The sequence below is a fragment of the Sphingomonas donggukensis genome, from assembly GCF_023674425.1.
Lineage (GTDB): Bacteria > Pseudomonadota > Alphaproteobacteria > Sphingomonadales > Sphingomonadaceae > Sphingomonas > Sphingomonas donggukensis.
The window spans coordinates 2,277,501-2,332,936 of sequence record NZ_CP098401.1 but is presented as its reverse complement, the minus strand read 5'-3'; the positions used below and the strand labels follow the sequence as shown (position 1 = coordinate 2,332,936).

General features: G+C 69.0%; 58 protein-coding genes, 2 tRNA genes and 1 pseudogene (2 of these 61 cut by a window edge). 38 read left to right on the top strand and 23 right to left on the bottom strand.

All coding sequences use genetic code 11. The annotated features are described in order from the left end of the window. The 6 genes from M9980_RS11445 to M9980_RS11420 all read right to left on the bottom strand — a co-directional run. Positions 1–1,007, bottom strand: the 5' portion of a protein-coding gene (locus M9980_RS11445; protein WP_250750900.1) for an NAD(P)(+) transhydrogenase (Re/Si-specific) subunit beta. Its footprint begins 490 nt before the window's first position; the window shows 1,007 of its 1,497 coding nt (coding positions 1–1,007); the start codon lies at positions 1,005–1,007; its stop codon lies off the left edge, out of view. A 99-nt stretch (positions 1,008–1,106) separates the two neighbouring features. Next, the gene (locus M9980_RS11440) at positions 1,107–1,409 is read right to left on the bottom strand and encodes an NAD(P) transhydrogenase subunit alpha part 2 (RefSeq protein WP_250750899.1); all 303 of its coding nucleotides are present in this window, start codon (positions 1,407–1,409) and stop codon (positions 1,107–1,109) included. Position 1,410: 1 nt separating this feature from the next. Further along, the gene (locus M9980_RS11435; RefSeq protein ID WP_250750897.1) at positions 1,411–1,767 is read right to left on the bottom strand and encodes a hypothetical protein; all 357 of its coding nucleotides are present in this window, start codon (positions 1,765–1,767) and stop codon (positions 1,411–1,413) included. Positions 1,768–1,854: 87 nt separating this feature from the next. Then, on the bottom strand, positions 1,855–2,985 hold the full coding sequence (locus M9980_RS11430; RefSeq protein ID WP_250750896.1) for an NAD(P) transhydrogenase subunit alpha: 1,131 nt from the start codon (positions 2,983–2,985) through the stop codon (positions 1,855–1,857). A 14-nt stretch (positions 2,986–2,999) separates the two neighbouring features. Continuing rightward, positions 3,000–3,125, bottom strand: coding sequence for an aa3-type cytochrome c oxidase subunit IV (locus M9980_RS11425; RefSeq protein ID WP_250750894.1), 126 nt, complete (start codon positions 3,123–3,125; stop codon positions 3,000–3,002). Positions 3,126–3,209: 84 nt separating this feature from the next. Next, positions 3,210–6,122: a M16 family metallopeptidase gene (locus M9980_RS11420; RefSeq protein ID WP_250750892.1), complete on the bottom strand. Its 2,913-nt coding sequence runs from the start codon at positions 6,120–6,122 to the stop codon at positions 3,210–3,212. Between the two features lie 90 nt (positions 6,123–6,212). Between M9980_RS11420 and M9980_RS11415 the strand changes: the two genes are divergently transcribed. The 8 genes from M9980_RS11415 (at position 6,213) to M9980_RS11380 (ending at position 12,110) form a co-directional block, all read left to right on the top strand. Next, the gene (locus M9980_RS11415) at positions 6,213–6,788 is read left to right on the top strand and encodes a NifU family protein (protein WP_250750889.1); all 576 of its coding nucleotides are present in this window, start codon (positions 6,213–6,215) and stop codon (positions 6,786–6,788) included. Between the two features lie 30 nt (positions 6,789–6,818). Beyond that, the gene (locus M9980_RS11410; RefSeq protein ID WP_250750887.1) at positions 6,819–7,415 is read left to right on the top strand and encodes a malonic semialdehyde reductase; all 597 of its coding nucleotides are present in this window, start codon (positions 6,819–6,821) and stop codon (positions 7,413–7,415) included. A gap of 10 nt (positions 7,416–7,425) precedes the next feature. After that, on the top strand, positions 7,426–8,049 hold the full coding sequence (gene tsaB / locus M9980_RS11405; RefSeq protein ID WP_250750885.1) for a tRNA (adenosine(37)-N6)-threonylcarbamoyltransferase complex dimerization subunit type 1 TsaB: 624 nt from the start codon (positions 7,426–7,428) through the stop codon (positions 8,047–8,049). Next, on the top strand, positions 8,046–8,519 hold the full coding sequence (locus M9980_RS11400; protein ID WP_250750882.1) for a GNAT family N-acetyltransferase: 474 nt from the start codon (positions 8,046–8,048) through the stop codon (positions 8,517–8,519). Before tsaB ends, M9980_RS11400 begins: the two co-directional genes overlap by 4 nt. A 73-nt stretch (positions 8,520–8,592) precedes the next feature. After that, positions 8,593–9,015 (top strand): Fur family transcriptional regulator, encoded by a 423-nt coding sequence (locus M9980_RS11395; protein WP_250750880.1) that lies wholly within the window; start codon positions 8,593–8,595, stop codon positions 9,013–9,015. 8 nt (positions 9,016–9,023) lie between these two features. Continuing rightward, positions 9,024–9,848, top strand: coding sequence for a lysophospholipid acyltransferase family protein (locus M9980_RS11390; RefSeq protein ID WP_250750877.1), 825 nt, complete (start codon positions 9,024–9,026; stop codon positions 9,846–9,848). 35 nt (positions 9,849–9,883) lie between these two features. After that, positions 9,884–11,188: a tRNA (N6-isopentenyl adenosine(37)-C2)-methylthiotransferase MiaB gene (gene miaB, locus M9980_RS11385; protein WP_250750875.1), complete on the top strand. Its 1,305-nt coding sequence runs from the start codon at positions 9,884–9,886 to the stop codon at positions 11,186–11,188. A 4-nt stretch (positions 11,189–11,192) separates the two neighbouring features. Continuing rightward, complete coding sequence (locus tag M9980_RS11380; protein ID WP_250750867.1) at positions 11,193–12,110, top strand: DMT family transporter; 918 nt, start codon at positions 11,193–11,195, stop codon at positions 12,108–12,110. Here M9980_RS11380 and M9980_RS11375 read toward each other — a convergent pair. Beyond that, complete coding sequence (locus tag M9980_RS11375; RefSeq protein WP_250750865.1) at positions 12,089–12,532, bottom strand: pyridoxamine 5'-phosphate oxidase family protein; 444 nt, start codon at positions 12,530–12,532, stop codon at positions 12,089–12,091. The genes M9980_RS11380 and M9980_RS11375 overlap by 22 nt on opposite strands. A 168-nt stretch (positions 12,533–12,700) precedes the next feature. Here M9980_RS11375 and M9980_RS11370 point away from each other — a divergent pair, with 168 nt between their 5' ends. The 5 genes from M9980_RS11370 to M9980_RS11350 all read left to right on the top strand — a co-directional run bounded on the left by M9980_RS11370 (position 12,701) and on the right by M9980_RS11350 (position 18,850). Continuing rightward, complete coding sequence (locus M9980_RS11370; RefSeq protein ID WP_250750863.1) at positions 12,701–13,699, top strand: PhoH family protein; 999 nt, start codon at positions 12,701–12,703, stop codon at positions 13,697–13,699. Beyond that, on the top strand, positions 13,692–14,204 hold the full coding sequence (gene ybeY, locus M9980_RS11365; RefSeq protein ID WP_250750861.1) for an rRNA maturation RNase YbeY: 513 nt from the start codon (positions 13,692–13,694) through the stop codon (positions 14,202–14,204). Before M9980_RS11370 ends, ybeY begins: the two co-directional genes overlap by 8 nt. A gap of 10 nt (positions 14,205–14,214) precedes the next feature. After that, positions 14,215–15,123 carry a hemolysin family protein gene (locus M9980_RS11360; RefSeq protein ID WP_250750847.1) on the top strand — a complete coding sequence of 303 codons (909 nt, stop codon included), beginning with the start codon at positions 14,215–14,217 and terminating at the stop codon, positions 15,121–15,123. A gap of 116 nt (positions 15,124–15,239) precedes the next feature. Further along, on the top strand, positions 15,240–17,435 hold the full coding sequence (katG, locus tag M9980_RS11355) for a catalase/peroxidase HPI (RefSeq protein WP_250750844.1): 2,196 nt from the start codon (positions 15,240–15,242) through the stop codon (positions 17,433–17,435). A gap of 89 nt (positions 17,436–17,524) precedes the next feature. After that, entirely contained in the window at positions 17,525–18,850 is a 1,326-nt protein-coding gene (locus M9980_RS11350; protein WP_250750841.1) for a PQQ-dependent sugar dehydrogenase, read from the top strand. A 25-nt stretch (positions 18,851–18,875) separates the two neighbouring features. On the opposite strand, the gene M9980_RS11345 is transcribed toward M9980_RS11350, so the two are convergent. The 7 genes and pseudogenes from M9980_RS11345 to M9980_RS11315 form a co-directional block, all read right to left on the bottom strand. Beyond that, the gene (locus M9980_RS11345) at positions 18,876–19,352 is read right to left on the bottom strand and encodes an SRPBCC family protein (RefSeq protein WP_250750839.1); all 477 of its coding nucleotides are present in this window, start codon (positions 19,350–19,352) and stop codon (positions 18,876–18,878) included. Continuing rightward, entirely contained in the window at positions 19,349–19,840 is a 492-nt protein-coding gene (locus tag M9980_RS11340; RefSeq protein ID WP_250750837.1) for a VOC family protein, read from the bottom strand. Before M9980_RS11340 ends, M9980_RS11345 begins: the two co-directional genes overlap by 4 nt. Further along, entirely contained in the window at positions 19,837–20,628 is a 792-nt protein-coding gene (locus tag M9980_RS11335) for a VOC family protein (RefSeq protein WP_250750834.1), read from the bottom strand. Before M9980_RS11335 ends, M9980_RS11340 begins: the two co-directional genes overlap by 4 nt. Positions 20,629–20,639: 11 nt before the next feature. After that, positions 20,640–21,032, bottom strand: a complete 393-nt coding sequence (locus M9980_RS11330) for a DUF1428 domain-containing protein (protein ID WP_340689118.1) — start codon at positions 21,030–21,032, stop codon at positions 20,640–20,642. A gap of 66 nt (positions 21,033–21,098) precedes the next feature. Then, positions 21,099–21,347 (bottom strand): annotated as a pseudogene (locus M9980_RS11325) (DUF1428 domain-containing protein); the annotation flags it as partial. Continuing rightward, on the bottom strand, positions 21,344–22,051 hold the full coding sequence (locus tag M9980_RS11320) for a glutathione S-transferase family protein (protein WP_250750832.1): 708 nt from the start codon (positions 22,049–22,051) through the stop codon (positions 21,344–21,346). The gene M9980_RS11320 and the pseudogene M9980_RS11325, both read right to left, overlap by 4 nt. After that, positions 22,048–22,485: a VOC family protein gene (locus tag M9980_RS11315; protein ID WP_340689117.1), complete on the bottom strand. Its 438-nt coding sequence runs from the start codon at positions 22,483–22,485 to the stop codon at positions 22,048–22,050. The genes M9980_RS11320 and M9980_RS11315 overlap by 4 nt, the downstream gene beginning before the upstream one ends. A 99-nt stretch (positions 22,486–22,584) precedes the next feature. Between M9980_RS11315 and M9980_RS11310 the strand changes: the two genes are divergently transcribed. The 4 genes from M9980_RS11310 to M9980_RS11295 all read left to right on the top strand — a co-directional run bounded on the left by M9980_RS11310 (position 22,585) and on the right by M9980_RS11295 (position 25,627). Continuing rightward, positions 22,585–23,259 (top strand): winged helix-turn-helix transcriptional regulator, encoded by a 675-nt coding sequence (locus M9980_RS11310; RefSeq protein WP_250750827.1) that lies wholly within the window; start codon positions 22,585–22,587, stop codon positions 23,257–23,259. 45 nt (positions 23,260–23,304) lie between these two features. After that, positions 23,305–24,309 (top strand): cobaltochelatase subunit CobS, encoded by a 1,005-nt coding sequence (gene cobS / locus M9980_RS11305; protein ID WP_250750825.1) that lies wholly within the window; start codon positions 23,305–23,307, stop codon positions 24,307–24,309. 68 nt (positions 24,310–24,377) lie between these two features. Beyond that, a complete protein-coding gene (locus tag M9980_RS11300; RefSeq protein WP_250750813.1) occupies positions 24,378–24,923 on the top strand; it encodes a hypothetical protein in 546 nt (181 codons plus the stop codon). Further along, positions 24,923–25,627: a hypothetical protein gene (locus M9980_RS11295; protein WP_250750811.1), complete on the top strand. Its 705-nt coding sequence runs from the start codon at positions 24,923–24,925 to the stop codon at positions 25,625–25,627. Before M9980_RS11300 ends, M9980_RS11295 begins: the two co-directional genes overlap by 1 nt. A 22-nt stretch (positions 25,628–25,649) precedes the next feature. Here the strand turns inward: M9980_RS11295 and M9980_RS11290 are convergent, their stop codons facing one another. Next, the gene (locus tag M9980_RS11290; protein WP_250750809.1) at positions 25,650–26,345 is read right to left on the bottom strand and encodes a hypothetical protein; all 696 of its coding nucleotides are present in this window, start codon (positions 26,343–26,345) and stop codon (positions 25,650–25,652) included. A 97-nt stretch (positions 26,346–26,442) separates the two neighbouring features. Here M9980_RS11290 and cobT point away from each other — a divergent pair, with 97 nt between their 5' ends. The 5 genes from cobT to M9980_RS11265 all read left to right on the top strand — a co-directional run bounded on the left by cobT (position 26,443) and on the right by M9980_RS11265 (position 32,827). Continuing rightward, the gene (gene cobT, locus M9980_RS11285; RefSeq protein WP_250750807.1) at positions 26,443–28,275 is read left to right on the top strand and encodes a cobaltochelatase subunit CobT; all 1,833 of its coding nucleotides are present in this window, start codon (positions 26,443–26,445) and stop codon (positions 28,273–28,275) included. Continuing rightward, positions 28,272–28,526 carry a ribbon-helix-helix domain-containing protein gene (locus tag M9980_RS11280; protein WP_250750794.1) on the top strand — a complete coding sequence of 85 codons (255 nt, stop codon included), beginning with the start codon at positions 28,272–28,274 and terminating at the stop codon, positions 28,524–28,526. The genes cobT and M9980_RS11280 overlap by 4 nt, the downstream gene beginning before the upstream one ends. 76 nt (positions 28,527–28,602) lie before the next feature. Then, entirely contained in the window at positions 28,603–31,005 is a 2,403-nt protein-coding gene (locus M9980_RS11275; RefSeq protein WP_250750793.1) for a TonB-dependent receptor, read from the top strand. Positions 31,006–31,023: 18 nt separating this feature from the next. Then, positions 31,024–31,707, top strand: coding sequence for a Fe2+-dependent dioxygenase (locus M9980_RS11270; RefSeq protein ID WP_250750791.1), 684 nt, complete (start codon positions 31,024–31,026; stop codon positions 31,705–31,707). A 10-nt stretch (positions 31,708–31,717) separates the two neighbouring features. Then, positions 31,718–32,827 carry a PepSY-associated TM helix domain-containing protein gene (locus M9980_RS11265; RefSeq protein ID WP_250750790.1) on the top strand — a complete coding sequence of 370 codons (1,110 nt, stop codon included), beginning with the start codon at positions 31,718–31,720 and terminating at the stop codon, positions 32,825–32,827. 183 nt (positions 32,828–33,010) lie between these two features. Here the strand turns inward: M9980_RS11265 and M9980_RS11260 are convergent, their stop codons facing one another. Both M9980_RS11260 and M9980_RS11255 read right to left on the bottom strand, forming a co-directional pair. After that, entirely contained in the window at positions 33,011–33,799 is a 789-nt protein-coding gene (locus M9980_RS11260) for an SDR family oxidoreductase (protein WP_250754904.1), read from the bottom strand. Positions 33,800–33,926: 127 nt separating this feature from the next. Next, on the bottom strand, positions 33,927–35,072 hold the full coding sequence (locus tag M9980_RS11255; RefSeq protein WP_250750787.1) for an acyl-CoA dehydrogenase family protein: 1,146 nt from the start codon (positions 35,070–35,072) through the stop codon (positions 33,927–33,929). Positions 35,073–35,306: 234 nt separating this feature from the next. On the opposite strand from M9980_RS11255, the gene M9980_RS11250 reads away from it, so the two are divergent. Then, positions 35,307–35,558, top strand: a complete 252-nt coding sequence (locus M9980_RS11250) for an AbrB/MazE/SpoVT family DNA-binding domain-containing protein (RefSeq protein ID WP_250750772.1) — start codon at positions 35,307–35,309, stop codon at positions 35,556–35,558. Further along, positions 35,559–35,945, top strand: coding sequence for a type II toxin-antitoxin system death-on-curing family toxin (locus M9980_RS11245; RefSeq protein WP_250750757.1), 387 nt, complete (start codon positions 35,559–35,561; stop codon positions 35,943–35,945). A gap of 67 nt (positions 35,946–36,012) precedes the next feature. Here M9980_RS11245 and M9980_RS11240 read toward each other — a convergent pair whose 3' ends face one another. Both M9980_RS11240 and aceA read right to left on the bottom strand, forming a co-directional pair. Next, positions 36,013–36,168, bottom strand: coding sequence for a hypothetical protein (locus tag M9980_RS11240; protein ID WP_250750755.1), 156 nt, complete (start codon positions 36,166–36,168; stop codon positions 36,013–36,015). 25 nt (positions 36,169–36,193) lie between these two features. Further along, the gene (gene aceA, locus M9980_RS11235) at positions 36,194–37,474 is read right to left on the bottom strand and encodes an isocitrate lyase (RefSeq protein WP_250750753.1); all 1,281 of its coding nucleotides are present in this window, start codon (positions 37,472–37,474) and stop codon (positions 36,194–36,196) included. Between the two features lie 188 nt (positions 37,475–37,662). On the opposite strand from aceA, the gene M9980_RS11230 reads away from it, so the two are divergent. The 6 genes from M9980_RS11230 to M9980_RS11205 all read left to right on the top strand — a co-directional run bounded on the left by M9980_RS11230 (position 37,663) and on the right by M9980_RS11205 (position 44,952). After that, positions 37,663–39,045: a helix-turn-helix domain-containing protein gene (locus M9980_RS11230; protein WP_250750750.1), complete on the top strand. Its 1,383-nt coding sequence runs from the start codon at positions 37,663–37,665 to the stop codon at positions 39,043–39,045. 108 nt (positions 39,046–39,153) lie between these two features. After that, complete coding sequence (locus M9980_RS11225; protein ID WP_250750741.1) at positions 39,154–40,731, top strand: putative bifunctional diguanylate cyclase/phosphodiesterase; 1,578 nt, start codon at positions 39,154–39,156, stop codon at positions 40,729–40,731. Continuing rightward, a complete protein-coding gene (locus tag M9980_RS11220; RefSeq protein ID WP_250750738.1) occupies positions 40,728–41,450 on the top strand; it encodes a LysM peptidoglycan-binding domain-containing protein in 723 nt (240 codons plus the stop codon). The genes M9980_RS11225 and M9980_RS11220 overlap by 4 nt, the downstream gene beginning before the upstream one ends. 86 nt (positions 41,451–41,536) lie before the next feature. Beyond that, complete coding sequence (locus M9980_RS11215; RefSeq protein ID WP_250750737.1) at positions 41,537–43,210, top strand: serine/threonine-protein kinase; 1,674 nt, start codon at positions 41,537–41,539, stop codon at positions 43,208–43,210. Between the two features lie 12 nt (positions 43,211–43,222). After that, positions 43,223–44,236, top strand: coding sequence for a type VI secretion system-associated FHA domain protein (locus M9980_RS11210; RefSeq protein ID WP_250750728.1), 1,014 nt, complete (start codon positions 43,223–43,225; stop codon positions 44,234–44,236). Then, positions 44,233–44,952 (top strand): PP2C family protein-serine/threonine phosphatase, encoded by a 720-nt coding sequence (locus tag M9980_RS11205; RefSeq protein WP_250750726.1) that lies wholly within the window; start codon positions 44,233–44,235, stop codon positions 44,950–44,952. Before M9980_RS11210 ends, M9980_RS11205 begins: the two co-directional genes overlap by 4 nt. Positions 44,953–45,062: 110 nt before the next feature. Here the strand turns inward: M9980_RS11205 and M9980_RS11200 are convergent, their stop codons facing one another. Both M9980_RS11200 and M9980_RS11195 read right to left on the bottom strand, forming a co-directional pair. Then, a complete protein-coding gene (locus M9980_RS11200) occupies positions 45,063–45,827 on the bottom strand; it encodes a TrmH family RNA methyltransferase (protein ID WP_250750724.1) in 765 nt (254 codons plus the stop codon). Next, complete coding sequence (locus M9980_RS11195) at positions 45,824–47,437, bottom strand: M20/M25/M40 family metallo-hydrolase (RefSeq protein WP_250754903.1); 1,614 nt, start codon at positions 47,435–47,437, stop codon at positions 45,824–45,826. The genes M9980_RS11200 and M9980_RS11195 overlap by 4 nt, the downstream gene beginning before the upstream one ends. Before the next feature lie 162 nt (positions 47,438–47,599). Between M9980_RS11195 and M9980_RS11190 the strand changes: the two genes are divergently transcribed. The 7 genes from M9980_RS11190 to M9980_RS11160 all read left to right on the top strand — a co-directional run bounded on the left by M9980_RS11190 (position 47,600) and on the right by M9980_RS11160 (position 52,905). Next, positions 47,600–47,685 (top strand) — tRNA-Tyr (locus tag M9980_RS11190). A gap of 69 nt (positions 47,686–47,754) precedes the next feature. Further along, positions 47,755–47,997, top strand: a complete 243-nt coding sequence (locus M9980_RS11185) for a GIY-YIG nuclease family protein (protein WP_250750722.1) — start codon at positions 47,755–47,757, stop codon at positions 47,995–47,997. Positions 47,998–48,049: 52 nt separating this feature from the next. Beyond that, positions 48,050–48,123: transfer RNA gene (locus tag M9980_RS11180), tRNA-Gly, on the top strand. 175 nt (positions 48,124–48,298) lie between these two features. Then, positions 48,299–49,621 (top strand): histidine--tRNA ligase, encoded by a 1,323-nt coding sequence (gene hisS, locus M9980_RS11175; protein ID WP_250750720.1) that lies wholly within the window; start codon positions 48,299–48,301, stop codon positions 49,619–49,621. Positions 49,622–49,739: 118 nt separating this feature from the next. Continuing rightward, positions 49,740–50,813, top strand: coding sequence for a peptide chain release factor 1 (prfA, locus tag M9980_RS11170; RefSeq protein WP_250750718.1), 1,074 nt, complete (start codon positions 49,740–49,742; stop codon positions 50,811–50,813). A 108-nt stretch (positions 50,814–50,921) separates the two neighbouring features. Next, a complete protein-coding gene (gene prmC / locus M9980_RS11165) occupies positions 50,922–51,737 on the top strand; it encodes a peptide chain release factor N(5)-glutamine methyltransferase (protein ID WP_250750716.1) in 816 nt (271 codons plus the stop codon). A gap of 277 nt (positions 51,738–52,014) precedes the next feature. After that, complete coding sequence (locus tag M9980_RS11160) at positions 52,015–52,905, top strand: DUF4167 domain-containing protein (protein ID WP_250750714.1); 891 nt, start codon at positions 52,015–52,017, stop codon at positions 52,903–52,905. A 540-nt stretch (positions 52,906–53,445) separates the two neighbouring features. On the opposite strand, the gene M9980_RS11155 is transcribed toward M9980_RS11160, so the two are convergent. Continuing rightward, entirely contained in the window at positions 53,446–53,766 is a 321-nt protein-coding gene (locus M9980_RS11155; protein WP_250750712.1) for a hypothetical protein, read from the bottom strand. A gap of 63 nt (positions 53,767–53,829) precedes the next feature. Here M9980_RS11155 and M9980_RS11150 point away from each other — a divergent pair, with 63 nt between their 5' ends. Next, the gene (locus M9980_RS11150; RefSeq protein ID WP_250750710.1) at positions 53,830–54,258 is read left to right on the top strand and encodes a CBS domain-containing protein; all 429 of its coding nucleotides are present in this window, start codon (positions 53,830–53,832) and stop codon (positions 54,256–54,258) included. Positions 54,259–54,262: 4 nt separating this feature from the next. Here the strand turns inward: M9980_RS11150 and M9980_RS11145 are convergent, their stop codons facing one another. Then, positions 54,263–55,436, bottom strand: partial view of a lipopolysaccharide biosynthesis protein gene (locus tag M9980_RS11145; protein WP_422921361.1) — the 3' portion only. 332 nt of this gene lie beyond the right edge of the window; only the last 1,174 of its 1,506 coding nucleotides appear in the window; its start codon lies off the right edge, out of view; it ends in the stop codon at positions 54,263–54,265.

Below are 55,436 nucleotides of genomic sequence, written 5' to 3'. Positions count from 1 at the left end.
AGGAAGGCCGCGTCCTCTGCCGATCCGCGCTTCCACGGGCGTTGCTCCCTCGCGTCGCCGGCGATCGCGGCCTCCGCGCCGAAGCCGCCGGCGATGACGCTGATGAAGCTGCGGTTCATCGCGCGGCACATGATGTAGCTGAGGATCGCGCCCGACGACCCGACCAGCGCGCCGGTGATGATCATCGCGCTGTTGTGCAGCGTGAAGCCCATCGCCGCCGCCGCCCAGCCTGAGTAGCTGTTGAGCATGCTGACCACGACCGGCATGTCGGCGCCGCCGATCGGCACGATGAGCAGAAAGCCGATCGCGAACGACAGCGCGGTGATCGTCCAGAACACCCAAGCGCTCTGGTCGGTCACGAAATAGGCGATCAGGCCGAGAATGCCGGCGAGCACGCCGAGGTTGAGGACATGGCGCCCCGGCAGCAGGATCGGCTTGCCGCCCATGTTGCCGTTCAATTTCAGGAAGGCGATGACCGAGCCCGAAAAGGTGATCGCGCCGATCGCGATGCCCAGCCCCATCTCGATCCGGCTGACCGGCAGGATAGTGATGATCGGCGGGCCGTAGATCGGCTGGATGCGGCTGGCGATGCCGAACGCTTCGGGGTTGAGGAACGCGGCGGCGGCGACCAGCACCGCGGCGAGGCCGACGAGGCTGTGGAACGCCGCGACCAGCTGCGGCATGTCGGTCATCGCGATGCGGCGCGCGGTGGTGAGGCCGATCGCGGCGCCGATGGCGATGGCGGCGAGGATTTGGGCAATCGTCAGCCAATCGGGCAGCAATTGCAGGCTGTGCTCTATCGCTGCTGGCGTCCGGCCATAGGCGTTGGCGACCTCTGGAACATGCGTCACCAGCGTCGTGATGACGGCGATGCCCATGCCGATCATGCCGAAACGGTTGCCGCGCTGGCTCGACGTCGGCGACGACAGCCCGCGCAGCGCGAGGATGAAGCACACCCCGGCGACGAGATAGGCGAGCGCCGCAAAAGGGTTGACCGCGTGTTCCACTCTTCACTTCCCCCTTACGTCATCCCGGCAAACGCCGGAATCTCCCTCCGCAGGCGTGCCCTCGCGACACGAGACCCCGGCATGCGCCGGGGTGACGAGCTAATGCTTGGCCGGTGCCGCCGGCCGGTCCTTTTTCTTGTACATCGCGAGCATCCGGCTGGTGACCGCAAAGCCGCCGAAGATGTTGATGCTGGCGAGCACGACGCCGAGCAGGCCGAGCCATTTCGACGTGGCGGAGCCCGCCGCCGCCGCCGCGATCAGCGCGCCGACGATGATGACGCTCGAAATCGCGTTGGTCACCGCCATCAGCGGCGTGTGCAGCGCCGGTGTGACCGACCAGACGACGTAATAGCCGACGAAACACGCCATGACGAAGATCGAGAGGATTGCGATGAAATCCATGTCAGCGTTTCCTCTCCAGATCGCGCGCGATGTCGCGCGTCGTCCGTTCATATTGGTCGAGCAGGTCGCGGTAGCTGCGGCGCGGTGTCTCGCGCGGGCCGACGATGCACGAATCATCGACCTGCCCCTGCATCGCGGTCCACGTCCGCCGGCCTTCGGCAGCGGCGGCGCGGGCGCGCGCGGACACCGCCGCTGCCGCCGCATGGGAGCGTTTCGCGCGGGCGATCGTCGCCGCCGATCGATCGAGCGACGCGCACTTCCTCACCATATGCTCGGCCTGGGCGAGCGCCTGGAAGCGTTCGGAGAGCGATGGTGCGGTCGGGGTAGCCAGCAGGGCCAGTACAAGGATCGGGCTCATTGGCGGATCACTTTAATTCAAAGGGAGTGACGGACGGCGGCGGCACGTTTCGGCGCGGGGTCTCCGGCGGGCGACGTGTAGCGCCGGTCACAGCGCGGCTTCGAGCAACCGCGGGTTCACGACCTTGCCGCCCTGCGTCAGCCGCACGGCGTCGCCGATTTCCTCGTCGAGCACCGGTTTGCCCGCGTCCTTGTCCCAGAAGGCGGAGAGGAAGTTGAAGAGGTTGCGGCTGAACAGGGCGCTGGTGTCGGCGGCGAGGCGGCTAGGGACGTTGCGGTGGCCGACAATCTTCACGCCGTGGACCTCGACCACTTCGCCCGCCACCGCGCCTTCGACGTTGCCGCCGGCCTCCACCGCCAGGTCGACGATGACGCTGCCGGCGCGCATCGTCGCGATCTGCGCGTCGGAAATCAGCCGCGGCGCGGGGCGGCCCGGGATCAGCGCCGTCGTGATGACGATGTCCTGCTTCGCGATGTGCGCCGAGACGAGCGCGGCCTGCGCGGCCTTGTATTCGTCCGACATCTCGGTGGCGTAGCCGCCCGAGCCCTCGCCCTCGATGCCCTTCACGTCCTCGACGAAGATCGGCTTCGCGCCGAGCGAGAGGATCTGTTCCTTCGTCGCCGAGCGCACGTCGGTCGCGCTGACCTGCGCACCCAGCCGCCGCGCGGTGGCGATGGCCTGCAAGCCAGCGACGCCGACGCCCATCACGAAGACCTTCGCCGCGCTGACGGTGCCCGCCGCGGTCATCATCATCGGGAAAGCGCGGCCATATTCGCCCGCGGCGTCGAGCACCGCCTTGTAGCCGCTGAGGTTCGATTGCGACGACAGGATATCCATCGACTGCGCGCGGGTGATGCGCGGCATGAATTCCATCGCCAGCGCCTCGATGCCAAGGTCGGCGTAGCTATCGATCTTTGCGCGCTCGCCGAACGGGTTCATCGCGGCGGCGAGCCACGCGCCGCGCTTGATGCCGGCAAGACTGTCGGGGGCTGGCCCCTGCACGCCGAGCACGATGTCGGCGTCGGCGAGCACCTCGGCGCGGGTGCCGATGGCGGCGCCGGCATCGGCATAGGCCTGATCAGCGATCGCGGCGCCGGTGCCGGCGCCGGCCTCCACCGCCAGTGTCGCGCCCAAGGCGGCGAACTTCTTCACCGTTTCCGGCGTGGCGGCGACGCGGCGTTCGCCGCTGGCCTGTTCCCGAAGGACCGCGATCTTCACCCCCGGAGGCGCCGTCAGCTCGCGATCAGCCAGACGACGCCCGCACCGATCAGGAAACAGATGACGGCGCCCCATTTCAGCATCGCCATGACGCTGGTGTAGGTTCCGAGATGCGCCTTCATGTCGCTGTGCTCAGCCACGTATGTTCCCCTGGGACAGAATGTTTTCGCACCCATCCTTAGCCACCGCTCGCCCCGCCCTCAAGAGGCGAGGCGGGCGACGCCTCAGCGCGCGGCGGACGGGGCGACCGAAACCGCCTTTTCCGGCACCACGACCATCGACCAGTCCTTGGCGGGCTGCAGATATTTCGCCGCCAGCGCCTGCACCTGCTCGGGCGTGATCGAGGTCAGGTCGGTGGCGATCGTGTCGATCGCGGCGAGCCGCTTCGGATCGTACGTTCCGCCCTCCGCCTGCGCCAGCCAGAACATGTTGCCGGTCGACAGGCGCGCGACCTGCTGGACCACCGGCACCAGCGAGCGGCGCAGCTCGTCGGTGTCGATCGGTTTCGCGACCAGATCGGCGGCGATGCCGCGGGCGAGGTCGAAGAAGAAGCCGGTCTTGTCGGGCGGCACCATGCCGATCGCCATCATCCGCCCGCCCATCGGCATCCCCACCGGCCAGGCCGAGGCGACGTTGGGGGTATAGCTGACCCCGGCTTCCGAGCGCAGCTTGTCCAGCAGGCGGTCGCGGAACACCGCGGCCAGCACTTCCAGCTTGCGGCCCTCGGCGATGTCGGCGCTGCCGCCGCCGGTCGGCCAGGCGAGCACCGCCGCGGCCTGGGTCGGATTGCCCTTGTGCGTGCGCACGACGGGTTGCGCGACATGCGCGGGGAAGCGGGCCGAGGGCGAGCGCGGGGCGGCGGCCTTGCGCGGCTTCATCGCCCCGAACGAGCGGGCGACCGCGTCGATCGCGGCATCGGCCTTCACATCGCCGAACACCTGCACCTCGATCGGGCCCGAGGCGAGCAGCGGCTCCCACAGCGCGCGGAAGGACTTTGCGTCGAGCTTCTCGATGTCGGCGCGGCTGGGCGTGCCCCAGCGCGGATCGCCGTCGTGCACCAGCCGGTCGAGCTCGCGCGACAGCACGCCGTCGGGCGAGCTTTCGAGGCCGGCGTAGCTTGCCAGCATCACCGCCTTCGCGCGCGCCACCGGTTGCGGATCCCAGCCGGGGTTCGTCAGCTTCGCCGCGATCAGCCGCAGCTGGTCGGGCAGGTCGGCGGCGGAGGTCGTCGCCCCCATCACGAAGGCATCGCTGTCGACCTTGAAGTCCAGCCCGATACGGCGGTTGCCGGTCAGCTGGTCCAGCTCCTCCTGCCCCAGCGTGCCGATCCCGCTCGCCATCAGCGCGAGATCACCGGCGTAGGCGGGCGTCAGCCGGTCGGTCGGCAGCGCCTGCAATCCGCGACCGAAGCGCACCCGCACATAGACGCGGCTGACCTCCGATGGATTCTCGAACAACAGCATCCGCACGCCGTTCGCGAACTCGATCTTCTCGAACTTCGGATCGGCGACCACGACGCTGCGCGCGGTGACCTTGCCGGGGGTCCCGAGCTTCGGCAGCGCGTCGAACGTGACGCTGCGCAGCGCCTTGCCCGCCGTCGCGGTCGAGGCGACGGGCGTGTCGAGCGCGGTCGCGAGCAGCGCGGGGACGTTGGCCCCGGCGACGCGCGTGTTGACCACGCCGCGCAGCGCAACGCCGGTGAACACCGCCTTCGCCGAAGCCTGCACCGCGGCGGGGGTGAACATCCGCTTGTCGATCGCGCCCTGGAAGATGCCCAGGCTGGTCGCCGGGGTCGTCGTCGTTTCCTTGATATCGACGGCCTCGACCAGGTCGTCGGCCTTCTTCGCGCCGGCATCGACACGGGCGGTGTCGACGCTCGCCTTCATCGACGTGCCGATCTCGGCCAGCTCGCGGTCGATCTCGGCCTGGGTCGGGGGGACTGCGATGGCGTCGGCGATGGTGACGCGCACGTCCTTCAACGCGGCCTCCCAATCGTCGCCGATCGGCAGGATCGACACGAAGGTGCCGTTGGCGCTGCGCGACACGTCCTCAAGGTCCGCCGACGCGCTGATGAAGCTGCCTCCGGCACGCGCGCGACGTTCCAGCCGGCGGTTGACGATGCGCACCGCGATGCTGTCGATCATCCGCTTCTGGTTGAAGATCACGGTGTCGTCGCCGACCGTCCAGGGGCGGAGGTAGGCGAGCGTCACGATCGGTGGCAGCGCCGGCTCGACCAGCGCCGCGGTGGCGGTCTTGCCCGGCTGCGGGCTACCGAAATTCGGGGTCGGCTCGGGCGCGCCGACGCCCTTCCAGTCGGCGAAGGCGCGGACGATCTGCCGCTCGAACACGGCGGGGTCCATGTCGCCGGAGATCACGACGACGGCGCGCTCGGGCCGGTACCAGCGGCTGTGGAACGCCGCGACGCTAGCCGCGGTCGCCGCCGACAGCGTCTCGGGCGTGCCGATCGGCGAGCGGTTCGACAGTGGTTGCCCGGCGAACAGCGTGGCGCGGGTCAGGTCGCCCAGCCGCACCTGCGGCCCGGGCTGCTCGCGCGCCTCGGCCATCACCACCGGGCGCTCGGCGTTGAGCGCAGCCTGGGTGAGCCCGGGCCCGGACATCATGCCTTCCAGAATCTTCAGACTTTCGGCGAGGCTGGTCTCGTTCGCCATCGGCAGGTCGAGCTTGTACACCGTCTGGGTGAAGCTGGTGCTGGCGTTGGTGTCGGCACCGAAGGTCACGCCCATCCGCTGCCAGATGCGCTTCGCCTCGCCATCGGGGACATGCTCGGATCCGCGGAAGGAGAGATGCTCGATCAGGTGGGCGTAACCCTGCTCGCCCTCGCGCTCCATCAGCGATCCGGCATCGATGCGGACGCGGATCGACACCTGCCCCGGCGGCACCCCGTTCTTGCGCACGGCGTAACGCAGGCCGTTGGGCAGCGTGCCGAACCGCCAGTCGGGATCGGGGGTGATGTCGCTGCCCTTGTACAGCCACGCGGTCTTGTCGACCGGCACCTCGGCGGCCAGGACGCGCCCCGGCGCCGCGGTCTTGGTCTGCGCCGGCAGCGCGACCGCGAGCGCCAGGGTGAGGGGAAGCGCGACCAGCGCGCGCGCGAACACGTTCGGTGTTGAGCTCATCACCCGCCGCTCTAGCGGGGTTAGATGAACCTAACCAGCACGGACGCACGGCGCTTGATCGCGGGCGCCGCGCAGCCCACATGCACGCACATGCTGATCGAAACCGAAGCCACGCCGAACCCGGCGACCGTCAAGTTCCTGCCCGGACGTACCGTCATGGACGGCGGCACGCGCGATTTCGCGACGCCGGAGGAGGCGGAGGCCTCGCCGCTCGCCGACGCGCTGTTCGGTCTGGGCGACGTGACCGGCGTGTTCTTCGGGCGGGATTTCATCTCGGTCACTGCGGCTCCGGGTGTCGAGTGGGCGCAGCTGAAGCCCGATGTGCTCGGCGTCCTGCTCGACCATTTCTCGGCGAACATGCCATTGTTCCGCCCCGGCTCTGCCGCCGGCATCGCCGTGCCGCCCGAGGGTGCCGAGTTCGCCGAGAACCCGGAGGATGCCGACATCGTCGCGCAGATCCGCGAGCTGATCGAGACCCGCGTCCGCCCCGCGGTCGCCAACGATGGCGGCGACATCGTCTATCGCGGGTTCGACAAGGGCAAGGTGTATCTGCAGATGCAGGGCGCGTGCGCCGGCTGCCCGTCGTCGTCGGCGACGCTGAAGCAGGGCATCGAGCAGCTGCTGCGCCACTATGTCCCCGAAGTGACCGAAGTCCGCGCGGTTTAAGCCCCGCCGCACCCCAGGAGTGTTCCCCGAATGGCCGAGAATTTGAGCGAGGCTGGCCTCGACACGATCTTCCGTACCGCCCGCACCGCCAACACCTACCGCCCCGACAGCGTCGTCACCCACGACGACATCCGCGCGATCTACGATTTGGTGAAGATGGGGCCGACGTCGGCCAACATGCAGCCGGCGCGCTTCGTGTGGCTGACCGACGCCGCCGGCAAGGCGCGACTTGCCGCCCACGCCAGCGGGTCGAACGCCGAGAAGATCAAGGCCGCGCCCGCCGCGGTCATCGTCGCGATGGACACGAATTTCCACGAGCAGCTGCCGTGGCTGTTCCCGCACGATCCGACCGCGAAGCACTGGTTTCCCGATGCCGCCGCGCGCGAAATCGCGGCGCTGCGCAATTCGTCGTTGCAGGGCGCGTATCTGATCGTCGCGGCGCGCGCGCTCGGCTTCGACGTGGGGCCGATGTCGGGATTCGACCAGGGCGCACTGGACGCCGATTTCTTCGCCGCGACCCCGGCGGTGAAGTCCAACTTCGTCGCGACGATCGGCCACGCCGACCCGGCGTCGATCTTCGATCGCAGCCCGCGGCCCGATTTCGAAACCTTCAATACCTTCGCCTGACGGCTGCGCGGTGCGGACCCTCGTCATCGATACCGCGACCGCGGCCTGTTCGGTCGCGCTGATCGCGGACGGGGTCGTCGTCGCCGCACTGCACGAGGTTGTCGGGCGCGGCCATGCCGAGCGGCTGGTGCCGATGATCGCCGAACTGCCGGATGGGGGCAAAGCGGACGCAGTGCTGGTCGATTGCGGTCCGGGCAGCTTCACCGGGCTGCGCGTCGGGCTTGCAGCCGCGATCGGGCTCGGCATCGGCTGGGGCGTGCCGGTGTCGGGGTACGCCTCGACCAGCCTGATCGCCGCAGCGGCCTTTGCCGATCATCCGGACGTGCCCGCGCTTGCGGTGGTGATCGAAGGCGGGCACGGTGAGGTGTTCATGCAGCGCTTCGATCCCGCTCTCGCCGCCGCGCCGCTCGCTTCGCTGAAGCCGGACGCCGCGCTGGTTGCGCTGGGCGGCGAGTTTGCGGTCGGCAGCGGGCTTGGCCGGCTTGCCGCGTTCGATCCGGCGATCGCGGGTGTCGACGCCCTGCCGGTCGCCGCCCGCGCGACGCTGCTGCCGCCGCACCTGACTGCGCTGCCGCCGCGCCCGATCTACGGTCGCGCGCCCGATGCGAAGCCGGCAGCGGTCAAGCCGGCATGAGCACCGCGCCGCGCTTCACCGAGCTTCGCGCCGGCGGCGCCGGCGACCTGCAGACCGTCGCGCGGCTGATGGCCGACAGCTTCGACCCCGAATATGGCGAGGCGTGGACCGGCGGCCAGTGCTTGGGGATGCTCGCGCTCCCCGGCGCCTGGCTGACGCTGGCGGTGCACGACGGCGCGGTGTCGGGGTTCAGCCTGTCGCGGGTGATCGCCGGCGACGGCGAGCTGCTGCTGATCGCCGTCCATCCCGATGTGCGCGGGCGCGGCGTCGGCGCGGCGCTGCTGCGCGGGGTGATCGCCGAAGCGCGCGAGCGCAGCGCCGAGCGGCTGCACCTGGAGGTTCGCGACGGCAACCCGGCGACCGCGCTCTACCGCGCGCACGGCTTCGCGCAGGTGGGGCGGCGCCGCGACTATTATCGCGGCACCAGCGGGCGCGCGCGCGACGCGCTGACCTTCGCGCTCCCGCTCTGACGATCCGTCCTTTGGGTGAAATTGCGAGTCGCTCGCGCTTCCAACGGGCGCGCTTGCGGACTACATCGCGGTCATGGCCCGCAAGATCGACCTCGAAGCCCTCTGCCACGAAAAGGGCCTGCGCATCACCGAGCAGCGCCGCGTCATCGCGCGCGTCCTGTCCGAGGCGGAGGATCACCCCGATGTCGAGAAGGTGTACGAGCGCGCGTCGGCGATCGATCCCGGCATCTCGATCGCGACGGTGTACCGCACCGTCCGCCTGTTCGAGGAAGCCGGCATCCTCGACCGCCACGATTTCGGCGACGGTCGCGCCCGCTACGAACCCGCGCCCGAGGCGCATCACGATCACCTGATCGATATCGAAACCGGCAAGGTGCTGGAATTCGTCGATCCCGAGCTCGAGCAGTTGCAGAAGCAGATCGCCGAGCGGCTGGGCTTCCGCCTGGTCGATCACCGGATGGAGCTGTACGGGGTGAGCCTCGATCGCAAGGCGTAGCGCGCACAATGCCAGCAGATGCTGGCATCGAGACGCGCGAAGCCCGGCCGGCGGGCTTCAAGGCCCGTCCGACGACGCGGCTTCGCCGCGGCGTGGCGCCTGACATGATCGCCAATCTTCGCATCACCGCGCGCCTGATCGCGATGCTCGTCGCCTTGCTGATCGCCCTGCCACTGCACGGCCTGTGGCGGCTCCTGCGTCAGCGTTCGCCGTGGCCGCCGATCTTCCTCGGCTGGATCGCGCGGATCGTCGGTGCGCGGACGCGCATCGTCGGCACGCCCCTGCCGCGCGACGTCCTGTACCTCGCCAACCACATGAGCTGGCTCGACATCCTCGTCATCGCCGGGGCGAGCGGCAGCGCGTTCGTCGCCAAGGGCGAGCTGGAGGACGTGCCGGTCATCGGCTGGCTGTCGACGCTGAACCACACGGTGTTCGTCGATCGCGGCGACCGGCTGGGGGTCGCGCGGCAGGTCGACATGCTGCGCGATGCGCTTGCCGCCGACCATCCCGTCACGATCTTTCCTGAGGGCACGACCGACGGCGCAGGCGTGCGCCTGCTGCCGTTCAAGGCGGCGCTGCTCGGTGCGGTCGATCCACCGGCGCCCGGGCTGATGGTCCAGCCGGTGCATGTCGATTACGGCGCGGCAACGCGCGATATCGCCTGGATCGGCGACGACCCCGGCCTCGCCAACGCGCTGCGGGTGCTGGGGCGGCCGGGGCGCATCGCGGTGACGCTCACCTTCCTCGCCCCCTTCGATCCGGCGGGCATGGGCCGCAAGGCGGTGGCGGCTCGCGCGCGCGATGCGATCGCCGCAGTGATGCGCGCGGGGTGACGGCGCCCGGCTATTCGGCTAAGCGCCCGCCCATCATGCCCACCCCCAAAACCTTTCACGTCAAGTCGTTCGGCTGCCAGATGAACGTCTATGACGGCGAGCGCATGGCCGAGGCGATGGCCGCCGCCGGCTATGCGTCTGCAGCGGATGCGACCGATGCCGATGTCGTCGTGCTGAACACCTGCCATATCCGCGAGAAGGCGACCGAGAAGGTCTATTCCGACATCGGTCGGATGAAGAAGCGCCGCCCCGACCAGATGATCGCGGTCGCCGGATGCGTCGCGCAGGCCGAGGGCGCGGAGATCATCCGCCGCGCGAAGGTGGACGTCGTCGTCGGACCGCAGGCGTATCACAATCTGCCGCAGCTGGTGGCCGACGCGGCAACGGGCGCGCCCACGCTCGACACCGACATGCCGCTGCTGTCGAAGTTCGGTGCGCTCCCCGCCCGCCGCCGGGTCGGCCCGTCGGCGTTCCTGACCGTGCAGGAGGGATGCGACAAGTTCTGCACCTATTGCGTCGTCCCCTACACCCGCGGCGCGGAGGTCAGCCGCCCGTTCGACGCGATCGTCGAGGAAGCGAAGGCGCTGGTCGACGCCGGAGCGAAGGAAATCACGCTGCTTGGCCAGAACGTCAACGCCTGGTCCGACGGCAAGCAGGATCTGGGCAGCCTGATCCGCGCGCTCGACCGCGTCGATGGGCTGGCGCGCATCCGCTACACCACCAGCCACCCCAACGACATGACCCAGGGGCTGATCGACGCCCATGCCGAGGTGCCGTCGCTGATGCCGTTCCTGCACCTGCCGGTCCAGTCGGGCAGCGACCGCGTGCTGAAGGCGATGAATCGGTCGCATTCGCGTGACAGCTACCTGCGCGTCCTCGAACGCGTGCGCGCCGCACGGCCCGACATCGCGCTCTCGGGCGACTTCATCGTCGGCTTCCCGGGCGAGACCGAGGCCGAGTTCGAGGACACGCTGAGCCTCGTCGCCGAGGTCCGCCACGCGATGGCGTTCAGCTTCAAATACAGCCCCCGCCCCGGCACGCCCGCCGCCGACATGGCCGGCCAGATCGCGGCGGAGGTGATGGACGATCGCCTCCAGCGGCTCCAGGCCGTGCTCAACCGCGATCAGGAGGCGTTCAACCAGGCGACGGTCGGCAAGCGCTGCACCATCCTGATCGAGCGGGCGGGCAAGAAGCCCGGGCAGATGCTGGGCAAGTCGCCGTGGCTGCAATCGGTGATCGTCGAGGACGGGCCGCCGGTGGGCAGCCTGATCGAGGTCGATATCGTCGCGGCCTGGCCCAATTCGCTGGTCGGCGTCGCCGCGGTCGCGCAGGCCGCCTGACCTCATGAACCGCCAATACCGGGCGTATGCGATGCTCGCGTGCGCCATGCTGTTCTGGGCCGGCAACGCCATCGTCGGGCGCGCGGTGCGTGGCGACGTACCGGCGGCGACGCTCAGCCTGCTGCGCTGGAGCGGGGCGTTCGCGCTGCTGCTGCCGTTCGCGTGGCGGCACCTCGTGGCTGACCGTGCAGCGCTGGTTGCGGGGTGGAAGCGAGTCGTCGGCCTTGGCCTGATCGGTGTCGCGAGCTTCAACACGCTCTATTACTTCGGCCTGCACGACACGACCGCCAGCAACGCGCTGCTGCTCCAGGCGCTGATTCCGGGCTTGGTGCTGGTCGCCGACCGCGCGATCTTCGGCATCCGCCCGCCGCTCGCCATCGTCGGCGGGGTGGTGCTGGCGACGCTGGGGGTCGCGGTCATCGTCTTCCGCGGCGATCCCGCGGCGCTTGCCGCACTGGCACTCGGGCGCGGCGACGTGCTGATCCTGATCGCTGTGACGCTCTGGGCGCTCTACACCAGCCTCCTGAAGCTCAAGCCGAAGGTGCATCCGCTCTCCTTCCTCGCCGCGACCTTCGGGGTAGCGGTGATCGCGCTGGTCCCGGTCGCCGGGGTCGAGCTGGCACGCGGCGCGGTGGTTCGATGGTCCACCCACAGCCTGCTCGCCATCGCCTATGTCGCGGTGCTGCCGTCGCTCGTCTCGTACCTGCTGTTCAACCAGGGCGTCGCCGCGATCGGCGCGGCGCGCGCGGGGCAGGCAATCAACCTGATGCCGCTGTTCGGCGCGCTGCTGGCCGCCGGGCTGCTCGGCGAAAAGCTCCACGGCTATCACGCCATCGGCATGACGATGATTCTCGCAGGGCTGGTCATCGGGCTGGCGATGACGCGCCAGCCTGCGGAGGATCAGGGCCGCACTTCGCCCTGATCCTCGCCATCCCAATAATGCACGCGGTCGGCATGGACCTTGATGAGGACCAGCCCCGGCGTGTCGATGCCCTGTTCGAACCAGCGTTCCAGATCCTTCACCCAATGCTCGGCGAACGCGGCCTTGTCTCGGATGATCTCGGCCTTGCCCTCGGCGGCGATGAACACCGGCGGCTTGCCGAGCAGCCCCTTGTTGCCGTGCAGCGTCAGCCCGACGTTGGCGTCGCGCGCGATGTCATGCACCGCCAGCGTGTCGTCGAACGAGAAGAACCAGCTGTCGCCGTCATAATCGACGTCGCGGTTGTTGCTCATCGGGCGCGCGGCGATGCCGCCGTCCGCCGACTTGGTCGACAGCATCGTGAAGTCGATGTCGCGCATGATCTCGGCCAGGTCGGCCAGGGTTTTCTGCTTGGTCTCGGTCATCGCGGGCTCTCCTGAAGCTGTTGCGGGGACAGCGGTCGAGCGCGGTTGTGGTTCCCGTGTTGCGGACGCGCCACGCGGTCCCCAAATTGCGGGGGGCCGGCGATTTGCCGCTGTCCTCCGCGGCGCCGCTCTGCCAGCATCGCTGCCGGACCTAACGCAAGGAGCCGCATGAGCCGCAAGCCCGTCCCCGCCCAGTCCGGCGAACGCAGCCGCGCCGAAGTCACCTTCGACCGCCCCGAACTGCTCCCCCAGCTGTTCGGCGAATATGACACCAATCTGGTCGCGCTGGAGAATCGCCTCGGCGTCTACATCACCGCCCGCGGCAACCGCGTGCAGGTGGAGGGGACCGCGGAAAATGTGGCTCTGGCGCGCGACGTGCTGAACGGGCTGCATACCCGCTTGCTCCAGGGGCACGACGTCGATCCCGGGATGGTCGATGCGGTCATCGCGCTCGCGTCGCAACCGGTGCTCGACGGCATCATCTCGACCGAGCGCGCCGGCATCCCGCCGATCATGATCCGCACGCGCAAGAAGACGATCGTGCCGCGGACGATCGCGCAGACGCATTACATGCGCGACCTGATCGCCAACGACGTGATCTTCGCGCTGGGGCCGGCGGGGACCGGCAAGACCTATCTGGCGGTCGCGCAGGCGGTGTCGCAGCTCATCACCGGCAGCGTCCAGCGGCTGATCCTGTCGCGCCCGGCGGTCGAGGCTGGGGAGAAGCTCGGCTTCCTGCCCGGCGACATGAAGGAGAAGGTCGATCCGTACCTTCGCCCGCTCTACGACGCGCTCCACGACTGCCTGCCCGCCGAGCAGGTCGAGCGGCGGATCGCGAGCGGTGAAATCGAGATCGCGCCGATCGCGTTCATGCGCGGGCGCACGCTGGCGGACGCCTTCATCATCCTCGACGAAGCGCAGAACACCACGCCGATGCAGATGAAGATGTTCCTGACCCGCTTCGGCGAGGGCAGCCGCATGGTCGTGTGCGGTGACCCGAAACAGGTCGACATTCCCGGCGGCGTCGCCGCATCGGGCCTGGCCGACGCGGTCGCCCGGCTGGAGGGGATCGAGCGCATCGCCGTCAGCCGCTTCTCGGTGGCAGACGTCGTGCGCCACCCGATCGTCGGCCGCATCGTCGAGGCGTACGAGGGCAGCGATGCTTGACGTTGCCGTGCTGCACGAGACACCGTGGCCCGACACGAGCGATTGGGAGTCGCTCGCTACCCGTGCGGTGCTGGCCGCCATCGCGCAGACGCCGCAGGGGGAATGGATCTCGCATCCGGTGACGATCGAGGTCGCGGTGCGGCTGACGTCGGATGACGAGGTCCACACGCTCAACCGCCAGTATCGGGGCAAGGACCAGCCGACCAACGTGCTCTCCTTCCCGATGGTGCAGCCCGACCTGCTCGACACCGTCACCCAAGGGTCGGACGATGGAGAGGTGCTGCTGGGCGACATTGTCCTCGCCCACGGCATCTGCGCGGCAGAGGCGGCGGAGAAGGGGATTAGCGTCGAGAACCACGCGACGCACCTGATTGTCCACGGGGTGCTCCATCTGCTAGGCCACGACCACGGCGACGACGTGCACGCCGAGGCGATGGAGGGGCTGGAGCGTGCCGCGCTCGCCGGCCTAGGCATCGCCGATCCCTACCGCACGCTCGAGGACTGACACCCAATTCATGGCAGAGGACCGAAGTCGCGCCGGTAACGGCGACTCCGAAAACGGCAGCATATGGAAGGGGTTGCGCACCCTGATCTTCGGCGACGAAGCCGGGGAGACGCTGCGCGACCAGCTCGAGGAAGTGATTTCCGCGCACGACGACGAGAAGCGCCCGATCGCCGGCGACCTCGCCCCGATCGAGCGCCAGATGGTCAAGAACCTGCTCCACTTCGGCGAGCGCGATGCCGGCGACATGGGCGTGCCCCGCGCCGACATCATCGCAGTGGAGGAATCGACCAGCTTCGACGGCCTCGTCGCGCTGTTCGCCGACGCCGGCCACAGTCGCCTGCCGGTGTACCGCGAGAAGCTGGATACGATCGTCGGCATGGTCCACATCAAGGACGTGTTCGCAATCCTCGCGACCGATGCGACGCGCCCCGCGACGATCGAGGCGTTGATCCGCCAGCCGCTGTACGTGCCGCAATCGATGGGTGCGATCGACCTGCTCGCGCAGATGCGCGCCAGCCGTACGCACCTGGCGGTCGTGCTCGACGAATATTCGGGGACCGAGGGGCTCATCACGATCGAGGATCTGATCGAGGAAATCGTCGGCGAGATCGAGGACGAGCATGACGAGGCGCCCGAGGCGCTGATCGTGCCGCTGGGCGGCGGCGCGTGGCAGGCCGATGCGCGCGCCGAGCTGGAGGACGTTGCCGAACTGGTCGACCCGCGGCTGGCCGAGATCGACGAGGATATCGACACGCTGGGCGGCCTCGCGGTCGTGCTGGCGGGCCATGTCCCCGAAGCCGGCGAATGCCTGGTCCACCCCAGCGGCTGGACGATCGAGGTCGTCGAATCGGATGCCAAGCGCGTCACCAAATTGCGCCTGCACCCGCCCAAGCCCGCTCCGGAGGGGAGCGAGGATTGATCGTTTCGATCGATCAAACTCTCAACAAATTAGCGTTTGGTCGATCACTGGGATCGCGCTAGCCCCGTCCGGCAATCCGCGCGCGATTCCGCGCGCCACCGACAGGAGACGGCACAATGGACGCGAAGACGGGCTCGATCGACAATGGCGGCTGTCCGGTAAGCGGGGGCGTCCGCTCCTTGCTGGGCCGCACCAACAAGGACTGGTGGCCCGAGATGCTGGCGACCGAAGTCCTCAACCCCAACGGTCCGTCGAACCCGATGGGCGCCGACTTCGACTATGCCGAGGCGTTCAAGGCGCTCGACTATCAGGCGCTGAAGGCCGACCTGACCGCGCTGATGACCGACAGCCAGCCGTGGTGGCCGGCGGACTATGGCCATTACGGCCCGTTCTTCATCCGTATGGCGTGGCACGCTGCGGGCACCTATCGCACGGCCGACGGCCGCGGCGGCGCCAACAGCGGGCAGCAGCGCTTCGCACCGCTCGACAGCTGGCCCGACAACGGCAACCTCGACAAGGCGCGGCGCCTGCTGTGGCCGATCAAGCAGAAGTACGGGAAGAATATCAGCTGGGCCGACCTGTTCATCCTGACCGGCAACATCGCGATCGAATCGATGGGCGGCCCGGTGTTCGGCTTCGGCGGCGGTCGCGCCGACGTGTTCGAGCCCGAGCGCGACATCTACTGGGGTTCGGAGGACAAGTGGGTGAACGAGGGCGTGCAGACCCGCATCGCCCCCGAGCATGGCATGCACGAGCTGGAAGGCCCCCTCGCCGCGATCCAGATGGGCCTGATCTACGTCAATCCCGAAGGGCCGGGCGGCGTTCCCGACCCCCTGCTGTCGGCGCGCGACATGAAGGCAACGTTCGAGCGCATGGCGATGAACCACGAGGAAACCGTCGCGCTGACCGCGGGCGGCCACACATTCGGCAAGGCGCACGGCAATGGCGACGCGTCGCTGCTGGGCAAGGCGCCGTCGGGCGGCGACCTGGTCGCGCAGGGCTTCGGTTGGGTCAGCGGCCATGAGAGCGGCGGCATCGGCGAGCATACCGTGACCAGCGGGATCGAAGGGTCGTGGGTCAACACGCCCACCGAGTGGAGCGAGAACTATTTCCGCCTGCTGCTCGATTACGAATATGAGCTCGTCCACTCGCCCGCCGGTGCGCAGCAGTGGCAGCCGATCGACCAGCGCGAGGAGGACAAGGCCCCGGCGGCTTGGGATCCGAACGTCAAGGTGCCGACGATGATGACCACCGCCGACATGGCGCTGAAGGCGGACCCCGAATTCCGTGCCATCAGCGAGCGGTTCCGCACCGACCACGCGGCGTTCAAGGACGCCTTTGCCCGCGCCTGGTTCAAGCTGACCCACCGCGACATGGGGCCGAAGATCCGCTACCTCGGCCCCGACGTTCCGGCAGAGGACCTGATCTGGCAGGATCCGATCCCCGCCGGCACGACGCCGTCGGATGCCGAGGTGCAGTCGGTGAAGGCCGCGATCGCCGCGAGCGACCTGACTGTCAGCCAGCTGGTCAAGACCGCCTGGGCGTCGGCCAGCACCTATCGCAAGTCGGACCATCGCGGCGGCGCCAACGGTGCGCGTATCCGCCTGGCACCGCAAAAGGATTGGGACGTCAACGAACCGGCGATGCTCGCCAAGGTGCTGGAGACGCTGGACGGCGTGCGCGGCACCCTGTCGATGTCTGACGCGATCGTGCTCGGCGGCGTGGTCGGGCTGGAAAGGGCGATCAGGGACGCCGGCTCGAGTGTCAGCGTGCCCTTCACCGGTGGCCGCGGCGACGCGACCGATGCGCAGACCGATGCCGAAAGCTTCGCGGTGATGGAGCCGGAGGCCGATGCCTTCCGCAACTATCTCGGCAAGAAAAAGCTCGCGGTGAAGACCGAGGAAATGATGCTCGACCGCGCATCGCTGCTCGGCCTGTCGGTGCCGGAGATGACGGTGCTGATCGGCGGCCTGCGCGTGCTCGGCGCCAACCACGGCGAGCGCGGACATGGCCACTTCACCAAGCGCGCCGGTCAGTTAACCAACGACTTCTTCGTCAACCTGCTCGACATGACCAGCGTGTGGAAGGCGGTCGAAGGATCGGACGACCAGGAATATGTCGCGACCGACCGCGCCGGCGGCGGCGAGACGTGGCGTGCGACCCGCGCCGACCTGATCTTCGGCTCCAATTCCGAGCTGCGTGCGGTCGCCGAGGTCTATGCCGAGACCGACCATGACGAAAAGTTCGTGAAGGACTTCGTGGCGGCGTGGACCAAGGTGATGAACGCCGACCGTTTCGACCTGAAGGCCTGATTGCGACGGGGCGGCGCGGTATCGGTCGCGCCGTCCCGATTGCACGTGTCCCGATTGCACTCGCCGCGCGCGCGCCCTAACTCTCGATCATGCGCAAATATGTCCTGATCGCCCTCGGCCTGATCGTCCTGATCGCCGCCGCCGTCCTGTTCGCCATGACCCGGCCCGACGTCGCGAAGCTGCCCGAGGATGCGGTGATGGGGGTGCGCCCCAACATCACCACGCCGCGCAACCAGATTCTCCCCACCGTCGGCATCGCCGAAGTCGTCGGCTGGCAGGGCGCGGCCAAGCCGGTCGCCGCCGCCGGGCTTCAGGTCGCGGCGTTCGCGAAGGGGCTCGACCACCCGCGCTGGCTCTACCGCCTGCCGAACGGCGACGTGCTGGTGGCCGAAAGCAACTCAACCCCGCGTAAGGGCGGCGGGATCAAGGGCTGGGTGATGAAGACGCTGATGGGCCGCGCCGGCGCCGGTGTCGCCTCGCCCAACCGCATCATCCTGCTGCGCGATGCGAACGGCGACGGCGTGGCCGAAGCGCGCAGCGTGTTCCTGTCGGGCCTCAATTCGCCGTTCGGCATGGTGCTGGTCGGCGACTGGCTGTACGTCGGCAATACCGATGCGCTGGTGCGCTTCCCGTACAAGGCGGGCGAGACGAAGATCACCGCGGCGGCGGAGAAGATCGCCGACCTGCCCGGCGGCGGCAACCACTGGGCGCGCAACGTCGTCGCCGCGCCAGGCGGCAAGTCGCTGTATGTCACGGTCGGCTCGTCTTCGAACATCGCCGAGAACGGCATGGATGCCGAGAAGCGCCGCGCCGGCATCCTGGAGGTGTTCCCGGAGACGAAATACGTCCGCATCTATGCGACGGGCCTGCGCAACCCCAACGGCATGGCGTTCGAGCCGCAGAGCGGGCGGTTGTGGACCGTAGTCAACGAACGCGATCAGTTGGGATCGGACGTGCCGCCCGACTATATGGCGGCGGTCGACATCGGCGACAATTTCGGCTGGCCCTGGTATTATTGGGGCGGCTACCCCGACCGCCGGGTCGAGCCCGCCAACCCCGCGCTGCAGGAATATTCCAAGCGTCCCGACTATGCGCTGGGCGCACACACCGCCTCGCTCGGCCTCGCCTTCGCGGGCGATGCGAAACTCGGGACGCGCTTCGCCAACGGCGCGTTCGTGACCCAGCACGGATCGTGGAACCGCGAGCCGCCGGCGGGCTACAAGATGCTCTACATTCCCTTCGGCCCCAACGGCTTCCCCGACCAGCGCGCGAAGCCGGTGACGATGCTCAGCGGCTTCCTGAACGACGAGGGCAAGGCGCAGGGGCGCCCGGTCGGCGTCATCACCGACCGCACCGGCGCGCTGCTGGTGGCGGACGATGTCGGCAACGTGATCTGGCGCGTGACGGGGAGCTGACCGGGGGCGGGATCGCGCGACCGCGTCAGCGCGCCTCGGCGGCGATCCGCTCGGCAACCGCGGCGAGCTGATCGGTCGCGGCGTTCCAGCCGGCGTCGAAGCCCATCGCGGCGTGATTGTCCCGCGCTTCCTGCGTCCAGTGGCGCGCGGTCGCGGTGTAGCGGGTCTGGCCGCCTGCATTCTCACCGACACGTTCAAAAGTGTCGATCCGGACCATGAAGGGCCCCGCCGGCAGCCAGCCGGCGGTAAAGGCGTCGGTGGAAACGACGCGCGCGCCGGGCTCCACCTCCAGGAACACGCCCTCCAGATGTTTCTCCTCGCCATCGGGGCCGTGCATCACGATTTCCGACCGGCCACCGGCGCGCAATTCCTGGACGATCGTCCGCGAACGCCACGGGCGTGGGCAGAACCATTCGTCCTGATGTTCGGTCCACGCGCGCCACACCGCATCCACCGGCGCGTCGATGAGGCGCGTCAGCGACAGTTCGAACGGTCCGCTCACGCACGGTCCCCGCGGCGTGCCGCATCGATCGCGGCGACGTCGATCCGGTGCATGGTCATCATCGCCTCGAACGCGCGCTTCGCCTCGTCGCCGCCGGCGCTCAGCGCGTCGAGCAGGGTGCGCGGCGTGATCTGCCACGAATAGCCCCAGCGATCCTTGCACCAGCCGCACGCGCTCTCGGCCCCGCCGCCCCTGACGATCGCATCCCAGTAGCGGTCGGTCTCGGCCTGATCCTCGGTCACCACCATGAAGCTGACCGCTTCGTTGGGCTTGAAATTGGGGCCGCCGTTGAGGCCCGAAAAGGTGCGGCCGAGCACGGTGAAGTTGACCGTGATCTCGGCCCCCGCCGTGCCGCCCGGAAAGTCGCTGGGCGCGGCGGCGGCGGAATCGACATGGCTGTCGGGAAAGGTCGCGGCATAGAATTCGGCGGCCTTGCGCGCCTCGCCGTGGTCGAACCACAGGACGGTAACGATCTTGCTGTCGGTCATGCGGTCTCTCCCGAAACGCCCGGCGCGACGACGCCGAACACGGTGCCTGCGGGATCGGTCGCGACGATGATCTGGTCGCCGCCCGGCACCTCCATCGGCCCGGCGTGGATCGATCCGCCGCCGGCGGTCACCCTGTCGGCGGCGACGCCGATATCGGGAGCGCGGAAATAGAAGGTCCAGCCGGCGGGCTGGCCCTGCGCACCTTGCTGCATCGCTCCGCCGATGGTCTGCCCGGCGGCCTCGACGAACCAGTAATCGCCCATCTCGCCCATCGGCATGCTGTCGGGATAGGTCCAGCCGAGCACATCGGCGTAAAAGGCTTTCGCGGCGGCGATGTCGGGCGTGACGAGCTCGTTCCAGCTGCATTTGCCCATCGCCATCGGATCCCAGGCGGTGCTGCTGTCGGGACTGGCGCCGCGCATCACGTAGAAGGCGATGCCCTGCGGATCGGCGACATAGGCCATGCGGCCGACGCCGGGCAGGTCGAATGCGGGCAGGATCACGCTGCCACCGGCGGCGGTCAGTTTCGCGACGGTCGCATCGACGTCGTCGACCCCGACGTAGAAGCGCCAGCCGGGCGTCATCCCGCCCGGCGTCTGCCCCTCGGTATAGCGCGCCAGCCCGCCGACCAGGCCGGTCGTGCCGGTGTCGATCATGCGGTAATCCATGTCGCCGGACGGTTGCGCCTCGACTGCCCAGCCGATCACGTCCTCGTAGAACGCCCTGGACGCATCGGGATCGGCGCTCATCAGTTCGTACCAGATCGGCATGCCTTCAGCATTGGTCATCGCCCGTCTCCCTATTCGTCGAGCAGGGGGGCAAAGCCGCCCCAGAACATGCGCTTGCCGTCGAAGGGCATGTCCCCCGGCGGCTTCATCCGCTCGTCGGCCATCACCTTGGCCCAGCCGGCATCGCGGGTCGCCTTGTCGGGCCATTCGATCCACGAGAAGACGATGTTCTCGCCGTCCTTCGCCTGAACCGCGCGGCGATAGTCGGTGACCTTGCCGTCCGACACATCGTCCTCCCACCCCTCGACGACGCGGGTCGCGCCATATTCGCGGAAGATCGGCGCCGCCTTCGCCGCCATGTCGAGATACGCCGCCTTGTCGGGGGCAGGCGCGACGAAACCATCGACGTAGCCGCCTGCTGGGCCGCCCGTATCGACGATCGAATCGAACCCGGCGACGATCATCCGCGCGCCGTCGAACGGCATGTCCTTGCCCATCTCGGCCATGCGCGGATCGGCCATCATCTTCGCATTGGCGGCGTCGCGCGTCGCACGATCGGGATATTCGAACCACGAGAAGACGACCGTCTCGTCGTCCCTGGCGTCCACCGCGCGATAGAAGTCGGTGACCTTGCCGTGGGCAACGTCGTCGCCCCACCATTCGGTGTGCCGCACGACGCCGAATTCCTTGACCATCGGCGCGAATTTGGCGGCGGAGTCCAGATACGCTTGCCTGTTCGCGGTCGGCACCGGAACGACGAAGCCTTCGACATAGGTCATCGCATCTCTCCCATCGCCTGCGTGTTCTTCTTCAGCCAGGCGGCGATTTCCGGCGGGGGGTTGCCGGTGAAGCCGGCCATCTGGGCACCGTACGCACGCTTGAACGCGGGTCGATCCTCGGCACGGGCGACATAATCCGCAAGCGTCGCGTGTTTCTCAAGCGCCGACTCGCCGCGCAGGATGCGCAACACCGCCGCCATCAGCAAGTCGCCGGCGGTGAAGGCGTCGCCGTCGAGCCATTCGCGGTCGCCGAGCCGTGCCGCGACTTCGCCCAGCCGCTCGTCGATCCGCGCCATGATCGCGGGCAGGCGCGGGCGCGACCAGGGCTTGTCCGCTTCGAACAGAGTGGCGATGGCGTGGTCCATGATCGGCGGCTCGACCGTGTTGAGCGCGGCGAACATCCATTCGATCGCGCGGGCGCGGGCGTTCGGGTCGTCGGGCAACAGGCCGGGATGGCTCTCGGCGATGTGCAGAACGATCGCGCCCGATTCGAACAGCGTCAGGTCGCCGTGTTCGTATGTGGGCACCTGCCCGAACGGCTGGCACGCTCGGTGCGGCGGCGCCTTCTGCTGCCCTTGCGACAGATAGCGCACATCATAGGGCTGGCCGACTTCCTCGAGCGCCCAGCGCACCCTGAGGTCGCGGACCTGGCCTTGGGCGAAGTCGGGCACCCAGTCGAACGCGGTGATCGTCGGGCGGGTCACTGCGCCGATCCGTCGGACGCGGACGCGTGCTCTGGCGGGCCGTTCTCAGCCGCGGCGGGGTCCATCCAGAACGGGCCCCAGCCGTTGCCGTCCAAGTCCTCGAACGCGCGGCTGTACATGAAGCCGTGATCTTCGGGCCCGTGCGGTTCGCCGCCGCCCGCGGCGATCGCGGCCTCGGTGATCGTGTCGACGTCGGCCTTGCTGTCAAAGGCGAGCGCATAAAGTGCGCCGCTGGTCGTGCGGGCGTCGGCGATCGGCTTGGGCGTGAAGGTCGCGTAGAAATCCCTGCCGAGCAGCATCACGTAGATCGCATCCGACCACACCATCGACGACGCGTGCTCGTTGCTGAACTTCGGATTCTTTGCGAACCCGATCGCTTCGTAAAAGGCGGTCGCCTTCGCGACGTCCTCGACCGGTAGGTTCACGAAAATCATCTTCGGCACCGGCTCTCTCCCTTGAATTCGACTCGATGGCGACGTATCTGCGCTCTTGAGTTAGAAAAGACAACCATGAAGTTAGAAAAAGTAACTGCTGTGCGGCCGAGTGAGGCGAAACGCCGGTACGACGATGCCTGTGCCGCGACCCACGGCATGGACATCATCGGCGAGCGCTGGGCGCTGCCGATCATGCGCGAGCTGATGCTGGGGCCGCGGCGGTTCGGGGAATTGCGCCGCAGCCTGCCCGCGATCAGCGCCAACGTCCTGACGCAACGGCTCGGCGATCTCGAGACTGCGGGCATCGTGCGCAAATCGAAGCTGCCGCCGCCCGCGTCGGTCCAGGTGTACGGACTGACCGAATGGGGGCAGCAGGCGGGACCGGTGTTTCAGGCGCTGGGCCGCTGGGCGGCGCGCAGCCCGCTGCACGACCCGACCCGCCCGTTCAGCCCGGTGTCGCTGATGCTGTCTCTACGCACGATGATCGATGTCCAGCGTGCCGGCGACCTCGCCCTCCGGCTGGGTTTTCGGTTCGGCGACGAGGATTTCCACTGGACGATCGATCGCGGGGCGGTGACGCTCGGGCGGGGATTGCCGGACGATCCGCATATCGTGTTCGGGGGCGATCCCGGCGGGGTGGCGGCGCTGGTCTATGGCGGCGTGCCGCTCGCCGCGCTGGAGGCGCAGGGCGCGCTGACCGTCGCCGGCGACCGCGCGCTGGCCGAGCGGCTGCGCGACTATTTTCCGATGCCCGACAAGGCCGCGCTGACTTGAAGCCTTCCCGTGCGTTGCTCTAGGGCTGCGCGCGAAAGGCACCCCATGACCGACATCCCCAACACCCAGCCCGACAGCCGCGAGACGACGATCCTCGACGCGCCCGACCAGATGAAGTCGGTGCGCGACCTGTTCGGCATCGATACCGACATGCAGGTGCCGGCGTTCAGCGAGGCCGACGAGCGGGTGCCCGATCTCGACCCCGCATACGTCTTCGACGGCGACACCACGCTCGCGATCCTGGCGGGCTTCGCGCACAATCGGCGGGTGATGGTGCAGGGCTATCACGGCACCGGCAAGTCGACCCACATCGAACAGGTCGCGGCGCGGCTCAACTGGCCGTGCATCCGCATCAACCTGGACGCGCACATCAGCCGCATCGACCTGATCGGGCGCGACGCGATCGTGCTGAAGGACGGGCAGCAGGTCACCGAATTCCGCGAAGGGCTGCTCCCCTGGGCGCTCCAGACCCCGACCGCGCTGGTGTTCGACGAATATGATGCCGGTCGCCCCGACGTGATGTTCGTGATCCAGCGCGTGCTGGAGACCGAGGGGAAGCTGACGCTGCTCGACCAGAACCGCGTAATCCGCCCGAATCCGTTCTTCCGCCTGTTCGCGACCGCCAACACCGTGGGCCTGGGCGACACCAGCGGGCTGTATCACGGCACGCAACAGATCAACCAGGGCCAGATGGACCGCTGGAACATCGTCGTCACGCTCAACTATCTGCCCGCCGCGACCGAGGCGCAGATCGTGCTCGCCAAGTCGGGCGAATATGACAAGCCGGGCGGCAAGGAAGCCGTCGACAACATGGTCCGCGTTGCCGACCTGACGCGCCGCGGCTTCATCAACGGCGACATCTCGACCGTGATGAGCCCGCGCACCGTCATCACCTGGGCACAGAACACGCTGATCTTCGGCGACGTCGGCTTCGCCTTCCGCCTGTCGTTCCTGAACAAGTGCGATGAGGCGGAGCGCCCGATGGTGGCCGAATATTACCAACGCGTGTTTGGCAAGGACTTGCCTGAAAGCGTCGTCGCAAAGGTCTGAAGCCCCACGCGTTTACCCCTCCCTAACCGCCTGCGCACTACAGTCGTCGGAATTGCGGGTGGGGATAGATGGGGTCGTTTCGCGGGTGCCTGATGCTGATGGGGTTCGTCGGCCTGCTGGTCGTCACCTCGTGCGTCGTCGGCATCACCGGCATGCGCAAGGTCGCCAATCCGACGCAGTTTTCCTTCACCGTCACCGAGGCGCCCGACAAGACGCGGCGGATGATCGGCGACTATCTTGAGCTCGCCGAGAATGAATCGACCGAGGACCGCGGGCTGACGCGTCCGTCGGTCGTGCGGGTCGACGACTATACCGACGGATCGGTCCACCTGACGCTCGACAGCGGAAAGGCGCGGCTGATGGAGATCGTCGCGACCGTCACCCCGGTGAACGACGAGGAGACGCGGGTCGAGGTGTTCAGCCATGCCGAGGGGCTGGCCGCCGCCGTCCGCCCGCGCATCACGCCATCGGCGCTGCACCGTGAGATCCGGCAGGATCTGGGCGCCGCGATCCAGGCGATCGGCGACCAGCGCGTCGTCCCCGGCGGTTTCCAGATCGCCCGCATGATCGAGGGCGCGCGCGGCGAGCGGCGCTTCGCCCGGATGCACCGCTGATGCGCCCGCGGGGGCGCCACAACCGCGCGGTGGTACGCGGCTATCTGGCCGAGTTCGAGCGGCGCTTCATGCGCACCGACGCCGGCGTCGTCTATGCCCGCCCCGGCGCCGCGACCGGGCGACGCGTGCCCGAGCGCGAGGCCGCGTCGCTGATCGCGGGGATGCGCGCGGCGTTGATCGAGGCGGACGAGGCGAGCGTCTGGACCTATGGCAGCATCTGGCCGTGGCTGGTCGCGACGCCGTTCGTGCTGGTCATCATCGGCGCGCTGACCGATTACATGAACGCCGCCGCAGGGCTGGTCCTGCCGACCTGGGTGGCGATCGTCTGTGCGGGGCCGGTGCTGTCGTTCATCCGCATCACCTTCGCCTACCGCCGCGCGGTCGCCGATGCCGAGCGCCAGATGGAATGGTGCGAATCGGTCGCCGGCGCGCAGGTGCCGGTCAACCACGTCCGCCCGGTGTTCGCTGTGGTCGCGCTGTTCGCCGCCGCAGTGATCGGCGGGCTGTTCGTCGCCTCGGCCACCGTGCCCGATTATGCGCGGATCGGCATCGACCGGCTGCTCGGCGGGCTGCTCTGGCCGCTGCTGGCGATCGTGATCGCCTTCGGCCTGGCGTCGGCGTACGTCGAGGCGCGGATGCGGCGGGTGTCCGAGGCCGAGATCGCCGAAGCGCGCACGCAGCGCGGCAATCGCCCACTGGGCTAGGGGCGCCCGCTCGGTCAGCGACTCAGTACCGCTCAGTGGGTGGAGTGGGGTCCATCATCGGTGCCGACGCCTGGCGCATCGCACGCTGCGCCTCATATTCACGCTCGCGCACGCCCGCCTCGGGTCGGACCGCGTCGCGCTGCGCCTGCCAACTTTCGTACCCGCCGCGGCTCGCCGAGCTGACCGCGCCGTCGGTAATCCGGTCGAGGTCGGATCGGAAGCTCGCCACCTCGTCCATGTGGGTCATTGCATAGCGCGTGATCGCCCCGTCGACGACGTCGCGGTTGTAGGCGCGGTCCTCCAGCGTCGAATCGACCGCTTCGCTGAGTGCGATCTTGCCGACCGATCGCGACAGTTCCTGCCGATTGATGAAGGCGGCCTGCTGCGCATGCGGGCCGCTCTCGCTCATCTCGAAATCCACATCGACGCGGGTGTGGGTGTCGTCGACCGCGTCGAGCTCGGCCTCGACATAGCCGATCGTCTGGCCGCGCTCGGTGATGCGCCACACAACGCTCTTGCCGGGCTCGCCCTCGATGACCACCGAATTGTTCGAGCCCGATCCATCGAAGCTCAAGGCGCTCGGCAGGTCCATGTGGCGCAGCTTCGCCTCGACCTCCTTGACCGGCAGCGGATAGACCTCGCCGCCCGGCATTACGCCCCAGCCGATGCCCGCGACCCCGGCGACGCTGACGCCCGACATGATCCACGACCTAATCATCCGGCCTCTCCCGCGCTCCGAAGCCGACAGGCTTAATGGTCCAAGCGTTAAGAGGGGGTTGCATCGCGTGGGCTCCCCGGCCCAAGTGCGCGGCACCATGGCCGCCGAAACGCCCCTCGATCGCTTCAAGTCGGTGCTGGCCGGCACCGCGCGCGTGCTGTCGACGCGCGACGACGTCGAACTGGCCTTCACCGCCGATGCGCCCTCGCAGGCCGGGCGGCATATCAAGGTGCCGATGCCGGCGCGCACCCTGCCGGTCGATCAGGTGGCCGAGGCGCGCGGCTTCGCCGATTCGTTCGCGCTCCGCCTGAAGCACCACGACGCCACGCTCCACGCGCGCGGCGCGCCGTCCGAGGCGGTCGCGCGCGCCGTGTTCGACGCGGTCGAGACCGCGCGGGTCGAGGCGCTGGGGTCGAAGGGCTATGCCGGCATCGCCGACAACCTCGACCGCGCGCTCGACCTCAGGATGCGTTCCGACCCGATCGCCCGGGCGCGCAGCTTTGACGAAGTGCCCCTGTCGAGCGCGATCGGGCTGATCGTGCGCGAGCGGCTGACCGGGCGGGAAGCACCCGCTGCCGCTGCGACCGGCCTCGCGCTGGTGCGCGACTGGGTGGAGGAGAAGGGCGGCAGCGACCTCGACGCGCTGGCGCTCGCGATCGACGACCAGCAGGCGTTCCAGCGGCTGACGTCGCGGCTGCTCGAGGATCTGGAGCTGGTTGAGGGCGAGACGCTGCCCAACGAGGACGACGAGGGCGGCGCCGACGACGAAGGCACCGAGGACGAGCAGGACGACCAGGGCGACGACGGCGAGGAGGCCGGAGACGCCGGCGAGGGTCAGGTCGAGGCGCGCGGCGAACAGCGCGATTCGGACAGCGAGGACGGCGAAGGCACCGAGCAGGGCGAGGATTCGCTCGACGACATGGACGGCGAACCCGGCGACGAGGGCGACGACGGGATGATGCCGGTGCGGCCCAACCGGCCGATGTCCGACATGCCGCCGCAGTTCGAATACAAGCCGTACACGACGAAGTTCGACGAAGTGATCGCCGCGACCGAATTGTGCGACGAGGAAGAGCTCGACCGGCTGCGCGCCTATCTTGACCAGCAGCTGGTCCATCTGCAGGGCGTGGTGACGAAGCTCGCCAACCGGCTCCAGCGACGCCTGATGGCGCAGCAGTCGCGGTCGTGGGATTTCGATCAGGAGGAGGGCATCCTCGACGCCGCGCGGCTTGCCCGGATCGTCGTCAACCCGACGCTGTCGCTCAGCTACAAGGTCGAGCGCGATACCGAGTTCAAGGATACCGTCGTCACGATCCTGATCGACAATTCGGGGTCGATGCGCGGGCGCCCGATCTCGATCGCGGCGATCAGCGCCGACATCCTCGCCCGCACGCTGGAGCGGGTCGGCGTGAAGGTCGAAATCCTCGGCTTCACCACCCGCGCGTGGAAGGGCGGGCAGGCGCGCGAGGCGTGGCTGGCGGCCGGGCGCCCGCCGCAGCCGGGCCGGCTGAACGACATTCGCCACATCGTCTACAAGCAGGCCGACGAGCCGTGGCGGCGCGCCAAGCGCGCGCTCGGGCTGATGATGCGCGAGGGGCTGCTGAAGGAAAACATCGACGGCGAGGCGCTGCTCTGGGCGCATGGCCGGCTGATCGCGCGACCCGAGGACCGCCGCATCCTGATGGTGATCTCCGACGGTGCGCCGGTCGATGATTCGACGCTGAGCGTCAATTCCGGCAGCTATCTCGAGCGCCACCTGCGCCAGGTGATCGGCTGGATCGAGGCGCGCTCGCCCGTCGAGCTGGTCGCGATCGGCATCGGCCACGACGTGACGCGCTATTATGAGCGCGCGGTGACGATCATGGATGTCGACCAGCTCGCCGGCACGATGATCGAGCAGCTCGCCGGGCTGTTCGACGACAAGCCGTGATCGTCGCCCCGCCCGGCGGGTTCGTCGGCCCGGTCAAGCGGTCTATCACCATCGCCGGGCACCAGACCTCGATCAGCCTGGAGCCGGTGTTCTGGGCGGCGCTGGAGGCGGAGGCCGTGGCTCGCCGCCTGCCGCTCAATGCCCTCGTCGCGCAGATCGACGTCGCCCGCATTGCATCCGCCGATCCGCCCAATCTTGCCAGTGCCATCCGCAGCTGGCTGTTCGACCTCAGGCGCAGCGAACGAAATTGATAATCACTCGCAATATGCTTGACCCTGCGAACGACTCTCAATAGCAGCATTCCCACGCCACAGGGGATTGTTGTTCGTGACTCACGTTTCTGCCGGTTTTCTTGCGCTCACCTGCGTCGGGTTCATCGCCACCGCTCCGGCCTACGCAGCCGATCCGGCGAAGACCGATGCCGACTCGCAGGTCACGGCGCCGCGCGACCGCCCGGACATCGTCGTGGTCGGCAAGGCCGGCGAACAGCTGGAAAGCCCCAAGGCGACCCAGCCGCTGAAGGACACGCCGCAGACGATCACCGTCATCAGCGACCAGGTGATCCGCAAGCAGAACCTGCAGACGCTGCGCGATGCGCTCCAGACGATCCCCGGCATCACCTTCGGCGCGGGCGAAGGCGGCGGCGGTTATGGCGACAGCATCAACCTGCGCGGCTATTCTGCGAACACCGACATCACCGTCGACGGCGTTCGCGACAGTGCGCAGTACAGCCGCACCGATCCGTTCAACCTGCAACAGATCGAGGTCTATAACGGCGCCAATTCGGTCTTCAACGGATCGGGCAGCGTCGGCGGGACGATCAACCTGGTCAGCAAGGCACCGCAGGCCGACACGCTGACGATCGTGCAGGGATCGATCGGCACCGACGAGTATTACCGCGGCGCGGTCGACAGCAATGTCCGCGTCAGCCCGCTCGTCGCCGTCCGCCTGAACGCCGCCTACCACCGCAACGACGTGCCGGGCCGCGATGTCGAATCCTACGAACGCTGGGGCGTCGCGCCGTCGATCACCATCGGTGTGGACGGACCCACCAGCCTGACGCTCGCCTATGTCCACCAGCGCGACGACAATACGCCGGTGTACGGCGTCCCCTATTTCCGCAGCCTGGTGAACGATGGTCCGCTCACCGAGGTCGATGCGTCGGACTACTTCGGCATTGTCAACCTCGATACGCAGCGCACCACGGTCGACCGGCTGACCGCGACCTTCCGCCACGATTTCGGCAGCGCGAGCGTGCGCAACCTGACGCGGTGGCAGCGGGTCGGGCAGTATAGCGTGACGTCGGCGCCGCAGGGGACGTTCTGCCTGTCAACCACCGGGTTGCAGCCGGTAGGTTCGACTGGGGCCTCGACGGTCGGGCTGGCGTGCCCGTCGGGGGTGACGCGCGGCACGTTCCTGCCGTCCGGTCCTCGCGGGCTGGTGCGCGATCAGGAGAACCAACTGCTCCACAACCAGACCGACCTGACGCTGAAATCGGGGCGCAAGGGGGGTGTGTTCAACACGCTGGTGGTCGGCGCATCGGCCTCGGTCGAGGATTATGCGATCACCACTGCCTCGCTGCTGCGCACGGCCAACGGCACCGCGGTCGCGCCGCTGCCGCTCATCAGTCTGTCGAACCCGGACACGACCTATACCGGCCCCATCAACTACACGGTGACGGCGCGCTCACGCTCGCACACCAGCAACGCCGCGCTCTATGCGTTCGACACGCTCGAGCTGGGGTCGATCGTCGAGCTGAATGGCGCGGTGCGGTATGAGCGCAACGACGCGACGTTCCGGGCGATCCCGCTCGGCTTCGTCCCCCCAGGCAGCACCGCGCTGACCCCGACGCAGGCCGCGCCGCAGGTGAGCCGCGAAAATCTGTTCTCCTATCGCGGCGGCATCGTCGTGAAACCGGTAAAGGCCATCAACCTCTACGCAGGATACGGCACTGCCAAGGTGCCGTCGTCGGCGACCGTGCGGCTGGGCTGCGGCGTCGTCAGCGCGCCCGGCGCCGCCGATCCATGCGCAGCCGCACCCGAAACCGCGCGCAACTACGAAGTGGGCGCGAAGGCGACCGTGTTCGGCCGGCTCGAGCTGACCGCGGCGCTGTTCCGCAACGAACGGAGCAATTTCCGGGTGGCGTCGAACGATCCCGCCTCGCCCGCCGCATTGCAGGTGCTCGACGGGCGCAGCCGCGTGGACGGCATCGCGCTTGGCGCGTCGGGAACGATCGCACCCAACTGGACGATCTTCGCCAACTACACCTACCTCGACGGCAAGGTGCTGCAATCGGTGTCCGATTTCTGCCTGGCGAACGGCGGGGTCGCGGCCTGCGCCAACACCGCCGCGCGACCCGATCCGCAGGCGAATTCGCGACTGATCCAGACGCCCGACCATTCGGGTAGCGTGTTCACCACCTACAAGCTGCCGTTCGGGCTGGAGGTCGGCTACGGCCTGACCTACCAGGGCAGCTTCGCGCTGAACGTGCCGACCGCGGCGACGGCGACGCAGTTCCGCTCCGACGATTACCTGATCCACCGCGCCTATGTCGCCTACACGATCGCGCGCGGGCTGACGGCGCAGCTGAACGTCCAGAACCTGACCGACGAGAAATACTTCACGACGATCCGCAACAACATAAACGCGACCAGCGGCGCGATCACCGGCGGATGGGCGACGCCGGGCGAGCGGCGCTCGGCGGTGTTGAGCCTGTTCTACAGCTTCTGATGCGGGCATGACGCGGACATGATGCTGCCGATCCCCGATCTGCTCGATGCCGACGCGCTCGCCCGTGTGCGCGCGTTGCTGGCCGAGGCCGCGTGGATCGACGGCAATGCGACATCGGGCGCGCAGTCGGCGCTCTCCAAGCGCAACCGCCAGCTGCCCGAGAACAGCGCCGCCGCGCGCGAGGCGGGGGGCATCGTGCTCGCGGCGCTCGGCAACACGCCGCTGTTCGTCGCCGCCGCGCTGCCGCTGAAGGTCTTTCCGCCGCTGTTCAACCGCTATGAAGGCGGGGAGGCATTCGGTGCGCATGTCGACAATGCGATCCGGATGCAGCGCGGCACCGACTTTCGCATCCGCTCCGACCTGTCGTGCACGATCTTCCTGTCGGACCCCGCCGATTACGACGGCGGCGAACTGGTGGTCGAGGGCTCGGACGGCGAGCGGCGCGTGAAGCTCGGCGCGGGATCGGCGATCCTCTACCCGGCGTCGAGCGTCCACCGTGTCGAACCGGTGACGCGCGGGGTGCGGCTCGCGAGCTTTTTCTGGTTGCAGTCGATGGTGCGCTCTGCCGAGGACCGCGCGATCCTGTTCGACCTCGACCGCGCGGTGCAGCGCGTCGGCGGCGAACTGGGGCAGGGCAGCCGAGCCGCAGTCGAACTGACCGGCGTATATCACAATCTACTGCGGCGCTGGGCGGACGCATGAGGGGCGAAGAATGACGAAGATTGGAATGCGCAACGCCTGGTTCCAGGTGCACAAATGGATCGGGCTGATCCTGGCGATCGTCATCATCCCGATCTGCCTGACCGGATCGGCGCTGGTGTGGGACGGGGCGGTCGACCGGATGGTCAACCCGGCGCGGTTCGCGACCACGGGCGCGCAGACGCTGCCGCTGTCGGCCTATGTCGATGCCGCCCGCGCGAAGCTCGGGCCCGACACCGCGATCGCGTCGCTGCGTTTGCCCGAGGACGACGGCGCCCCGGTGATCGTCGCCGCCGCGATGCCCGGCGTCGTCGCAAAGGGTGGCCCGCCGGCGCGTACCAACGTCTATCTCGACCCTCCGACTGCAAAGGTGCTCGACACCGCCGACAGCCGTTCCGGGCTGCTGCGCGTCATGCACGTCCTCCACGGCAGCCTGATGCTGCCGGGCGTCGGGCGGTCGATCGTCGGGTGGATCGGGGTGGCGATGCTGATCTCGTCGATCTCAGGTATCTGGCTGTGGTGGCCGACGGTGGGCAAATGGGTGCGCGGCCTGCGCTGGCGGCGGCACCGCAACCTCGACACCAATCTGCATCACATGATGGGCTTCTGGATCGCGCTGCCGCTGTTCGTGCTGTCGCTGACGGGGGCGTGGATCAGCTTTCCCGCCTTCTTCGGCGGGCTGGTGGGCGAAGGCCAGCGCGCCGGTGCCCCGCGCGGACCGGATCGCGCTGCGCTCGCCCGCGCGAAGCCGGTGGCGGCGCCGATGACCCCGCTCGATACCGCGGTTCGACAGGCGGAGCGGCTGTCGCCCGGCGAGGTGCGCCAGGTGACCTGGCCGACCGACCTGAAGCCCGAATGGGGTGTCAACATCGCCGGCAAGACGATTGCTGTGACCGATGCCGATGGCGTCGCGACGCTGCCGAAGGGCCCGGAGCGTGCGCAGGGGGGCATCGCCCGGACCATGCGCAGCCTCCACGACGGCAGCGGCATGGGGATCGTGTGGCAGGTGGTGATCTTCCTCGGCGGGCTGCTGCCGGCGATCCTCGCGGTGACCGGCGTCATCATGTGGTGGCGCGCGCGCGGGTGGAAGGCGCAGTTGAAGGCGAAGCGGGCTGGGGTTTGAGGCCCGCCGACTGCCGATCCCAATCCCACCCGTTCGCTTCGAGTAGGGATCGAGCTTGTCGAGAGCCCGTATCGAGAAGGCCTCTCCATGAGGCACCCACCTCTCGATACGTCGTCTCGACAAGCTCGACGACTACTCGAGGCGAACGGATTAGGAGAGGGGCGGAAGAGTGAATAAGACCGCCTACCCGTCGATCGACACCCCAAGCGACGCGTTCACCAGGCCGCCGTCGACGGTCACCGTCTCACCCACCACATAATCGCCCGCGCGGCTGGCGAGGTAGATGGCGGCGCCGGCCATGTCCTCGTCCACGCCGATGCGTTGCGCGGGAATCGACTTCGCCACCGCCGATCCGTGATCGCGCGCGGCCTTGTTCATCTCGCTCGCAAACGCGCCCGGCGCGATCGAGGTGACGTTGATCGCGTCCTGCACCAGCCGCGCCGCCATCCGCTTGGTCAGGTAAATCAGCGCCGATTTCGACGCATGGTAGCTGTAGGTGTCCCACGGGTTCAGCCGCTGGCCGTCGATCGAGGTGATGTTGATGACCTTCGCCGGCTTGTCCCGCGTGCCCGCGGCCTTCAGTGCGCCGTGCAGCGCCTGGGTCAGGAAGAACGGCGATTTGACGTTCAGGTCCATGACCTTGTCCCAGCCGCTTTCGGGAAACTCCTCGAACGGCACGCCCCACGCCGCGCCGGCGTTGTTGACGAGGATGTCGAGCTTTTCCTCATGTTCCGCGAACTGCGCCGCCAAGGCTTTGCAGCCCGCAACCGTCGACACGTCCTGCGGCAGCGCGATGCAGTTCGGGCCCAGCTCCTCTGCCGCGGCGAAGCAGGCGTCGGCCTTGCGCGACGAGATATAGACCTTTGCCCCTTGCGCGATGAAGCCTGCGGCGATCATCTTGCCGATCCCGCGCGATCCGCCGGTGATGAGCGCGACACGGCCGTCGAGACGGAAGAGGTTGGTGGTGTCCATCATTGCTCCCTCTCCCCCTTTGGGGAGAGGGCCGGGGAGAGGGGCAGTCTCTCGCCATCGGCCCTATCGTTCGTGGTTGCGGACTGCCCCTCTCCCAACCCTCTCCCCAAAGGGGAGAGGACTATTGCTATCCGCCGCGACGGATCGTCTCGCGCGCGATGATGATCTGCTGGATCTGGCTGGTGCCTTCGTAGATGCGAAACAGGCGGACGTCGCGGTACAGGCGTTCGATGCCGTAGTCCTCGATATAGCCCGCCCCGCCGAAGATCTGGACGGCGCGGTCGGCGACGCGGCCGACCATCTCGCTCGCGAAATATTTGGCGGCGGCGGACTCCATGACGACGTCCTTGCCGGCATCCTTCGCAGCCGCAGTCTCCAGCACCATCGCCCGCGCGACCAGCGCCTCGGTCTTCGAATCGGCGATCATGCCCTGGATCAGCTGGTGCTCGGCGATCGGTTTGCCGAACTGCTTGCGCTCGGTCGTGTAAGCAACGCAGTCGGCGATCAGCCGCTCGGCGACGCCGACGCACACCGCCGAGATGTGCAGCCGCCCGCGATCGAGCACGCGCATCGCGATCTTGAAGCCCTCACCCTCCGCGCCCAGCCGGTTGGCGGAGGGGACGGCGACGTCGTCGAAATTGACGTCGGCGACCTTGGCGCCCTTCTGCCCCATCTTCTTTTCGGGTTCGCCGACCGACACGCCCGGCAGATCGCGGGGCACGAGGAAGGCGGAGACGCCGCGCGCGCCAGGTTCGTCCGACGTGCGCGCCATGACGGTGAACAGGTCCGCCTTGTCGGCATTGGTGATGTACCGCTTGGTGCCCGACAGGCGGTACACATCGCCGTCGCGGACCGCGCGCGCCTTCACCGCGCCGCTGTCGCTGCCGACGTCGGGCTCGGTCAGCGCGAAGCTGGTGACGATCTCCCCGCTGGCGATGCGCGGCAGCCACGCCGCCTTCTGTTCGGGCGTGCCGGCCATCACCAGCCCCTGCGAACCGATGCCGACGTTGGTGCCGAACGCGGAGCGGAACGCGGGCGTCGTGCGGCCCAGCTCGATCGCGACCTTCGCTTCCTCGAGCATGGTCAGGCCCAGGCCACCATAGTCCTCGGCGATCGACAGGCCGAACAGGCCCATCGCCTTCATCTCGTCGATCACGTCGGCGGGGATCGCATCGGCCGCCTCGACCGCGCTTTCGAGCGGGCGGAGACGTTCGGCGACAAAGCGGCGGACGTGGTCGATCAGCGCATCGAAGGTTTCGGCGTCGAGGGCCATAGCTGCATCCACTCCATTCGATTGACCGCCCTGCTATCCCGGCCCGCACTGGTTCGCAAGCCGAGCGACGCCATACCGGGATTTCGATTATGTGTGCGAGGCGGGGCGGTAAGGAGCTCGCCGCATCGAGGCGGACAACTCTGTCCGTCGATATCGCTCGACTGTTCGACCTGCAGGCCAGGTGCCGACTGTCGCCGGGTGGCAACCGAAGCCAACCAATGTTAGAACGCTTGTATGAACAAGCCTTTCGCGCCGCAGAAGCTGACGGCCCTTCGGATCATCAAGATCGGCAATTCGGCAGGTGTGATCCTGCCGAAGGAGGCGCTCGCACGGCTCGGTGTCGGGATCGGGGACACAGTGACCGTCACGGAGACTCCGGACGGCTTTCGCCTGACCGGCCCCGACGACGGGTTCGACGCGCAGATGTCGGTCGCGCGCGAAGTGATGGCGCGGCGGCGCAAGGCTCTTCGCGAACTCGCCAAGTAGATGGCCGACTGGATATGGGTCGAGTCGGCGGTCGCTGTCGCCGCTCACGAGGAACAACTCGCCGAACACGGCGGCGCGGCGGGGCTGCGCGACGCCAACATCCTCGAAAGCGCGATGGCGCGTCCACAGAATCTGGTGGCGTACGGCGATCCGGACATTGCCGAGCTGGCCGCGAGCTATGCGTTCGGGATCGCGCGCAATCATCCCTTCGTCGACGGCAACAAGCGGACGGCGGCGGTGGTCAGCGAAACCTTCCTGATGCTGAACGGCCACCGCTTCGCATGCGACGACGTCGAGTTGGTCGTCACCTTCCTGGCGCTCGCCGCGGGCGAGCTGACCGTCGATGCGCTGTCGGCCTGGTTTCGTAATCACGTCGTCCCTCTCTAAAACCTGAAAATACCCGCCCGGCGTGAACCGGGCGGGCACCTTTTCCTCCCCAGGAAAGTCGCAGGCGTCAGCCGAGACGGCCGAGGCGGTGGTAGAGGTTGCTGAACTTGGCCGAGCGCGGGTCGTCGGCGATCTTGCGGACATAGTCGCCGATCGCTTCCTTCATCAGGCTGAAGTCCTCGGTCGAGAATACCGCGCGGCTGCGGGTCGGTTCGGTCATCATCGTCTCTCCTTCCTGGCGGCCGGGTTCAGGCAGCCTTGTTGAACTGGTCGGCTTCGGTCGATTCGGAATAGGCGGTGGTCGAACTTGCGCCGCCCGCCAGCGTGGTGGCGACGAGGTCGAAATAGCCGGTGCCGACCTCGCGCTGGTGCTTGGTCGCGGTGTAGCCGTTGGCCTCGGCGGCGAATTCGGCCTGCTGAAGCTCGGAATAGGCGGCCATCCCGCGATCCCGGTAGCCACGCGCCAGCTCGAACATGCCGTAATTGAGCTGGTGGAAGCCGGCGAGGGTCACGAACTGGAACTTGTACCCCATCGCGCCGATCTCGCGCTGGAACTTGGCAATATCGTCCTTGTCGAGGTTCGCCTCCCAGTTGAAGCTCGGCGAGCAATTGTAGGCCAGCATCTTGTTCGGATGCGCCTTCTTTACCGCCTCGGCGAAGCGGCGCGCGTCGGCGAGCACCGGCTTCGAGGTTTCCCACCACAGCAGGTCGGCGTGCTCGGCAAAGGCGATGCCGCGCTTGATGCAGTGATCAACGCCGGTGCCGTCCTTCAGGCGGAAGAAGCCCTCGGGCGTGCGCTCCCCGGTCAGGAACTCGTGGTCGCGCTCGTCGACGTCGGAGGTGATGAGCTTTGCCGACTCGGCATCGGTGCGCGCGCAGATGATCGTCGGCACGCCCGAGACGTCGGCGGCGAGGCGCGCCGAATCGAGGTTGCGGATGTGCGCCTGGGTCGGGATCAGCACCTTGCCGCCCAAGTGGCCGCACTTCTTTTCCGAGGCGAGCTGGTCCTCGTAATGCACGCCCGCGGCACCGGCGGCGATGTACGCCTTCATGATCTCGAAGCAGTTGAGCGGCCCGCCGAAGCCGGCCTCCGCATCCGCCACGATCGGCGCGAACCAGTCGCGGGTCGCGCCGCCTTCCGAATGCTCGATCTGGTCGGCGCGCTGGAGGGCGTTGTTGATGCGTCGCGCCAGCTCCGGCCCGGCGTTGGCGGGGTAGAGCGACTGGTCGGGATACATTGCGCCCGCGGTGTTGGCGTCGGCGGCGACCTGCCAGCCCGACAGATAGATCGCCTTCAGCCCGGCGCGGACCTGCTGCATCGCCTGGTTGCCGCTCATCGCGCCCAATGCATTGATGTAATCCTCGCTCTGGAGCAGCTCCCACAGGCGCAGCGCGCCGCGGCGGGCGAGCGTGTGTTCGATCGGCACCGATCCGCGCAGTTTGGCGACGTCGGCGGGCGAATAGGGGCGGACGATGCCGTCGAAGCGCCCGCTGGGGGCCGGAACCAGATCTTCGAACGTCGTCGTCATTGTCGCTTCCTTACAGATATCGTGATCGCCACGGCGGCGATGCAGCCAAATTTCACGAACTCCGTACATGGAGCCATAAAATACGGGATTTACCGGGGTCATTGCGTGCGGCAGCGGGGATCGCGTATCTGTTGGTTTGTAAAGTCGTGACAAGGTGCGGACGTAGCATCATCGGGGGCGTGTAGGACATGGTCGATCGCAAGCTGTTCGCCGGGCACGCGGTACGCCGGATGCGGCGTCGGGCGGGGCTGACCCAGGCGGCGATGGCCGAGGCGCTGGGGGTGTCGGCGAGCTACCTGAACCTGATCGAGCGCAACCAGCGCCCGCTGACCGCGGGGCTGATGCTGCGGCTGGCCGAGGTGTACGACTTCGACGCGCGCACCCTGTCGGCGGGGGAGCCGGGGGGCGGGGCCGATGCGATCCGGCGGCGGCTGGCCGACCCGATCTTCGCCGACCTGGAGATCGACCGCGCGGAGCTGGAGGAATGGCTGTCGGGCGCACCCGGCGGGGCGGAGGCGTTCGCGCGCGCCTATGATCGCGGCGGAGCCGGCACGGCGGCGAGCGATGCACCCGATCCGGGCACGGTGGTGCGGCGCGAAATCGAGCGGTGGCGCAACCACTTTGCCGACCTAGACACCGCGGCGGAGGGGCTCGCCGACGAATTGCGCCAGCAGGCCGGCGACCTGTTCGGGGCGATGGCCGAGCGGCTGCGCGTGAAACACCAGCTGTCGATCCGCATCCTGCCGCTGGAGGTGCTGCCCGACGTGCGCGTGCGGCTGGACCTGCACGCGCGGCAGTTGCAGCTGTCGGAGACGCTCGACCCGCCGAGCCGGGTGTTCGCGCTCGCCCGGCAACTCGCGCTGCTGGAAGCGCGGGGCGAGATCGATGCGCTGGTGCGCGGCGGCGCCTTCACCGATCGCGCGGCCGAGCGGCTGTATCGCCGCCACCTGACCGGATATTATGCCGCCGCGGTGATGATGCCCTACGCCCGCTTCCTGCGCGCGTGCGAGGCGACCGGGTACGATCTGGAACTGATCCGCCGCCGCTTCGGGGCGAGCGCCGAGCAGGTCGCACACCGGCTGACGACGCTCAGCCGCGTCGGCGCGCGGGGCTTGCCGTTCCTGATGCTGCGCACCGATCGCGCAGGCCAGGTGTCGAAGCGGTTCGCCGGCGCCAGCGGTTCGCCGTTGGTCGAGGGGCCGGGGCTGTGCCCGCTGCTCGACACCTTCGCGGTGTTCCAGCGGCCCGACGAGCGCATCGTCCAGCTGGTCGAGCTGGAGGACGGCAGCCGCTGGTTCACGTCGTCGCGCTGTGTCGGGCCGGCGGGGGGATGGAGCGGGGCGGTGCGCGCGCGGTTCGCGGTGACGCTGGGGCTGGCGGCGGAGGCGGCGGGGGTGCTGGCGGCGGCGCGCGGGCTGGACCTGACCGGCGGGGCGACGCCGATCGGGGCGGGATGCCGCGCCTGTACCCGCGCCGACTGTCCGCAGCGATCGGCACCGCCGGCGGGGCGGACGCTGTTGCTGAACGACCGAGAGACGGGGGTTTCGCCGTTCGGCTTCGCGGGCGACTGAGGCGCGACGGCGAAATCCAACTAATCGAAGTTAGTCAAACATGTAGCGTGCCGCCGAACCGGGGCCATTTAACCCGCTGGTATCCTTTCGGGGGTAGCCATTCGGACCATGTACGCCGCGCCCCTGATCCGCAGAGTCGCCCTCACGCGCGCCGCCCCGGTGGCGTTCGCGGCGGTGGTGGCGGTGCCGGCGGCGCTGATCGGCGAGATGGCGCTGGCCGTGGCGGCAGCAGTGCTGGCGATCGGCGCGGCGCTGTGGATCGACTGGTTGCAGCGCCGGGTGGCCGGCGACAAGGCTCCGCAAAGCGGCACCGAACCGCCGCCGGTGCAGCGCCAGCGCGTCGTGGAGGTCCACCCGGTCAGCGGCCTGCCGGTGCGCGAGGGGCTGATCGAACGGATCGCGCGCGACCGCGGCGGGCTGCTCGGCATTATCGCCTTCACCGATTTCGACCGGCTGTCGGCGTTCGACCCGGTGCTCGCCGACCGCGTGTTCACCGCCTGCACGAAACGGCTGCGCGCGATGCTGCCCGCCGAGCGCTTCCTGGCGCAGGTCGATCGCGGGCATATCGGCGTGTGGTTCGGCGCGGGGCCGGGCGATGCCCCGAGTGACGCCACCAGTGACGCGGACGCCTGGGCCGAGCTGGATGCGGTGGCCTATGCGCTGAGCGAGGTCATTGTCGATGGCGACAACCAGATCATTCCGCAGGTCGCCTTCCGCCTGGCCCCGCACGATGCCGCCGACGGCCAGTCGCCCGCGGCGTTCGTCGCGCGGACGCTCGCGTCCTTTGCGCTGCCGCCATGCGGTTCGGTGAGCGTGGTGCAGCCGGTCGCCGACCAGGCCGAAACCGCGCGCGACCGGTTCGCGCTGGAACAGGATCTGCGCCAGGCGATCGACCGGCGCGAATTGCGCCTGGCGTATCAGCCGCTGGTCGACGCATCGCAGGGCTGCATCGGCGGCGCAGAGGCGCTGATCCGCTGGGAGCATCCGACCCGCGGGCTGATCCCGCCGGCGCAGTTCGTGCCGGTGCTCGAATCGATGGGGCTGGCGCAGGAAATCGGGATGTGGGCGCTCAACACCGCCCTGCGCGAGGCGCGCGGCTGGGCGGCGAGCGATCTGGGGCGCCTGCGCGTCGCGGTGAACGTTTCGAGCCTGCAGCTCGAGCGCGACGACCTGCCGCAGCTCGTTCAGCGCACGCTGGAGAGCCACGGGGTGAGCGCGAGCCAGCTCGAACTGGAGCTGACCGAAAGCGTCGCGACCAGCGATGCCGAGCATTGCCGCGGCATCTTCGCGCGACTGCGGGCGATGGGGATCAAGCTGGCGGTCGACGATTTCGGCACCGGCTATTCGGGGTTCAGCTCGCTTCGGACGCTCGATTTCGACAAGATCAAGATCGACCGCGAATTCGTGACCGACGTCGACAGCCGCGGCGACAGCCAGGCGATCTGCCAGAGCATCATCGCGCTCGGCCGGGGTCTCGGTATCCGCGTGCTCGCCGAAGGGGTCGAGCGGCGCGGCGAATATGAATGGTTGCGGCGGCATGGCTGTCACCATTTTCAGGGCTATTATTTCGGGCAGCCGATGACGGGCGAGGCGTTTGCGGCATGGGTGCGCGACCGCGAGGCGCTCGGTCGGCTGCTCGCCCCGCCGGGTGGCGGACAACGGATTCTGGAGAAGATACGGGCATGACACAGACGATGAAATTCTGGGGCGCAGCGGCGCTGTCGCTGGCGCTGGCGGCGTGTTCGGGCGGGCCGGCGCGGGTCGCCTCCACGCCGACGCCAGCGGTCAGCACCGCGGGCGAGGTCGATCGGATCAACGACCTGCTGCTGGCCGGCGACACCGGCGGCGCGCGCAAGGCGCTGAAGGCGGTGCTGAAGCGCGAGCCGATGAACGCGAACGCGCTGCTGCTGCGCGATTCGGTCGAGCGCGACCCGAAGGAGCTGCTGGGGCCGCAGAGCTATCCGTACGCGGTGCGCAGCGGCGACACGATCACGGGGCTCGCGACCCGGCTGCTGGGCAACCGGCTGAAGGCGTATCAGCTGGCGCGGTACAACGACCTGACGGCGCCCTATGCGCTGGCGCCGGGGCAGAGCCTGCGCATCCCCGGCACGCCGCCGCGGCCCGAGCCGGTGCGCAGCGAGCCCGTGCGGCGGCCCGAGCCGGCCCCTGCGAAGCCTGCGCCCGCGCCCAAGCCGACGGCGGCAAAGCCCGCCGCGCCCGCCGCCAATCCGGTGCTGGCACGTCAGTTGCGGACTGCGGGCCTTGCCGCGCTCAACCAGGGCAATGTCGCGCGCGCAGTCGCCATGCTGCGCCGTGCCGCCGCCGCCGACCCCGGCAATCCCGCGATCGCGGCGGATCTGGCGCGCGCCGAGCGCATCGCGGCGACGGTCAGGGCGCGCCAGTAAAGCGCCGATTAAAGTGATGTGCAGCAATTGGTTAAGCCCCGCGGCGTATAGCCGCGGGGTGTATTCAGGGGCGTGAGGGCGACGGGATGACGATGCTGGGCCGATACCGGATCGATTCGCGGCTGGGCGAAGGCGCGATGGCCGACGTCTATCGCGCGCACGACCCCGACATCGGCCGCACCGTGGCGATCAAGGTGCTGAAGCCCGAATATGCGCGCGACCCCGAACTCGGCGCGCGCTTCCTGCGCGAGGCGCGGGCCGCGGGGGCGCTCAGCCACGCCAATATCGCCACCATCTACGACGTGGGCGAGGCCGACGGCGTCGCGTACATCGCGATGGAGCTGGTCGACGGCCAGCCGCTCGACGTGCTGCTGCAGAACCACGGACGGATGCCGTACGAGCGCGTGCTCGACCTCGGTCGGCAGCTGGCGAGTGCGCTCGGCTATGCGCATGGCTGCGGCGTCGTCCACCGCGACGTGAAGCCGTCGAATATCCTGCTGTCGGCGGACGGCAAGACCGCCAAGCTGCTCGATTTCGGGGTGGCGCGAGTGGGGGAGATGGATGCCGCGACCGCGCACAGCCAGCTGGCGAAGACGCAGGTCGGCCAGCTGATCGGCACGCCGCGCTACATGAGCCCCGAACAGGCTTTGGGCCTGCCGGTCGATCACCGATCCGACCTGTTTTCGCTGGGCGTCGTTTTGTACGAGATGATTACCGGCAAGGTCGCGTTTCCGGGAACGGCGCTCGCGACGCTCGCCATCCAGATCGCGCAGGAAAAGGTCGAACCGATCGACCGCTCCGCCGCCGATTGCCCGCCGGGACTGCGCTTCGTCATCGACAAGCTGCTGGCGAAGAAGCCCGAGCAGCGTTTTGCCGACGGTGCCGCGCTGGAGGCCGCGCTGACGCGCGAGATCGCCGCGCAGGGCGAGGCGCCGGCGGGGCGGCGGGGGGTGCCGCTGAAGGTGAAGCTGCCGGCGACGCTGGCGTTGGTTACCGCGCTGACGCTGGGTGCGTGCATCAGTTTCGGGCTGGCGCGCGAGCGGCAGGCGCTGGAGCGGATGGCGCTGGTGTCGGGCAATTCGACCGCGACGTTCCTGACGAGCAACGCCGCGGTGCTGGCCGCCGACAACGCCGGGCTGCCCGCCGATCAACAGGACTGGTCGGCGTTGCAGGCGTTCGCGGTGAGTGCGGGGCGCGATTCGGGCATCCGCGAGCTGGTCGTCGCCGATTCGGGCGGCGTGGTGCGCGCGGCGTCCGATGCGGCGCTGGTCGGCACGCGCTATCGCCCGCACGGCGGCGAGGGCGTGATGCGCGACGGGGCGCTGCACGCGAGCGCGGTGGCGGATAACGGGCGCGGGCGGGGCATCCGCTTCGTCCAGCCGATCGCCTATGCCGGTGCGAATTTCGGGACGGTCGACCTGGTGATGCGGCGCACCGCGCTCGACGCGGCGCTGGATGCGGCGCGCACCTCGCAGCTGGTGCTGGCGGGGGTCGTGATGCTGGTGGTGCTGGTGATCGGCTATCTGAGCGGCGCGATGGTCGCGCGCCCGCTCGCGCGGTTGCGCCGTGCGCTCGACGAGGCGGCGAAGTCCGGCTTCCAGCTGCGCATCTCGCACCGCCGGCGCGACGAATTCGGCGCGGCGTTCGACGCGTTCAACCATGCCGCCGCCGCGGTCGAGGGGCGGATCGATGCGCCCGCCGACGCCGCCGATGCGATGGCCGCGACGCGGATCGCGCGCGCCCCCCGGCTGGCGGCATAGGAGCGCGGCGCGATGTACATGCTCCAGCTGTTCGACCGCGCCGACGAGGTCCAGCCGATCGACGCGCGCCTGCTGCGCGACGGCGTGCTGAAGATCGGGCGCGACAGTGCCGCCGACTGGACGATCGCCGATCCCGATTTCGAACTGTCGCGCGCGCATTGCGAGCTGGCCGTCACCGGCGCAGGCCTGAGCCTGCGCGCGCTGGGCGCCAACGGCGTGTTCGACGACGCCACCGGCACGCGCTTTCCCGATGCCGTCGACGTGGACGTGCCGCTGCCCGCGACGCTGCGCTTCGGGCGGTTCCGGCTGCGCGCGGCGGCCGCTCCGCACGGCGACGCGCCCGCCGACATGGCGCGGACGATGGTGCTGACCCCGCCGCTCGGCACGTCGGCTGCCGTGCCCGACGACTGGAGCGACGCCGTTCCGGCCCCGCCGACCGGCGGCGGCTCGCTGCTGGAGGCGTTCTGCGACGGCGCGGGGCTCGATGCATCGCTGCTGTCGAGCGAGGATCCCGCCGAGGTGCTGCGCCGGGCGGGCGCGGTCTATCGCCAGATGGTGCTCGGAATCGGCGACCTGATGGCCGAGCGCAATCGCGCGCGGGCGCAATACGAACTCTCCCGCACGACGATCGGGGGCGCGAACAACAACCCGTTCAAATGGGCGCCGACGCAGCGGCTGGCCGTCGACCTGCTGCTGAACGGATCGGGCAGTTTCCTGAGCGGGCCGGCGGCGCTGCAATCGTCGTTCCGCGATATCAAGCGCCACCTGATTGCGACCTTTGCGGGGCTGCACGGCAGCCTGCGCGCGGCGATCGCGGCGTTCGATCCCGCGGAACTGGACGCAGCGGCAGCGCCCCGCGCGTCGCTGTTGAAGAGCCGCGCCGCAGTGATCGCCGAGGATGTCGCCGCGCGCCACGCCGACCTGGCGGCGCAGCTCGACGGCGGCGGCGGCGGATCGCTCGACCGCGCGTTCGTCGCCGCCTACGACCAGGCTGATGCCGCCGCCGCGCGCGAGGCCGGACAATGAACGCGGTGCCGCGCGCGCGGGTCTGGCGGGGCGATGCGCTGGCGCGCTCGACCGCGCGCAGCCATGTCGGACGGGTGCGCCGGATCAACGAGGACCGCGTGTTCGACTGGCCCGATGGCGGCGTGTGGGCGGTGATCGACGGCATGGGCGGCCACCGCGGCGGCGACGTCGCGGCGCAGACCGTCGTGGAGGCGTTGCGCGGGCTCCAGGCCGGGGCCGACAGCGTCCTGGCTGCGCTCGCCGATGCCAATGCGCGCATCCACGCCCGCAACGCCGCCGAGGGCGAGCAGGCCGGGGCGACCGTCGTCGCGCTGGGGCTGGACGACGGGCGCGCGACAATCGCCTGGGCGGGCGACAGCCGCTGCTACCGCTGGCGGGACGGCGCGCTCGAATTGCTGACCCGCGACCACAGCGTCGTGCAGGAGCTGGTCGATGCCGGCCTGCTGACCGCGGACGGCGCCGCGCGGCACCCGCAGGCCAATGTCATCACCCGCGCGCTGGGCGTCGATGCGACCTGCGACGTGGAGACGCGGGTCGCCGACTACCGCGCCGGCGACCGCTTCCTGCTGTGCTCCGACGGGCTGTCGCGGTCGCTGGTCGACGGCGACGTCACCGACGCCCCGATCGAGGCCTTGGCCGACGACCTGCTGGCGCGGGCGCTCGCCAACGACGGCAGCGACAACATCTCGCTGATGCTGGTCGATCCGGGCGGTTGAGCGCCTTCACACCTGACCCGTTCCAAGGACGTGTCACGAGCGTCACCACTTGGGGCATGTGCTTCGACTGCGCTCGGCACGAACGGATCGGGGGTGTCAGTGCGATCCGCTCACGCCGTTGCCACCGCATACAGTGCGATCGCGGCTGCGTTCGATACGTTGAGGCTTTCGACCTGGTCGCTGATCGGCAGGCGGGCGAGCGCGTCGCAGTGCGCTTCGGTATTCGCGCGCATGCCTTCGCCCTCGGCGCCGAGCACCAGCGCGACCTTGGGCGCGCCGAGCGATTCGGCGAGCGTCGCCGTGCCCGCGCCGGTCAGGCCGATGCGCCAGTAGGTCGCCTCCGCCATCTCCTCCAGCGCGCGGGCGAGGTTGACGACGCGGACCCATGGCACCGTCTCCAGCGTGCCCGACGCCGCACGAGCGAGCGCGCCCGATTCCGGGGGCGCGTGGCGATCCTGCGTGACGATGCCGAGCGCGCCGAACGCCGCCGCCGAGCGCAGCACCGCGCCGACGTTGTGCGGATCGGTCACCTGGTCGAGCACGACGAGCGGGCGGCGATCGTCGGCACCGGCGCCTTGCGCGAGCAGGTCGCCGAGCCAGATGTCCTCGAGCGGATCGACCTCGATCACCAGACCCTGGTGCGGGGCGTCGCCGGGCACCAGCCGCGCGAGGTCGGCGACGTCGGCGATGGTCACGGGTATCGTCGGCGGTACCGCGCCGAGTGCGCTGAGCGCCTCGCGCGTGCCCCACATCTTGCGGATCACGCGCTCGGGGTTGGCGAGCGCTGCCGTCACCGGGTGGCGGCCCCAGAAGCGGGGGCGCGACGCGGGGGATTTGCCGGGGCGGTGTCCAGGCTTGTGGCCGCGCTTGCTCATCGGTCCTCGTCCGGGTCGGTGTAGTTGAAGGGATCGGTGACCTTGGGCTGCTGCGGCAGCATCCGCGGCAGCGGCTTTTCGGCATTGGCCGACTGGAGCAGCATGCCGGCGAGCACGATCGAACCCTGGCGCAGGTCGTCCGCCTTCATGTGATCGAAGGTGTCGATCGACGAGTGATGCACGCGGCTGTCGTAGTCGAGCGGATCCTGGATGAACTGGTAGCCGGGGATGCCGACCGCCTGCATGAAGACATGGTCGGTGCCGCCGGTGCGCCCGATCACGACGTCCTTCGCGCCCATGCCCGCAAACGGGCTCAGCCATTCGCGGAAGATCGGCACGACCGCGGGATTGTTCTCCGCATACAGGCCGCGCAGCTTGCCCGAGCCGTTGTCGATGTTGAAATACGCCGCGAGATTCTCGTAGCCGGGCTGGGCGGTGACCGGCCAGCGGTTCGACCAGCCCATGTAGCGCGCAAGCCCGGTCTGGCGATTGCCGCCGGGGCCGCGGGTCGCGAGGTTCTTCTCGACGTAATCGAGGCTGCCGAGCAGGCCCTGTTCCTCGCCCGCCCACAGCGCGAAGCGGATCGTGCGCTTCGGCCGCACGCCCATCTTCGCGAGGATGCGCGCCGCTTCCATCACCATGACGGTCCCGGCGCCGTTATCCGACGCGCCGTCGCCCGCCACCCACGAATCGAGGTGGGCGCCGGCCATGACGTAGCCAGCCTTCGGATCGGTGCCGGGAATTTCGGCGAAGATGTTGTACGCCTGCGTATCGCTGTCGTCGAAGCGGACGTCGGAGTTGATCTCCAGCGTCGGGGCCGGGCCCATCTTGGCGAGGCGGGCGAGGCGGCGGTAGTCCTCCGCCGCGATCTGGACGCCGGGGATCGCCGGCGTGTCGCCGACCGCGAACATATAGCCTTCGCCGTGGACCAGCTTGCCGTCGCGGTAGCTTTGCGTGGCGTAGGCGATCGCGCCCTCGGCCTTCAGGAACGCATCGAGCTTCTTGGCGAAGTCGAGCCGCTTGACGCGACGGTCGGCGGCCTCGGGGTCGTAGCGCGGCTGGCGGAACTGATCGAGTTTCGCGATGTCGTCGCCCGACAGCCGCTCGAACGGCGCCTCATTGGGCTCGGACCCCTGCGTCGGCAGCGAGATCATCACGATCTTGCCGCGAAGCTGGCCGCGCCACTTGTCGAAATGGCGTTCGGCACTGATCGGCGCGACGATGACGGGCCCACTGATCGCGCCGTTGGTGGCGGGCGTCCACGCGATCGGGATCGCGGTCAGCTGGATCGGGCGGGGCGTGACCATCCGCACGCTGGACGACATGATCTGCCATCCGCGGCCGAAATCGAAGCCCTCCTTGTGGATGTTCTTCAGCCCCCAAGTGCGGAACTTGTCCTGGGTCCAGCCCTCCGCCTTGCGCATGCCCGGCGAGTTGGTGAGGCGGGGTCCAATGACGTCCATCAGATGCTGCGCGGTCATGACGACCTCGGACTGATTCGTGCCCTCGTCGATGATGCGGTTGATCTGGGTGCGGTCGGCCTGCTGCGCGGCGGCGGGCATGGCGATGGCGATGAGAGAGGTGGCGGCGAGTGTGAGCGGCAGGCGCATCATGGTCCCCCTGGATGACGGCGTGAATTGTGCGTGTGCTATTGATCGGGCGAGCCGGCGGCAAGGCCCGCGTTGACAGCACGGCCCCGCTTCGGCATGGGGCGCCCTCGCTCTGCAACGAGCGACCGATCCCGCGCACCACGGCGGGGTCTGTGACCTGGGGGACAGGTGGCCGAGTGGTTAAAGGCAGCAGACTGTAAATCTGCCCGTGCAAGCGTACGCTGGTTCGAATCCAGCCCTGTCCACCAACCTTCGCTCCGCTGATCGCGGAGCTTCGGCTGGCTAGCCATCCTTTTTCGCACCGCTAATGTCGTGGGATGTTCTACGTCTACATCCTGCGCAGCGTGGGCGATCCCGAACAGCATTACACTGGATTGACGGATGACCTGCGGGCGCGGCTGGCGGAGCATAATGCCGGGCGATCGGCGCACACTGCGAAGTATCGACCGTGGATTTTGGTCAGTTACACGGCGCTGCCAAACCGCGAACGCGCTGCCGCCTTCGAGCGCTATCTGAAGTCCGGTTCGGGTCGGGCCTTTGCAAACCGACATTTGCGATGAAAGCCGGGCTTGCCCGCCGAAGCCCGCTTCGCCTAAAGGCGAAGGGGCGCAGGCGGGTGTAGCTCAATGGTAGAGCAGAAGCCTTCCAAGCTTACGACGAGGGTTCGATTCCCTTCACCCGCTCCAGCCTGCGCGAGCCGTCCGGCGAAGCCGGAGCGCGAACAGCGCAGGCTCGGCCGGCGGCGCCAAAGCGCCGTCCGACGACACGGCTTTGCCGGGTCGCGGCCCTGGGACCGCCGCGTACCGTCTCCCCCCACACAGCTAGACGCCACGCACCCCCTCGCATAAAGCCCGCGGCCTTATGGCGCGCATCCAGACCCCCCAACGCATCCGCGGTACGCAGGACATCGCTTTCGAGGAGCAGCGCCGCTTCGCGCATGTGCTCGACACGTTCGAGCGGGTGCGGCGGCTGTATTGCTTCCAGCGGATCGAGATCCCGGTGTTCGAGGACACGCAGGTGTTCGCGCGCTCCATCGGCGAGACCACCGACGTGGTGTCGAAGGAAATGTACAGCTTCGAGGATCGCAGCGGGGACTCTGTAACGCTGCGGCCCGAATTCACCGCGGGGATCGCGCGCGCCTATATCGGCAACGGCTGGCAGCAGCATGCGCCGATGAAGATCGCCACCAGCGGCCCGGTGTTCCGCTACGAACGCCCGCAGAAGGGGCGGTATCGCCAGTTCCACCAGATCGACGCCGAGGTGATCGGCGCGGCCGAGCCGGCGGCGGACGTGGAATTGCTGGCGCTGGCCGACCAGTTGCTGCGCGAGCTGGGGATTGCCGACGACGTGACGCTGCAGCTCAATACGCTGGGCGACGCCGAGACGCGCGATGCGTGGCGGGCGGCGCTGGTCGAGCATTTCCAGGGCGCGCGCGGGGAGTTGAGCGAGGACAGCCTGGCGCGGCTGGACAAGAATCCGCTGCGAATCCTGGATTCGAAGGATCCGCGGGATCGTCCGATTGCCGACAGTGCGCCGGGGATCGACGATTTCCTGACGGACGCCGCGCGCGATTTCTTCGGGCAGGTGACCGCGGGCCTCGATGCCGCGGGAGTGGCGTGGACGCGCAACGACCGGCTGGTGCGGGGGCTGGACTATTATCGCCATACCGCGTTCGAATTCGTGACCGACCGGCTGGGCGCGCAGGGGACGGTGCTGGCCGGCGGGCGCTATGACGGGTTGATCGGGAGTTTGGGCGGACCGGAGACGCCGGGCGTCGGCTGGGCGGCTGGGGTCGAGCGGCTGGCGATGTTGATTGATGAGCCCAATAACTTGGCGATCGACGCAGTCGTCGTGCCAATAGGGTCTGCAGCCGAAAGCCAGGCGCAGGGCATCGTCGCTGCTCTGCGAAGGGCAGATGTCACAACCGACATGGCATTCACCGGCAACATGAAGCGCCGTCTGGCGAAGGCCAACGCACTCGGCGCGAAATACGCAATTATTCTCGGCGATGACGAACTGGCGAAGGATGTCGTCGTCGTCAAATCGCTCTCGACCGGGCAGCAGGCAGAGATGCGACGGAACTGGATTCCGCAGGGCATTTTCGACCTGTTGTTCGAGGATGAGCTTGCCGAGCACCAATGCCAAACGCTGGCTCCCTTGGCTGAGCGGCTAACTCCAGCATGAGTGTTTGCACCAAAGTAAGCCGTGCCCCCGCGCAGGCGGGGGCCCAGGGTTACGGAGCTCTGCCCTCGCAACCCTGGGCTCCCGCCTGCGCGGGAGCACGGGGTGGGTGGGGCTCGGTATGAAAATCGCCCCCGAACGCATCGCGCAGATCGAGGCGCGGCGGGATGAGTTGCAGGCGCTGATGGCGACCGGCGACTTGTCGGGCGAGCGCTTCGTCGCGGTGTCCAAGGAATATGCCGAGCTGGAGCCGGTCGCGGCGGCGGCTGGGCTGGTGCGGCGGTTGCGCGCTGAAGCGACGTCGCTCGCCTTCATGACGCAGGACGCAGACGCCGACCTGCGCGCGATGGCTCTCGAGGAACTGCGCGAGAACGAGGCGGCGCTGGGGTCGGCGGAGCGGGCGCTGGCGCTGTCGCTGCTGCCGCGCGATGCCGCCGATGCGCGGCCGGCGATGCTCGAGATTCGCGCCGGCACCGGCGGGGACGAGGCGGCGCTGTTCGCGGGCGACCTGATGCGGATGTACCAGCGCTATGCGGAAGCGCAGGGCTGGCGCGTCGAGCTGATATCGTCGTCCACCTCCGACGCGGGAGGCTTCAAGGAAGTCGTTGCCAGCGTCACCGGGACCGGCGTGTTCGCTAGGCTGAAGTTCGAAAGCGGCGTCCACCGCGTGCAGCGCGTGCCGGTCACCGAGAGCGGGGGGCGCATCCACACCTCCGCCGCCACGGTCGCGGTGCTGCCCGAGGCGGAGGACGTCGACGTCCACATCGACGAGGCGCGCGACCTGCGCATCGACGTGTACCGCTCGTCGGGTCCGGGGGGGCAGTCGGTCAACACGACCGATAGCGCGGTGCGCATCACGCATCTGCCGACCGGGCTGGTGGTGATCCAGCAGGACGAGAAATCGCAGCACAAGAACAAGGCGAAGGCGCTGAAGGTGCTGCGGACCCGGCTGTATGAGGCCGAGCGCGAGCGGCTGGCCGCCGAGCGATCGGGTACGCGCAAGGCGATGGTCGGGTCGGGCGACCGGTCCGAGCGCATCCGCACCTACAATTTCCCGCAAGGCCGCGTGACCGACCACCGCATCAACCTGACTCTCCACCGCCTGCCCGAGATCTTGGAGGGCGAGATGGACGAACTGCTGACCGCGCTGATCGCCGAGGACGAGGCGGAGCGGCTGGCGAGTCTCGATGCGTAGGGCGGCCTGCCGCGCGCAGCGGCAGGACTCGCGCAAGCACGGCCGGCGGGGCGGCGCCCCGTCCGACGACGCGGCTTTGCCGCGGCGTTGCGCGATGGACGGTCCCTCGTGACCGCCCGCCACGCCCTCGCCGCCGCCGCCGCACGCATCGCCGCCGTCTCCCCGACCGCGCGGCTCGATGCCGAATTGCTGATGGCGCACGCGATGGGGGTGTCGCGCGAGACGCTTCTGCTCTCGCGTCTCGACGACCCAGCGCCACCCGCCTTCGCCGATTTGGTCGCAAGACGCCTCGCGCACGAACCCGTCGCCTATATCACCGGCACCCGCGCGTTCTGGACGATCGAGCTCGCGGTCGAACCCGGCGTGCTGGTGCCGCGTGCCGACAGCGAGACGTTGATCGAGGCGGCGGTGGCGCATTTCGCGGGAACGGGCGGGCCGGGGTCGGTGCTCGACCTGGGGACGGGATCGGGGGCGCTGTTGCTGGCCGCGCTGGATGAATGGCCGCGCGCGCGCGGGGTGGGGATCGACGCCTCCGACGCGGCGCTCGCCATCGCAGCCGCCAATGCCGCGCGGCTTGGGATGGAAACGCGGGCTAGATTCGCGCGGGGGGGCTGGGGCGGCGACGGCGCGCGCCATGACCTGATCCTGTGCAACCCGCCCTATATCGCCACCGACGACGTGCTGCCGCGCGAGGTGGTGGAGTGGGAGCCGGCGTCGGCGCTGTTCGCGGGCGCGGACGGGCTCGACGATTACCGCGCCATCGCCGGCGTGCTGCGCGCGCAACTCGCGCTGGGCGGGGTGGCGTGCGTCGAGGTCGGTTCGACGCAGGCGGACGTGGTCGGCGCGCTGTTTGCGGACGCAGGCTTCGCGGTCGCGGTGCGCCGCGACCTGGCCGGGCACGCGCGCTGCCTGGTGCTGACTTGACGGGGGCGGGGCCGCTCACAATATTATGCTTGGCGATCGCTGCCGCAGCCGCTAAGACTGGCGGCGGGGCAGGCACCATCTTCCAAAGCATTGATAATCGGGCTTTGTGATACTGGCGCTCGCCCGATCACGCTATCGCGCCGCTGACGTCCGGCGGCAATGGCGGGGCGATCCGCGGCGCTTGGTCCGGAACGCCCGGGGGTATGTCACGCATCCACGGTCCGCGCAGTTTTAACCGGACCCGGGACGCCAGATTGGGACAGGACCGAACATTTTGATGAACAATCGTCAGGCCGGCCGCCGTCGCGGTCGTGGCGGGCAGCGTCAAGGGGGAAACCCCGGTCGCCCGGACAATGGCAATCGCATCGACAACCGCGCGCGCGGCAATGCCGCCCAGCTGCTCGAGAAGTACAAGAACCTCGCGAGCGATGCGCAGCGCAGCGGCGACCGCGTCACCACCGAATATTACCTGCAGTTCGCCGACCATTATTTCCGTGTGCTGAGCGAAAGCCGCGCGCGGATGGAGGATGGCCAGGGCCAGCAGGGCCGTCGCCAGCAGAACGACGACGACGATGGCGGCGACGATTTCGGCTATGAGGGCGAGATCGCTTCGCCCGCGAGCTACGGCCAGACCCAGCGCCCGCAGGACGACGAGGATGAGGCCGAGGCCCGCCGCGAGGAAGCCCGCCGCGAGCTGCGCCGGGGTGACCAGCGCGGCGAGCGTAACGATCGTGGCGACCGCGGCGGCGACGACCGCCCGCGTCGCGATCGCGCTGCCGGTGAGGCGAACGGCAACGTCGGCGAGCGTCAGGAACGCCCCCGTCGCGACCGTTCGGACGAGGGCGACGAGGCCCCGCGCCGCTCGCGCTCGGCCAATGGCTATGCCCGCGACCGGGGCGATGCCCCGCGCGGCGACGACACGCGTGAGGCGCGTCCGGTGCCCGCCAACGACGAAGTGCAGGCCGAGCGCCCGCGCCGCGGCCGACCGCGCCGCGATGCGGTGGCGGCGGTCGAGAGCGAAGGCTTCGACGCCAACATCCTGCCGCCCGCGATCGCTCCTGCTGCGGTCGAGGCAGGCGAGCCCGACGCAGCCGTCGAGGAGCGCCCCCGCCGCGGTCGCCCGCGCCGCGTGCGCACCGACGACGAATCGATGCCGCCGGCGGCGTGATCTGCCTTCGGATGACGTGAAAAGGGGCCGGTTCCGCGGGTGCGGGGCCGGCCCTTTTTCTTTGGGCGTTGTGCCGGGGTTTCGGGTGAGGAGAAGAGTATCGGTTTGCGCAGAGGCGCGGAGGCGCGGAGGCGCGGAGGGGTGTGCTTGACGATAGCCCCCCGAGCGTCGCGGCGGCCGCGTCCTGGGGCGCGGAAGAAGGGGGTTCAGAGAAGGCGCGAAGGCGCGAAGATGGGGCGGACGCTCCAGGGGCGTGGCCGATCATGAACGCGATCACTCGGCGACCTACCTGAGCATCGCGCCAGGTGAACCGTCTCCGCGGCTTGGCGTGATTAGTGCGGCAGCGCATAATAAGGATGTTCACGCGCAGGCGCGAAGGGGGTGTGGTCGCGCTGTCGGTGTCGCGCGAGCCACTGCTGGCCGATGTTCGGCGGTGGCTGGCGTGAGGTTCGCGGGCTGTCGTCGAGCGCATCCCCTTCGCGCCTCCGCGCCTCTGCGAGAACCACTCCTTCTTCGCGCCTCCCCCGAACTCCCTTCCCTTCACCGGTCCCGCCAGGACTCCGCATCCTCGCGCAGGTCCGCCCGGTCGACGGCTTCGTCGTGGCCGCTGCCGGAGCTGAGGAACATCAGCCCCATCAGCGCCGCCGCGAGCAGCACCGACAGCCCGACGCCGAGCGCCGTCGCGATCGCCATATGTACGGGCAGCGGGCCGACCGCGTGCCACAGCACCGCGACCGCGACCGCGGCGGCCACCGCCGACGCCAGCGCCATCCACCGCATGATCCGCCGGAACCGCGCCCAGGCGAAGGCGGCATAGGCGGGATCGTCGAGGGGCCCGCGCTCCGGCATGTCCTTGCGCATCCCTTTGCCAATGCGCCCGATCCGTGGGATGCTCAACGCCCGAGACAGATGGGAGAGGATGCGATGACGATCGCGATGGTCCTGGGCGACAAGGGGCGCGAGGTCACCTCGATCCCCGCCACCGCGCGGGTCGGCGATGCCGTGACGCTGCTGGCCGAGCGGCGCATCGGCGCGGTGCCGGTGATGGACGGTGACCAGGTGGTCGGCGTGTTTTCCGAACGCGATGTGATCCGGTGCCTGCACGACGGCGGGGCGGCGGCGCTGGCGCGCAATGTCGCCGACGTGATGACCACCCCGGTGATGACGGTCGCGCTGGGCGATTCGGTGCTGGGCGCGCTGTCGCTGATGACGCGGCGGCGGGTGCGGCACCTGCCGGTGGTCGAGGGCGGGGTGGTGATCGGCATCGTCTCGATCGGCGACCTGGTGAAGCACCGCATCGACCGCATCGAATCCGAAGCCGCGGCGATGCGCGACTATATCCAGCGGGTGTGAGGGCTCAGCCGCCGCGGTTGCGCACCAGCGCGATCGCCGCGGCGACGGTCGGGCGTGCGAAGGCGAGCAGCCACCCGGCATAGACGGTGCCCCCGGTCGCGATCAGCACCGATAGGTGCGGCAGCGCGGGCATGGCGGGCAGCGCACGGTCGACGACCAGCACGACGAGCGCCATCGCGACACTCGCCAGTACCGGCACCGCTACGGCTTCGGCCAGATCGCGCACGCCCACCCCGATCACCGGCAGCGTCCGCCATGCGCAGATCGCCAGGAACAGCGGCCAGGCGACGATCCATGCCGCGGCCAGGCCCGGCAGCCCCCATTGGATGCCGACCAGGAAGGCGACCGGCAGCAGGATCGCGCCGGTCGCGCCGTTGCGCGCGCTGATTCCCGGCTGGCCGCGGGCGTCGCTGGCCGGGGCGAACAGGATCTGGAGCGTCATGAACGGCATGGCGAGCGCGAGCAGCGCGACGACCGGCCCGACCTCGATCCACTTGTCCCCCAGCATCACCGCGACCAGCGGCCGCGCGACGACGGCGAGCCCCAGGTAGAAGGGCATGGCGACCAGCAGGATCAGCCCGACCGAGCGGCAGAAGGCGGCGGCGACTCCGCCCGCATCGCCCTGCATCCGCGCATAGGCGGAGAAGGCGACCTCGTTCAGCGGCGGTACGAACTTCGCGACGAAGATCTGCGCGAGGAACAGTGCCGTCGTGTAGATGCCGAGCGTATGGGCGTCGAAATGGCGCCCGGCGATAAAGACGTCGGCCTGGCTCTGGACGAACCAGAACAATTGCCCCGCCGCCATCACCCCGCCGAAGCGCGCCATGCCGCCGGCGCCGCGGAAATCGAAGCTCGGCCACATCCACGCGCGCGCTGCGGTCATCATCCCGACCGCGCGGGTGAAGAAGAGCACCATGGGCGCGAGCACCAGTGTCCAGACGCCCAGGCCCGTCATCGCTCCCCCGATCGCGGCGAGCGCGCCGGCGACCGAGGATATCAGATTGACCGCGGCCTGCCGGCGGAAGTCCATCGCGCGCGCGAGCAGCGCATAGGGGAGCGCGATGAACGGCGTCGCTATATAGAGCAGCGCCTGCACGCGGAGCAGCTCGGCGACCTGGCCGTGGCGGAAATAGCCGGCGGCGAGCGGCGCGAGCGCGAACTGCAGCCCGCCCAGCCCG

Coding starts and splice junctions, on each gene's coding strand:
- M9980_RS11440 (WP_250750899.1), bottom strand. CDS start 1,409: ATGGATTTCATCGCAATCCTCTCGATCTTCGTCATGGCGTGTTTCGTC.
- M9980_RS11435 (WP_250750897.1), bottom strand. CDS start 1,767: ATGAGCCCGATCCTTGTACTGGCCCTGCTGGCTACCCCGACCGCACCA.
- M9980_RS11420 (WP_250750892.1), bottom strand. CDS start 6,122: ATGAGCTCAACACCGAACGTGTTCGCGCGCGCGCTGGTCGCGCTTCCC.
- M9980_RS11415 (WP_250750889.1), top strand. CDS start 6,213: ATGCTGATCGAAACCGAAGCCACGCCGAACCCGGCGACCGTCAAGTTC.
- M9980_RS11410 (WP_250750887.1), top strand. CDS start 6,819: ATGGCCGAGAATTTGAGCGAGGCTGGCCTCGACACGATCTTCCGTACC.
- M9980_RS11400 (WP_250750882.1), top strand. CDS start 8,046: ATGAGCACCGCGCCGCGCTTCACCGAGCTTCGCGCCGGCGGCGCCGGC.
- M9980_RS11395 (WP_250750880.1), top strand. CDS start 8,593: ATGGCCCGCAAGATCGACCTCGAAGCCCTCTGCCACGAAAAGGGCCTG.
- M9980_RS11390 (WP_250750877.1), top strand. CDS start 9,024: ATGCCAGCAGATGCTGGCATCGAGACGCGCGAAGCCCGGCCGGCGGGC.
- miaB (WP_250750875.1), top strand. CDS start 9,884: ATGCCCACCCCCAAAACCTTTCACGTCAAGTCGTTCGGCTGCCAGATG.
- M9980_RS11380 (WP_250750867.1), top strand. CDS start 11,193: ATGAACCGCCAATACCGGGCGTATGCGATGCTCGCGTGCGCCATGCTG.
- M9980_RS11375 (WP_250750865.1), bottom strand. CDS start 12,532: ATGACCGAGACCAAGCAGAAAACCCTGGCCGACCTGGCCGAGATCATG.
- M9980_RS11370 (WP_250750863.1), top strand. CDS start 12,701: ATGAGCCGCAAGCCCGTCCCCGCCCAGTCCGGCGAACGCAGCCGCGCC.
- ybeY (WP_250750861.1), top strand. CDS start 13,692: ATGCTTGACGTTGCCGTGCTGCACGAGACACCGTGGCCCGACACGAGC.
- M9980_RS11360 (WP_250750847.1), top strand. CDS start 14,215: ATGGCAGAGGACCGAAGTCGCGCCGGTAACGGCGACTCCGAAAACGGC.
- katG (WP_250750844.1), top strand. CDS start 15,240: ATGGACGCGAAGACGGGCTCGATCGACAATGGCGGCTGTCCGGTAAGC.
- M9980_RS11350 (WP_250750841.1), top strand. CDS start 17,525: ATGCGCAAATATGTCCTGATCGCCCTCGGCCTGATCGTCCTGATCGCC.
- M9980_RS11340 (WP_250750837.1), bottom strand. CDS start 19,840: ATGACCGACAGCAAGATCGTTACCGTCCTGTGGTTCGACCACGGCGAG.
- M9980_RS11335 (WP_250750834.1), bottom strand. CDS start 20,628: ATGACCAATGCTGAAGGCATGCCGATCTGGTACGAACTGATGAGCGCC.
- M9980_RS11330 (WP_340689118.1), bottom strand. CDS start 21,032: ATGATCGTCGCCGGGTTCGATTCGATCGTCGATACGGGCGGCCCAGCA.
- M9980_RS11315 (WP_340689117.1), bottom strand. CDS start 22,485: ATGATTTTCGTGAACCTACCGGTCGAGGACGTCGCGAAGGCGACCGCC.
- cobS (WP_250750825.1), top strand. CDS start 23,305: ATGACCGACATCCCCAACACCCAGCCCGACAGCCGCGAGACGACGATC.
- M9980_RS11300 (WP_250750813.1), top strand. CDS start 24,378: ATGGGGTCGTTTCGCGGGTGCCTGATGCTGATGGGGTTCGTCGGCCTG.
- M9980_RS11295 (WP_250750811.1), top strand. CDS start 24,923: ATGCGCCCGCGGGGGCGCCACAACCGCGCGGTGGTACGCGGCTATCTG.
- M9980_RS11290 (WP_250750809.1), bottom strand. CDS start 26,345: ATGATTAGGTCGTGGATCATGTCGGGCGTCAGCGTCGCCGGGGTCGCG.
- cobT (WP_250750807.1), top strand. CDS start 26,443: ATGGCCGCCGAAACGCCCCTCGATCGCTTCAAGTCGGTGCTGGCCGGC.
- M9980_RS11270 (WP_250750791.1), top strand. CDS start 31,024: ATGATGCTGCCGATCCCCGATCTGCTCGATGCCGACGCGCTCGCCCGT.
- M9980_RS11265 (WP_250750790.1), top strand. CDS start 31,718: ATGACGAAGATTGGAATGCGCAACGCCTGGTTCCAGGTGCACAAATGG.
- M9980_RS11260 (WP_250754904.1), bottom strand. CDS start 33,799: ATGGACACCACCAACCTCTTCCGTCTCGACGGCCGTGTCGCGCTCATC.
- M9980_RS11255 (WP_250750787.1), bottom strand. CDS start 35,072: ATGGCCCTCGACGCCGAAACCTTCGATGCGCTGATCGACCACGTCCGC.
- M9980_RS11250 (WP_250750772.1), top strand. CDS start 35,307: ATGAACAAGCCTTTCGCGCCGCAGAAGCTGACGGCCCTTCGGATCATC.
- M9980_RS11245 (WP_250750757.1), top strand. CDS start 35,559: ATGGCCGACTGGATATGGGTCGAGTCGGCGGTCGCTGTCGCCGCTCAC.
- M9980_RS11240 (WP_250750755.1), bottom strand. CDS start 36,168: ATGATGACCGAACCGACCCGCAGCCGCGCGGTATTCTCGACCGAGGAC.
- aceA (WP_250750753.1), bottom strand. CDS start 37,474: ATGACGACGACGTTCGAAGATCTGGTTCCGGCCCCCAGCGGGCGCTTC.
- M9980_RS11230 (WP_250750750.1), top strand. CDS start 37,663: ATGGTCGATCGCAAGCTGTTCGCCGGGCACGCGGTACGCCGGATGCGG.
- M9980_RS11225 (WP_250750741.1), top strand. CDS start 39,154: ATGTACGCCGCGCCCCTGATCCGCAGAGTCGCCCTCACGCGCGCCGCC.
- M9980_RS11220 (WP_250750738.1), top strand. CDS start 40,728: ATGACACAGACGATGAAATTCTGGGGCGCAGCGGCGCTGTCGCTGGCG.
- M9980_RS11215 (WP_250750737.1), top strand. CDS start 41,537: ATGACGATGCTGGGCCGATACCGGATCGATTCGCGGCTGGGCGAAGGC.
- M9980_RS11210 (WP_250750728.1), top strand. CDS start 43,223: ATGTACATGCTCCAGCTGTTCGACCGCGCCGACGAGGTCCAGCCGATC.
- M9980_RS11205 (WP_250750726.1), top strand. CDS start 44,233: ATGAACGCGGTGCCGCGCGCGCGGGTCTGGCGGGGCGATGCGCTGGCG.
- M9980_RS11200 (WP_250750724.1), bottom strand. CDS start 45,827: ATGAGCAAGCGCGGCCACAAGCCTGGACACCGCCCCGGCAAATCCCCC.
- M9980_RS11195 (WP_250754903.1), bottom strand. CDS start 47,437: ATGCGCCTGCCGCTCACACTCGCCGCCACCTCTCTCATCGCCATCGCC.
- M9980_RS11185 (WP_250750722.1), top strand. CDS start 47,755: ATGTTCTACGTCTACATCCTGCGCAGCGTGGGCGATCCCGAACAGCAT.
- hisS (WP_250750720.1), top strand. CDS start 48,299: ATGGCGCGCATCCAGACCCCCCAACGCATCCGCGGTACGCAGGACATC.
- prfA (WP_250750718.1), top strand. CDS start 49,740: ATGAAAATCGCCCCCGAACGCATCGCGCAGATCGAGGCGCGGCGGGAT.
- M9980_RS11160 (WP_250750714.1), top strand. CDS start 52,015: ATGAACAATCGTCAGGCCGGCCGCCGTCGCGGTCGTGGCGGGCAGCGT.
- M9980_RS11155 (WP_250750712.1), bottom strand. CDS start 53,766: ATGCGCAAGGACATGCCGGAGCGCGGGCCCCTCGACGATCCCGCCTAT.
- M9980_RS11150 (WP_250750710.1), top strand. CDS start 53,830: ATGACGATCGCGATGGTCCTGGGCGACAAGGGGCGCGAGGTCACCTCG.